Annotated in this window: 50 protein-coding genes (2 of these 50 running past the window's edge); 30 read left to right on the top strand and 20 right to left on the bottom strand. The window is 68.8% G+C overall.

All coding sequences use genetic code 11. The annotated features are described in order from the left end of the window. On the top strand, nt 1-332 hold the 3' end of the coding sequence (locus AUL32_RS21860; protein WP_062119889.1) for an SDR family NAD(P)-dependent oxidoreductase. It extends 451 nt beyond the left edge of the window; only the last 332 of its 783 coding nucleotides appear in the window; its start codon lies off the left edge, out of view; its stop codon occupies nt 330-332. Nucleotides 333-339: 7 nt separating this feature from the next. On the opposite strand, the gene AUL32_RS21855 is transcribed toward AUL32_RS21860, so the two are convergent. After that, the gene (locus AUL32_RS21855; RefSeq protein WP_062119886.1) at nt 340-1293 is read right to left on the bottom strand and encodes an NAD(P)H-binding protein; all 954 of its coding nucleotides are present in this window, start codon (nt 1291-1293) and stop codon (nt 340-342) included. Between the two features lie 90 nt (nt 1294-1383). Here AUL32_RS21855 and AUL32_RS21850 point away from each other — a divergent pair, with 90 nt between their 5' ends. The 6 genes from AUL32_RS21850 to AUL32_RS21825 all read left to right on the top strand — a co-directional run bounded on the left by AUL32_RS21850 (nt 1384) and on the right by AUL32_RS21825 (nt 14212). Beyond that, complete coding sequence (locus AUL32_RS21850) at nt 1384-2283, top strand: LysR family transcriptional regulator (protein WP_082659985.1); 900 nt, start codon at nt 1384-1386, stop codon at nt 2281-2283. Between the two features lie 177 nt (nt 2284-2460). After that, on the top strand, nt 2461-3930 hold the full coding sequence (locus tag AUL32_RS21845) for an MDR family MFS transporter (protein ID WP_062119883.1): 1470 nt from the start codon (nt 2461-2463) through the stop codon (nt 3928-3930). Between the two features lie 125 nt (nt 3931-4055). Then, entirely contained in the window at nt 4056-9605 is a 5550-nt protein-coding gene (locus tag AUL32_RS21840; protein WP_062119881.1) for an alpha-2-macroglobulin family protein, read from the top strand. Next, entirely contained in the window at nt 9602-11722 is a 2121-nt protein-coding gene (pbpC, locus tag AUL32_RS21835; RefSeq protein WP_244498014.1) for a penicillin-binding protein 1C, read from the top strand. Before AUL32_RS21840 ends, pbpC begins: the two co-directional genes overlap by 4 nt. A 92-nt stretch (nt 11723-11814) precedes the next feature. Next, nucleotides 11815-13416 (top strand): hypothetical protein, encoded by a 1602-nt coding sequence (locus AUL32_RS21830; RefSeq protein WP_062119878.1) that lies wholly within the window; start codon nt 11815-11817, stop codon nt 13414-13416. A gap of 181 nt (nt 13417-13597) precedes the next feature. Continuing rightward, on the top strand, nt 13598-14212 hold the full coding sequence (locus tag AUL32_RS21825) for a hypothetical protein (RefSeq protein WP_156421572.1): 615 nt from the start codon (nt 13598-13600) through the stop codon (nt 14210-14212). Between the two features lie 27 nt (nt 14213-14239). Here AUL32_RS21825 and AUL32_RS21820 read toward each other — a convergent pair whose 3' ends face one another. Further along, complete coding sequence (locus AUL32_RS21820; RefSeq protein WP_062119872.1) at nt 14240-14854, bottom strand: TetR/AcrR family transcriptional regulator; 615 nt, start codon at nt 14852-14854, stop codon at nt 14240-14242. 104 nt (nt 14855-14958) lie between these two features. On the opposite strand from AUL32_RS21820, the gene AUL32_RS21815 reads away from it, so the two are divergent. The 3 genes from AUL32_RS21815 (at nt 14959) to AUL32_RS21805 (ending at nt 16739) form a co-directional block, all read left to right on the top strand. Next, nucleotides 14959-15648 carry a PspA/IM30 family protein gene (locus AUL32_RS21815; RefSeq protein WP_061978820.1) on the top strand — a complete coding sequence of 230 codons (690 nt, stop codon included), beginning with the start codon at nt 14959-14961 and terminating at the stop codon, nt 15646-15648. A 61-nt stretch (nt 15649-15709) separates the two neighbouring features. Next, nucleotides 15710-15994 (top strand): YiaA/YiaB family inner membrane protein, encoded by a 285-nt coding sequence (locus tag AUL32_RS21810; RefSeq protein WP_061978819.1) that lies wholly within the window; start codon nt 15710-15712, stop codon nt 15992-15994. 160 nt (nt 15995-16154) lie between these two features. Next, nucleotides 16155-16739, top strand: a complete 585-nt coding sequence (locus AUL32_RS21805; protein WP_061978818.1) for a tyrosine phosphatase family protein — start codon at nt 16155-16157, stop codon at nt 16737-16739. Nucleotides 16740-16814: 75 nt separating this feature from the next. Here the strand turns inward: AUL32_RS21805 and AUL32_RS21800 are convergent, their stop codons facing one another. Next, nucleotides 16815-17540: a hypothetical protein gene (locus tag AUL32_RS21800; protein WP_062119870.1), complete on the bottom strand. Its 726-nt coding sequence runs from the start codon at nt 17538-17540 to the stop codon at nt 16815-16817. A 153-nt stretch (nt 17541-17693) separates the two neighbouring features. Here AUL32_RS21800 and AUL32_RS21795 point away from each other — a divergent pair, with 153 nt between their 5' ends. Beyond that, nucleotides 17694-18770, top strand: coding sequence for a helix-turn-helix domain-containing protein (locus tag AUL32_RS21795; protein WP_062119867.1), 1077 nt, complete (start codon nt 17694-17696; stop codon nt 18768-18770). A 43-nt stretch (nt 18771-18813) separates the two neighbouring features. Here AUL32_RS21795 and AUL32_RS21790 read toward each other — a convergent pair whose 3' ends face one another. After that, nucleotides 18814-19815, bottom strand: a complete 1002-nt coding sequence (locus tag AUL32_RS21790) for a GlxA family transcriptional regulator (protein WP_062120123.1) — start codon at nt 19813-19815, stop codon at nt 18814-18816. Between the two features lie 43 nt (nt 19816-19858). Between AUL32_RS21790 and AUL32_RS21785 the strand changes: the two genes are divergently transcribed. The 5 genes from AUL32_RS21785 to AUL32_RS21765 all read left to right on the top strand — a co-directional run bounded on the left by AUL32_RS21785 (nt 19859) and on the right by AUL32_RS21765 (nt 23927). Further along, entirely contained in the window at nt 19859-20521 is a 663-nt protein-coding gene (locus tag AUL32_RS21785) for a DJ-1/PfpI family protein (protein WP_062119864.1), read from the top strand. A gap of 49 nt (nt 20522-20570) precedes the next feature. Next, a complete protein-coding gene (locus tag AUL32_RS21780; RefSeq protein WP_062119861.1) occupies nt 20571-21158 on the top strand; it encodes a cysteine hydrolase family protein in 588 nt (195 codons plus the stop codon). Nucleotides 21159-21738: 580 nt separating this feature from the next. Continuing rightward, complete coding sequence (locus tag AUL32_RS21775) at nt 21739-22941, top strand: pilus assembly protein (RefSeq protein WP_062119858.1); 1203 nt, start codon at nt 21739-21741, stop codon at nt 22939-22941. A 559-nt stretch (nt 22942-23500) separates the two neighbouring features. Next, complete coding sequence (locus AUL32_RS21770; RefSeq protein WP_156421106.1) at nt 23501-23671, top strand: hypothetical protein; 171 nt, start codon at nt 23501-23503, stop codon at nt 23669-23671. 1 nt (nt 23672) lies between these two features. Then, nucleotides 23673-23927, top strand: a complete 255-nt coding sequence (locus AUL32_RS21765) for a hypothetical protein (protein ID WP_061978811.1) — start codon at nt 23673-23675, stop codon at nt 23925-23927. A gap of 68 nt (nt 23928-23995) precedes the next feature. On the opposite strand, the gene AUL32_RS21760 is transcribed toward AUL32_RS21765, so the two are convergent. Continuing rightward, complete coding sequence (locus AUL32_RS21760) at nt 23996-24235, bottom strand: hypothetical protein (protein ID WP_062119855.1); 240 nt, start codon at nt 24233-24235, stop codon at nt 23996-23998. A 289-nt stretch (nt 24236-24524) separates the two neighbouring features. Between AUL32_RS21760 and AUL32_RS24730 the strand changes: the two genes are divergently transcribed. After that, a complete protein-coding gene (locus AUL32_RS24730; protein ID WP_082659977.1) occupies nt 24525-24668 on the top strand; it encodes a DUF1127 domain-containing protein in 144 nt (47 codons plus the stop codon). 253 nt (nt 24669-24921) lie between these two features. Then, nucleotides 24922-25782, top strand: a complete 861-nt coding sequence (locus AUL32_RS21755) for an amidohydrolase family protein (RefSeq protein WP_062120120.1) — start codon at nt 24922-24924, stop codon at nt 25780-25782. Nucleotides 25783-25861: 79 nt separating this feature from the next. Here AUL32_RS21755 and AUL32_RS21750 read toward each other — a convergent pair whose 3' ends face one another. From AUL32_RS21750 to AUL32_RS21740, 3 genes are all read right to left on the bottom strand, one after another. Next, nucleotides 25862-27337 carry a mannitol dehydrogenase family protein gene (locus AUL32_RS21750; RefSeq protein ID WP_062119852.1) on the bottom strand — a complete coding sequence of 492 codons (1476 nt, stop codon included), beginning with the start codon at nt 27335-27337 and terminating at the stop codon, nt 25862-25864. 43 nt (nt 27338-27380) lie between these two features. After that, on the bottom strand, nt 27381-28121 hold the full coding sequence (locus AUL32_RS21745; RefSeq protein WP_062119849.1) for an SDR family NAD(P)-dependent oxidoreductase: 741 nt from the start codon (nt 28119-28121) through the stop codon (nt 27381-27383). Nucleotides 28122-28188: 67 nt separating this feature from the next. Beyond that, complete coding sequence (locus tag AUL32_RS21740; protein WP_062119846.1) at nt 28189-28935, bottom strand: GntR family transcriptional regulator; 747 nt, start codon at nt 28933-28935, stop codon at nt 28189-28191. Between the two features lie 138 nt (nt 28936-29073). Between AUL32_RS21740 and AUL32_RS21735 the strand changes: the two genes are divergently transcribed. From AUL32_RS21735 to AUL32_RS21695, 9 genes are all read left to right on the top strand, one after another. After that, a complete protein-coding gene (locus AUL32_RS21735; protein WP_061978805.1) occupies nt 29074-30093 on the top strand; it encodes a sugar ABC transporter substrate-binding protein in 1020 nt (339 codons plus the stop codon). A gap of 69 nt (nt 30094-30162) precedes the next feature. Then, nucleotides 30163-31182 carry an ABC transporter permease gene (locus AUL32_RS21730; RefSeq protein ID WP_062119844.1) on the top strand — a complete coding sequence of 340 codons (1020 nt, stop codon included), beginning with the start codon at nt 30163-30165 and terminating at the stop codon, nt 31180-31182. Then, a complete protein-coding gene (locus AUL32_RS21725) occupies nt 31179-32180 on the top strand; it encodes an ABC transporter permease (RefSeq protein WP_061978803.1) in 1002 nt (333 codons plus the stop codon). The genes AUL32_RS21730 and AUL32_RS21725 overlap by 4 nt, the downstream gene beginning before the upstream one ends. A gap of 2 nt (nt 32181-32182) precedes the next feature. After that, nucleotides 32183-33730 carry a sugar ABC transporter ATP-binding protein gene (locus tag AUL32_RS21720; RefSeq protein WP_156421571.1) on the top strand — a complete coding sequence of 516 codons (1548 nt, stop codon included), beginning with the start codon at nt 32183-32185 and terminating at the stop codon, nt 33728-33730. Nucleotides 33731-34253: 523 nt separating this feature from the next. Then, complete coding sequence (locus AUL32_RS21715; protein WP_062119838.1) at nt 34254-35237, top strand: ABC transporter permease; 984 nt, start codon at nt 34254-34256, stop codon at nt 35235-35237. Between the two features lie 75 nt (nt 35238-35312). Beyond that, a complete protein-coding gene (locus tag AUL32_RS21710; RefSeq protein WP_062119836.1) occupies nt 35313-36311 on the top strand; it encodes a substrate-binding domain-containing protein in 999 nt (332 codons plus the stop codon). A 162-nt stretch (nt 36312-36473) separates the two neighbouring features. After that, nucleotides 36474-38039, top strand: a complete 1566-nt coding sequence (locus tag AUL32_RS21705; protein WP_062119834.1) for a sugar ABC transporter ATP-binding protein — start codon at nt 36474-36476, stop codon at nt 38037-38039. Continuing rightward, nucleotides 38036-39061 carry an ABC transporter permease gene (locus AUL32_RS21700; protein ID WP_062119830.1) on the top strand — a complete coding sequence of 342 codons (1026 nt, stop codon included), beginning with the start codon at nt 38036-38038 and terminating at the stop codon, nt 39059-39061. The genes AUL32_RS21705 and AUL32_RS21700 overlap by 4 nt, the downstream gene beginning before the upstream one ends. Before the next feature lie 44 nt (nt 39062-39105). Beyond that, nucleotides 39106-40056 carry a carbohydrate kinase family protein gene (locus AUL32_RS21695; RefSeq protein WP_062119827.1) on the top strand — a complete coding sequence of 317 codons (951 nt, stop codon included), beginning with the start codon at nt 39106-39108 and terminating at the stop codon, nt 40054-40056. Nucleotides 40057-40314: 258 nt separating this feature from the next. Here AUL32_RS21695 and AUL32_RS21690 read toward each other — a convergent pair whose 3' ends face one another. From AUL32_RS21690 to AUL32_RS21670, 5 genes are all read right to left on the bottom strand, one after another. Further along, nucleotides 40315-41331 carry a carbohydrate kinase family protein gene (locus tag AUL32_RS21690; protein WP_062119823.1) on the bottom strand — a complete coding sequence of 339 codons (1017 nt, stop codon included), beginning with the start codon at nt 41329-41331 and terminating at the stop codon, nt 40315-40317. A 6-nt stretch (nt 41332-41337) separates the two neighbouring features. Further along, the gene (locus AUL32_RS21685; RefSeq protein ID WP_062119821.1) at nt 41338-42342 is read right to left on the bottom strand and encodes a hypothetical protein; all 1005 of its coding nucleotides are present in this window, start codon (nt 42340-42342) and stop codon (nt 41338-41340) included. Between the two features lie 36 nt (nt 42343-42378). Further along, nucleotides 42379-43158, bottom strand: a complete 780-nt coding sequence (locus AUL32_RS21680; RefSeq protein WP_061978794.1) for an ATP-binding cassette domain-containing protein — start codon at nt 43156-43158, stop codon at nt 42379-42381. Next, a complete protein-coding gene (locus AUL32_RS21675; RefSeq protein ID WP_061978793.1) occupies nt 43155-44213 on the bottom strand; it encodes an ABC transporter permease in 1059 nt (352 codons plus the stop codon). Before AUL32_RS21675 ends, AUL32_RS21680 begins: the two co-directional genes overlap by 4 nt. Nucleotides 44214-44546: 333 nt before the next feature. Beyond that, nucleotides 44547-45560, bottom strand: a complete 1014-nt coding sequence (locus AUL32_RS21670) for a sugar ABC transporter substrate-binding protein (RefSeq protein ID WP_062120117.1) — start codon at nt 45558-45560, stop codon at nt 44547-44549. Between the two features lie 430 nt (nt 45561-45990). On the opposite strand from AUL32_RS21670, the gene AUL32_RS21665 reads away from it, so the two are divergent. Beyond that, nucleotides 45991-47223 carry an ROK family protein gene (locus AUL32_RS21665; RefSeq protein ID WP_192847502.1) on the top strand — a complete coding sequence of 411 codons (1233 nt, stop codon included), beginning with the start codon at nt 45991-45993 and terminating at the stop codon, nt 47221-47223. 64 nt (nt 47224-47287) lie between these two features. Here AUL32_RS21665 and AUL32_RS21660 read toward each other — a convergent pair whose 3' ends face one another. Both AUL32_RS21660 and AUL32_RS21655 read right to left on the bottom strand, forming a co-directional pair. After that, the gene (locus AUL32_RS21660; RefSeq protein ID WP_082659971.1) at nt 47288-48079 is read right to left on the bottom strand and encodes an inositol monophosphatase family protein; all 792 of its coding nucleotides are present in this window, start codon (nt 48077-48079) and stop codon (nt 47288-47290) included. 41 nt (nt 48080-48120) lie between these two features. Continuing rightward, entirely contained in the window at nt 48121-49020 is a 900-nt protein-coding gene (locus AUL32_RS21655; RefSeq protein ID WP_062119808.1) for an ROK family protein, read from the bottom strand. 316 nt (nt 49021-49336) lie between these two features. On the opposite strand from AUL32_RS21655, the gene AUL32_RS21650 reads away from it, so the two are divergent. Together AUL32_RS21650 and AUL32_RS21645 are read left to right on the top strand one after the other, a co-directional pair. Then, complete coding sequence (locus AUL32_RS21650; protein ID WP_062119805.1) at nt 49337-50488, top strand: Gfo/Idh/MocA family protein; 1152 nt, start codon at nt 49337-49339, stop codon at nt 50486-50488. Continuing rightward, nucleotides 50485-51432 (top strand): alpha/beta hydrolase, encoded by a 948-nt coding sequence (locus tag AUL32_RS21645; protein ID WP_062119802.1) that lies wholly within the window; start codon nt 50485-50487, stop codon nt 51430-51432. Before AUL32_RS21650 ends, AUL32_RS21645 begins: the two co-directional genes overlap by 4 nt. A gap of 9 nt (nt 51433-51441) precedes the next feature. On the opposite strand, the gene AUL32_RS21640 is transcribed toward AUL32_RS21645, so the two are convergent. The 5 genes in view from AUL32_RS21640 to AUL32_RS21620 are tightly spaced (at most 25 nt apart) and all read right to left on the bottom strand, a layout consistent with a single transcriptional unit that may run on beyond the window. Continuing rightward, the gene (locus AUL32_RS21640; RefSeq protein ID WP_061978788.1) at nt 51442-52542 is read right to left on the bottom strand and encodes an ABC transporter ATP-binding protein; all 1101 of its coding nucleotides are present in this window, start codon (nt 52540-52542) and stop codon (nt 51442-51444) included. Nucleotides 52543-52567: 25 nt separating this feature from the next. Further along, the gene (locus tag AUL32_RS21635; protein ID WP_062120112.1) at nt 52568-53389 is read right to left on the bottom strand and encodes a sugar phosphate isomerase/epimerase family protein; all 822 of its coding nucleotides are present in this window, start codon (nt 53387-53389) and stop codon (nt 52568-52570) included. Nucleotides 53390-53408: 19 nt separating this feature from the next. Further along, nucleotides 53409-54245: a carbohydrate ABC transporter permease gene (locus tag AUL32_RS21630; RefSeq protein WP_062119799.1), complete on the bottom strand. Its 837-nt coding sequence runs from the start codon at nt 54243-54245 to the stop codon at nt 53409-53411. Beyond that, complete coding sequence (locus AUL32_RS21625; protein WP_192847501.1) at nt 54242-55180, bottom strand: carbohydrate ABC transporter permease; 939 nt, start codon at nt 55178-55180, stop codon at nt 54242-54244. Before AUL32_RS21625 ends, AUL32_RS21630 begins: the two co-directional genes overlap by 4 nt. Beyond that, nucleotides 55180-56233, bottom strand: partial view of an ABC transporter substrate-binding protein gene (locus AUL32_RS21620; RefSeq protein WP_062119796.1) — the 3' portion only. Its footprint extends 353 nt past the window's final position; the window shows 1054 of its 1407 coding nt (coding positions 354-1407); its start codon lies off the right edge, out of view; it ends in the stop codon at nt 55180-55182. The genes AUL32_RS21625 and AUL32_RS21620 overlap by 1 nt, the downstream gene beginning before the upstream one ends.

Raw genomic sequence — 56233 nt, 5'->3', positions numbered from 1 at the left:
CGGCCTATGTCGCGACCAAGGGCGCGATCCACGCGCTGACGCGGGCCATGGCGCTGGACCATGCGGGCGAGAAGGTGCGCGTCAATTCGGTCTCGCCCGGCTCGGTGCGCACGCCGATCCTCTCGCTCGCCGCCCGCACCTATGGCGGCGAGGGCGTTTCGGAGGAGGAGGCCTTCGCCCGCTTCGGCGCGGCCCATCCGCTGGGACGCATCGGCGAGCCGGAGGAGGTCGCCGAACTGATCGCCTATCTCGCCTCCGACAAGGCGGGCTTCGTCACGGGTGCCGATTTCCTGATCGACGGCGGGCTGCACGCCGGGCTGGCGGTTCGCTAGGGACAGGTCACGCCCGCATGTCCTGAAGGGCGGCCGCGACCGCCGTGTCGAGCGGCGTGTGCGGCTCCTCGCCGAGCAGCGCCAGGAGGCGGGCGTTGTCGAGCCGGACGGGATGGCGCCAGAAGGCGCTGACCTCCACCACCTCGCGCGGGAAGCCGCCGAACGGCGCGAGAAGCCGCATCAGCCACCAGGGAAACCGCTTGACGGGAAGGTCGGGTCGACCCGCCGCGCGGCGGATCGCCGAAACCATCCCGCTGCCGTCGCCATCCCAGACGCCGCCGAACTGCACGCGCTCGGCCGGAGCCAGCGCCCCCGCCGGCAGGTCCATCAGCCGCACCATCGCTTCCGCCAGATCGGGCAGATAGGCCCAGCCATGGCCGACACCGGCGCGGCCGGGCGAGACGATGCGCTCCAGCGGTGGCTTGGCCAGGGCCTGGGCGAACCAGGTCTGCTGGGCGCCGGGGCCGAAGAAGTCTCCCGCCCGCACGACGAGGCTCGGCACGTCGGGCGCAGCATCGGCGAGGCGCCGTTCCATCTCGGTGCGGATGCGCCCCTTTCGCCCTTTGGACTGCTGCGGGGTCCGCTCGTCCACCACGGGCGTCGACGCCGCGTCGTAATTGTAGATCGTGCCGGGAAGCACGATGCGGGCACCGCCCGCCGCACGGGCGGCGGCGATCGTGTTGTCGATCATCGGCAGCACCAGCTGCGACCAGTTCCGGTAGCCCGGCGGGTTCACGGCGTGGACGATCGCCGCGACTCCGGCGGCCGCGCCGACGACATCTCCGCGCACCATCGCATCGCCCCGAACCCACTCGGGCGCGGGCGAGCCTTGCCAGTCGCGCGCCGCCTTGGCGGGATCGCGCACCAGCGCGCGCACCGTCCAGCCGCGCTTCAAGGCTTCGCGCGCCAGAGCGCCGCCGATGCCGCCCGTTGCGCCGAGAACGAGAATTGTCTTGCTCATGGGTCCGTCTCCTGTTGCTGAGACGAAATTTAAGGCCGCAAGAGCCAGTGAGGAATTGACGAGAAGCGACAGGCCGTTCATCGAAAAACGATGAGCCAATCCGAACCCGGCTGGGACGACCAGCGCGCCTTTCTCGCCGTGGTGGACACGGGCAGCCTTTCGGCGGCCGCCCGCGCGCTGGGTCTCACCCAGCCGACGGTTCGGCGGCGCGTGGAGGATCTCGAACGGGCGATCGGCCAACCGCTTTTCGCGCGGGGCGTGAACGGCCTTGCGCCGACCGAGCACGCGCGGGCGCTGGCCGAGCATGTCCGGCGCATGGGTTTCGCCTCGCAAGCCTTCGGCCGGGCCGCGTCGGAGAAGACGGGTTCGGTCGCCGGGTCGGTGCGCCTCAGCGTTCCCGATTTCGTCGGCGTCGAGGTGCTGCCGCCCATGCTGGGCAAGCTGTGCGAGCGCCACCCCGATCTCGACGTCGAACTGGTTCTGAGCAACGCCTCGGCCGACCTTCTGCATCAGGAAGCCGATATCGCCGTGCGCATGCATCCGCCCCGGCAAGACGCGCTGGTGATGCGCCATGTCGGGCGCATCCCGGTCGGGTTCTTCGCCGCGCCGGCCTATGTCGAGGCGCGGGGCCTGCCGCAGAGCATGAAGGATCTGGAGGGGCACCGGCTGATCGGCCCCGATCGCTCGCCGGCTGAACTTGCGGTGGTGGACGCCCTTTTGACCCGCGAGGGCGTAGCGGCCCGCTTCGCGCTCCGCACCGACAACCACCCCGCGCAACTCGCCGCCGTCCGCGCCGGCCTCGGCATCGGCGTCGCCCAGGTTCCGATCGGCCAGCGCGATCTCGTCCGAGTGCTGCCGGATGTCGTGGTCTACGAGCTCGACACCTGGATCGTGGCGCACGAGGACCTCAGGCGAAGCGCCCGCATCGACGCCGTGTTCACCCATCTCGTTGCGGCCTTCGGCGCCTATTGTGCGGGATCGAGGGTGTAGGCGCCTGCCGTCTCGGCCCCTGCGAAGGCGCGTCGCGGCTGCTGACTTCACCCTTTCGCGAGAACGTGAAGCGGATTAGTTTGCGTGCCTGACGATCCCCGCCGACCGATCCTGTCGCCGGCCCGGGTCCTGTTCTCCTGCGCCGCTTTTCGCGCCCCGTCGATCGGTTGATCCTGCATGAATGCCGACTCCACCCTCCGCCGCCGGCCCCTGATCCTGGCGGCCGTGATGGCCTCCATGGCCATGATCGCGATCGAGGCGACCATCGTCTCCACCGCGATGCCCCAGATCGCCGGGCAGCTCGGCGATCTCCAGCTCTATGCCTGGGTCTTCTCGTCCTTTCTCCTGACGCAGACCGCCACGACGGTGGTCTTCGGCAAGCTGGCCGACACGTTCGGCCGCAAGCCGGTGCTGCTTTTCGGCATCGTGGTGTTTCTGATCGGCTCCATCCTCTGCGGCTTTGCCTGGTCGATGACGAGCCTGATCGCCTTCCGCTTCGTTCAGGGGCTGGGCGCGGGCGCCATCCAGCCCGTCGGCCTCACCGTGATCGGCGATCTCTACACGATGGAGGAGCGCGCCAAGATCCAGGGCTTTCTCGCCAGCGTCTGGGGCGTGTCCTCCGTGGTCGGCCCCTTTGCCGGCGGGGTGATCGTGGAGCATCTCAGCTGGGCCTGGGTGTTCTGGATCAACCTGCCGATCGGCCTTCTCGCCTTCGCCGGCTTCACCATGTTCCTGAAGGAGGACGTGGCGCGCGAGCGCCGCACGGTGGACGGCCTGGGAGCCGGGCTCTTCGCCGTCGCCGTCGCCGCGCTCATGGTCGCCTTGACCGAGGCTGGCACGCGGGACTGGTCGGTGGCGGGGGGCGCCTGCCTCGTCTTCGCGCTTTCCTCCGTGCTCTTCTTCGCGCAGGAGCGGCGCGCCGCCGACCCGATGATGGACATGGCGCTCTGGTCGCGCCGCTCGATCCTGACCGTCAACGCCGCGACGCTGTTCAGCGGCATGTCGGTGATCGGCCTCACCACCTTTCTGCCCATGTATGTGCAGGGCGTGCTCGGCCAGTCCGCGCTGGTAGCGGGCTTCACGCTGACGGCCATGGTTCTGGGCTGGCCGATCGGCGCGACGCTGGCGGCGCGCAACTTCACGCGCTTCGGCCTGCGGCCGACGCTGCTCTTCGGCGCCCTCCTCCTGCCCATCGGGGCCCTCGCCTTCCTGATCCTGCAGCCGGGCATGTCGCCCGCCGTGCCGGCGCTGGGCTCGGTTGTGATGGGGCTCGGCATGGGCTTTCTCAACACGGCGGCGATCGTGATGATCCAGGGCAGCGTCGGTTGGAGCGAACGGGGCGCGGCCACCGCCTCCAACGTCTTCGCCCGCAATCTCGGCTCGACGCTGGGCGCCAGCGCGCTGGGCGCCGTGTTCAGCCTGTCGCTGCTAGGCGGGACGGGGCCTGCCGGCGGCTTCGAGGAAATCCGGCGCCTGCTCGGCGAGACCGGGGCTCTCGCCGCCGACGGAGCCGCGCGTCTGGCGCTCGGCGCCTCGCTGCATCTCACCTTCTGGGGCGTGTTCCTGATCGCCGCCGCGACGCTCGCCCTGGCGCTTCTCGTGCCCCGGCCGGTCGCGGCCGAGGCGCGGGTGGCGGTGGAAGCCTGAGAGGGCGGCGCGGACCGCCGTCGTCCGCGCTGCGCAATCACCTGATAGATCCTTAAACCGGCGCTTGTGGGGAGAGCGGCTCTTCCTCTAGATTCCGGCGCAGGGGACAGGCGGGGGAGAGGGCGATGGCACGGCGCGAAAACCGATTCGCGGGTCTTTTGCTCGCGGGGCTTATGGCTCTCGCGCCGGGAGCCTTCTCCCTGACGGGTGCAGCGCTGGCGCAGGAGGGCGAGCGGACGATCGTCCCCGCGCCGAACGCCGACTATTACGGGCACGACTACGACATCCTGAAGGATGCCGATCAGAATCTCTGCGAGACGGCCTGCCTCGCCGACAATCAATGCCGCGCCTTCACCTTCAACACCGCCAAGGGTTGGTGCTTCCTGAAGGCCGAGGCGGGCGAGTTGCGCGCGGCCTCCGGCGTCGTGTCGGGCCGCATCAGCACCGCCGGAGCGGCCAAGGCCAGCGGCGACGAAGCGCTGCGCGAGCGAATGGCGGAGCTTGCCTTCCTGCCCAAGACCCGCCTCGACGAGGCCCGCCAGTTTCGCTTGGGCCTTGCCGAAGAGGAGCGCGACGCCGCCGTTCCGGCGGGCGAGGCCCTGTGGAAGGCGGCGGACGCGGCGCTGGGGCAGCGGGATTTCGGCGCGGCGATCCCGCTGTATCGCGAGGCGCTGCGGCGCGACCCCGAGTCCGGCCGCGCCTGGCTCGGCCTCGCCCTGTCCGCTTTGTCCTTCACCTCCGACGATGCGCAGGCGCTGGACGAAAACACCGCCCTGCGCGCGCCGGCCGCGATCAACGCCTATCTCTCGGCCAAGGACATCAGGTCCAAGGCGGCGGCGCTGGATTTCCTGGCTCAGTCCATGGCGGCGGCCGAGGAATGGAAGGACGCCATCCGCACCTGGCGCGCGAGCCTGGCGATCGAGGAGCGGCCCGACGCGCGCAAGCGGCTGGACGCCGCCGTCGCCGAACACGGGTTCCGCATCGTCGACAACAGCGTCGACAACAACGCGGCGCGCCCGCGCATCTGCCTGAACTTCTCCGAGCCGCTGAGCTCCGCCGTCACCGCGTCCGAGACCGCCGGCGACTTCCTGTCGGTGGAGGGCGGCGACTCGCTTCCCGTCAGCGCCAGCGGATCGCAGATCTGCGTCGACGGCGTGCGCCATGGCGCGCGCTACCGACTGGTGGTGCGCAAGGGCGTTCCGGCCGCGAGCGGCGAGACGCTGTCGAAATCGGCCGATGTCTCGGTCTATGTGCGGGATCGCGACCCCTCGGTGCGCCTGTCCGGCAATGCCTATGTCCTGCCAGCGGGCGGCGATGCCACCATGCCTGTTACCACCGTCAACACCGACGTCGTGGAGGCGCGCCTGCTTCGCATCGGCGACCGGTCGCTGGCGCGCACGATGGGCGACAGTCGCTTTCTCGGCCAGATGGGTTCCTACGAGTTCGACGCCGTGACGCAGAGCGACGGCGAAGCTTTGTGGAAGGGCTTCGTGGACGTGAAGCGCGTCGCCAATGAGGAGGTGGTGACGGCCATCCCGGTCGCCGCCCTCCTCAAGGAGCGCCGGCCCGGCGTCTATGTTCTGGCGGCCAAGGCCGCCAACGCCCGCAGCGACGAGGAAACGCTGGCGACGCAATGGTTCGTCGTCACCGATATCGGTCTCACCAGCTTTGCCGGCGAGGACGGGTTCCACGTTTTCGCCCGCTCGCTTGCCACCGCCGAGCCGCTCCCCGGGGCCAAGCTCGAGCTGGTGGCGGTCAACAACGAGATTCTCGGCACGGCGGAGACGGATGCCAGCGGCCATGCCCGCTTCGCGCCGGGCCTTCTCAAAGGCACGGGCGGAGACCGGCCCGCCGTGCTGATGGCCGCCAAGCCGGGCGACGATCCGCAAGGCGGCGACTTCTCCTTCCTCGACATGACGGCGGCGCCGTTCGACCTGACCGATCGCGGCGTCGAGGGGCGCGAGCCCGCGCGCGCGATGGACGTGTTCCTGACCACCGAGCGCGGCATCTACCGCGCCGGGGATACGGTGCATCTGACCGCCCTGGTGCGCGACGCCGGAGGAGAGGCGGTGGACGATCTCGACCTCACCGGCATTCTCACCCGGCCGGACGGGGTGGAGGATCGGCGCTTGGCCCTCAAGGCCAATCAGGCCGGCGGTCTCGCCGCCGATCTCGCGCTTCCCGCCGGCGCCATGCGCGGGCTCTGGACGGTCGCCCTCTTCACCGACCCCAAGCAGCCCGCGCTCGCCCGCACCAGCCTTCGCGTCGAGGATTTCGAGCCGGAAAAGATCGACTTCGACCTCGCGCTTCCCGAAGCGCCGATCGACCCCGCCGCGCCACCGTCGATCGATCTGGCCGTGCGCTACCTCTTCGGCGCGCCGGCGGCGGGCTTGGGCGTATCCGGCGAAACGGTGCTGAGCGCCGTAGACGGGCTCGACCGCTATCCCGGCGTGCAGTTCGGCCTTGCGGACGACAAGCCCACCGCCGTTCGCCTGCCCTTCGAGGCCGAGCCGACCGGCGAGGACGGTGCCGCTAAGGTCTCGCTGGAGCCCTTCGAGGCGCCGGCCACCACCAAGCCGATGAGCGCCACCGTGCAGGTGCGCGTCACCGACGCCGGCGGGCGCCCGGTGGAGCGCACGGCGACGCGCCCCTTGGCCGGCACGAAGCCGCGCATCGGCCTGCGCCCGCTCTTCGACGGCGCGCTCGGTCAGGGCGGCGAGGGCGGGTTCGAGATCATCGCGGTCGGCCCCGACGGCGCGCGGATCGATCTCAAGGCCGCGCAATGGGTGCTGAACCATATCTCGACGGACTATACGTGGTATTCCTCCAACGGGCGCTGGAACTACGAGCCGGTGCGCCGTGTCGCGCGGGTCAGCAGCGGTGCGCTCGACCTGACGGCCGATGCGCCGGCCAAGCTTTCGCTCCCCGTCGACTGGGGCAGCTACGAGCTGGTGCTGACCGATCCCGCCGGGGCGGCGCTGCCCGCGAGCATCGCCTTTTCCGCCGGCTGGACCGTCTCCGCGCGCGCATTGGAAACGCCGGACATCTTGAAAATTGCGCTCGACAAGCCGCGCTACAGCATCGGCGACAAGGCCGTGGTGCATATCGAGCCGCGCTTTGCCGGCAAGGCGCAGGTGCTGGTGATGGACGAGCGCGTCGTCGCCGTGACCACCGCCGACATTCCGCTGGGCGGCGGCGACGTGACGCTGGACGTAACGCGCGACTGGGGGCCGGGGGCCTATGTCGCGGCGGTGCTCTACCGGCCGATGGACATTGCCGCCAAGCAGATGCCCGGCCGTGCGCTGGGGCTGGCCCATGCGAGCGTGGAGCCCGGCGAGCGGGCGCTCGACGTGTCGATCGACGCGCCCGAGCGCATCGCGCCGCGAGGCCCGGTGGGGATCGATCTCCAGCTTGCCGGCGTGAAGCCGGGGGAGAGCGCCTTCGTCACGCTCGCCGCCGTCGATGCCGGCATTCTCAACGTCACCGGCTTTGCGCCGCCTTCGCCCAAGACCCATTATTTCGGCCAGCGCCGGCTCGGTGTCGAGATCCGCGATCTCTACAGCCGGTTGATCGACCGGATGCAGGGCGCGCCGGGCTCGGTGCGCTCGGGCGGCGACGCGGGGGCGAGCGGCGTTTCCCTGCCGCCGATGGACCAGCTCGTGGCGCTGTTTTCCGGCGTCGTTCCCGTGGGGGCGGACGGGCGGGCGCATGTCACGCTGGACGTGCCCGATTTCAACGGCACGCTGAAGCTGATGGCGATCGCCTGGTCGAAGACCGGCGTCGGCGAGGCCTCTGCCGATCTTCTGGTGCGCGATCCCATCGTGGCGCAGGTCAGCCGGCCGCTGTTCCTCAGCCCCGGCGACAGCTCGCGCATCGCGATCGACCTCAACCATGTCGAAGGGCCGGCGGGCCGGGTGCATCTGGCGCTCGCCGGCGGCGAGGGCGCCCTGCGCATCGCGGCCAACGCCTCGGCCGATCTCGACCTGACGGAGGGCGGCCGCGCGCGGCTGCTCGTACCGGTGGAGGCGATCGGGCCGGGCGAGGGGGCGCTCGAACTCGCCCTGACGACACCGGACGGGACGGTGCTGCACAAGAGCTTCGCGCTGCCCGTGCGCTCCATCCAGCCGCGCACCGTGCGCAAGAGCCGCTTCGAGATCGTCGCCGGCGGCCAGCTGACGCTCGGCTCCGATCTCTTGACGGAGTTCCAGCCCGGCACGGCGCGCGCGACGCTGGCCGTCACGCCGCTTGGCGGGTTCGATCTGGCGGGCGTCGTCGCCGCGCTCGACACCTATCCCTATGGCTGCACGGAACAGCTCACCAGTCGCGCCCTGCCGCTTCTTTATCTCGACGAGACGGTGCTGGCGGCCGGGCTTGCCGCGCGGCCGGATGAAGCGCGCGCTGGCGAGACGAAGACGGTGCGCGAGCGCGTTGACGGCGCGATCAAGAGCGTGCTCGCCAACCAGGATTCCAGCGGCGCCTTCGGCCTCTGGGCGCCGGGCAGCGGCGATCTCTGGCTCGACGCCTATGTCACGGACTTCCTCACCCGCGCGCGGGAGGCGGGCTACGACGTGCCGGCGGAGGGCTTCACGCTGGCGCTCGACAATCTTCGCAACCAGCTCGCCTACCTTCCGGACCAACCGGACTGGAGCAAGGCGGCCTATGCCTATTACGTGCTGGCCCGCAACGGGCGCGCCGCGATCGGCGACCTGCGCTACACCGCCGACAACGAGGCCGCTAACTTCAAGACGCCGCTCTCGCAGGCGCAGCTGGCCGGCGCGCTCGCCCTCTATGGCGACCGGGTGCGCGCCGAGGCGCTGTTCCGAACGGCGGTGACGCAGGCCGCGGGCGGAGCGGGCGATGCGCCAAGCCGCAGCGACTATGGTACCGCGCTGCGCGACGGCGCGGCCGTCACGACGCTGGCGCTCGAAACCGGCGTCGACGGGCTCGATCTCGCGCCGCTGGCGCGCAAAGTCGGGCAGGAGCGCGCGGCCAAGCGCTACACCTCGACGCAGGAAGACGTCTGGTCGCTGCTCGCCGCCCACGCCGCGCTGACCGCCGCACCGCCCAAGCTGACCGTGGACGGGACGCCGCGCGACGGCGTGCTCGCCCGCACGCTGGACGAGGCGGCGCTGGCCCCCGGTCTCGTGATCGGCAACCGGGGCGGGGCGCCGGTCGCCGCCTCGCTGACCATGGCCGGCGTGCCGAGCGTGCCGCTGCCGCCGATGAGCTCAGGCTACGAGATCACCCGCAGCTACTACACGCTGGAAGGCGAGGAGGCCGACCCCGCCAACATCGCGCAAGGCTCGCGTCTGGTGGCGGTGGTCGACGTCTTGCCGGTCGATACGGCCCCGGCGCGGCTGATGATCGATGATCCGCTGCCGGCGGGTTTCGCGATCGACAATCCCGCCATCCTGCGAGGCGGGGACGTGGCGGCGCTGGACTTTCTCGAACTCTCCGGCGAGGCCACCCACACCGAGTTTCGTGCCGAGCGCTTTCTCGCGGCGGTGGACAAGCCGGCCAACGATCTGAAAAGGCTGCGCTTTGCCTATATCGTCCGGGCGCTGTCGCCCGGCGAGTTCGTGCACCCCGCCGCTACGGTGGAGGACATGTACCGGCCGGAGCGGCGCGGCCAGACGGCCGAGGCGCATGTCTCGGTGATCGGCCCGCTGCGGTGAAACCGCCGCGCGCCCTGGCGGGGCGGCGCCGCGCGCTGGCCGCCCTGGCGGCGATGGGGCTGGTGGTTGCCGCTGTGATCGCCGGCCATGCCGCGCTGGAGCGCGCGGTGGAGGCCCGCGTCGCGGCGCTGCGCGAGCCCGAAACGAGCCGGGTGGTGGAGGCGCGCGACGGCGAGATCCTGCGCGCCTTCGCGGCGAGCGACGGGCGCTGGCGGTTGGAGGCGGAGGTCGGCGACGTCGATCCGCGCTTTCTCGCCATGCTTTCCGCCTGGGAGGACAAGCGCTTCGAGACCCATGGCGGCATCGACGCGCAAGCGCTCGCCCGCGCGCTCTGGCAATCGGTTCGGCACGGGCGGGCCGTGTCCGGCGGATCGACGCTGACCATGCAGGTGGCGCGGCTCCTCCAGCGCCTGCCGACCCGCAGCGTGGCCGCCAAGGGCGAGCAGTTCCTGGGCGCGCTGGCGCTGGAGCGGGCGCGCACCAAGCCGGAAATCCTCTCGCTTTATCTGCGCCTCGCGCCCTATGGCGGCAATATCGAGGGCGTGCGCGCGGCGAGCCTCGTCTGGTTCGGCCACGAGCCCAAGCGCCTGTCCGCCGGCGAGGCCGCGCTGCTCGTCGCTCTGCCGCAGGCGCCCGAGCGGCTGCGGCCCGACCTCCACCCGAAGCGTGCGCGCGCCGCGCGGGACCGCGTTCTCGCCCGCATGGCCGAGCTCGGTCTTCTCGACGCGGCGGAGGCCGAGCGCGCCCGGCGCGAGCCGATCCCCACCCGCCGCCTCGACATGCCCCTTCTGGCCGCGCACGCGGCGAGCGAGGCCCGCGCGCGGGCGATCAAACCCGGCGGGGCGCGGGGGCGCCTGCGGCTCACCATCGACGCCGCGCTGCAAAGCCGGATCGAGGCCTATGCGCGTGACAAGATGGCGAGCAGCCCCAAGCCGCAGAGCCTCGCCATTCTCGTCGCCGACCACACGACCGGCGAGATTCTCGCCTCGCTCGGCTCGCCCGATCTCTTCGACGAAGGGCGGCAGGGCTATGTCGATCTCACCAAGGCGCTGCGCTCGCCGGGCTCGACGCTGAAGCCGCTGATCTACGGGCTCGCCTTCGAGCGCGGCGTCGCCCATCCCGAAAGCCTGATCGACGACCGGCCGACGGCGTTTGCCGGCTACACACCGCAGAATTTCGACAGCGAATTCACCGGCGTTCTCACCGTGCGCCGCGCCTTGCAGCTTTCGCGCAACCTGCCGGCGGTGGAGCTTCTGGCCGCCGTCGGCCCCTCGCGGCTGGTGGAGCGAATGCGCCGCGCCGGGGCGGAGCCCGAACTCGGCAGCCGCACCCTGCCGGGCCTCGCCATCGGCCTCGGCGGGCTCGGCATCTCGCTGGAAGACCTCGTGCGGATCTATGCCGGCCTCGCCAATGGCGGCGTTGCGCGCCCGCTGCGCATCGAGGCGGACGCGCCGCCCGGCGGCCCGGCCGCCGCCGGCCGCCGCATCCTGAGCGAGCAGGCGGCGTGGTACGTCACGTCGATCCTCGCCGGCGCGCCGACCACGGCCAAGGGGCCGCCGGGCACGATCGCCTACAAGACCGGCACCTCCTTCGGCTACCGCGACGCCTGGACCGTCGGCTATGACGGGCGCCATGTCGTGGGCGTCTGGCTCGGGCGACCGGACGGGGCGCCGGTGGCGGGGCTCGTGGGCCAGGATTCGGCCGCGCCCGTGATGCGCGATGTGTTTGCGCGCATCGGCCCGCCGGTGCGCCTGCCCGGGCCGCCGCCGGGCATTCTCTCCGCTGCCGGCTCGCGCGCCCTGCCGCCGGCCATGCGGCGGCTTCGCGCCGGTGGCCCGACGGCACTCGCCGACGCGCCCGAGATCGTCTTTCCGCCGAGGGACGCGCGCGTGGAGCTCGGGCTCGGGCCGGACGCCCCTGCCAGCGGTGCGAGCGATCTCAGCCTCAAGGTGCGCAACGGCAAGCCGCCCTTCGCCTGGTATGTCGACGGGCATCTGGCGCTGCGCGGTCTTTACGAGCGCCAAGCGGCCTGGCGCCCGAGCGAACCGGGCTTCGTGGAGATTTCGGTGGTCGATTCCACCGGCGCCGCCGCCTCGACACGGGTGTTTCTCCAGTGAGAATTGGGTATGTCCATACCCGCCATCGTTGCGGCAAATTGTCCGCTCGGGCGAATCACGGTGTTGAAGAGAGTTCGACCAGGAGGTCACGCATGCGTCATCACTTCATGGGTCCGGCGATCGCTCTGGGCCTGTCGACCGCGCTCGTCGCGCCGGCCTTCGCGCTGGATGCGGCCACGCAACCCGCTCCGGCCGAGGCCGGCACCACCGTGAGCGCCGCACGGCTGAAGTCTTCGCTCGCCGCCCTCCTGACCAACCTGCCGTTCGACAAGCGCATCCTGCGCGTCGAGCCCGATCCGAACGGGCAGCGGATCACGATCGACCCTGCCGCCGCCCTGTCGGAGATGCAGGGCGTGAAGATCACGTTCGCGCCCCTGTCGTTCATCGTCAGCGAGCGGCCGGACGGCACCTGGAACGTCTTCGGCGCCGACCCCGTCGCCTTCTCGACCACCTACGATGTGGAGGGCCAAGCGGAGAGCTTCGCCTATCGGCAGGAGTCGCAGATCATCAAGGGCATCTACTCGCCGGAGCTTGCCACCTTCCTGTCGGCCGAGGGGCAGGCGGGGGCGACCACGACCCATCAGTCCGACGCCGTCAACACGACCAGCGACACCAAGATCGCGCAGACGCGGATCAAGATCGACGGTGCGCCCGCCGGAAACGGCGCGGCCGACATCGCGTTCACACAGGTCTACGACACCGTCACCCAGGCGACCAGCTTCACCATTCCCGCCGGAGAGGACGGCGAGCCCCTGTCGCTCACCATGGATATGGGCGCGAAGGAGATCGAAACGCGCGGCGCGGCCAAGGCCGCCCGAACCCGCCCGCTGCTCGATCTCTACACGCTCGTCATCGCCAATGTGGAGGCGCTAGACCGCGACGCGAAGGCGACGCTCGCCGGCCCGTTCGGAACCGAGCTCAAGGACAAGCTCCGCGCCATCCTGCCGCTTTGGGCCAGCCTCGAAGGCGGCGCCACCGCCAAGGACGTGTCCCTCGCCATGCCGCAAGGCAAGTTCCGCGCCGAGGAGGCCAGCCAGTCCCTGCGCCTCAGCGGCGTGGCGACGGACTCGACCATGGACATGGAGTTGGCGCTGCGCGGCATCGCGATCGAGACGCCGTTCATGCCGCCCTGGGGCGCCTCGCTTTCGCCCGACCTGATCGAGATCGGCGTCGCCGTATCGGGCGCCGATCTCGCGACCCCGGTGGCCATCGCCCTGGACGAAGCGGATTTCACGCAGGACCCGCCGCTGTCGCCGGAAGCTCAGCTGAAGGCCGCCGCCGCCTTCGCGCCCGAGCGCATTCAGGCGCGGATCAAGTCGAGCCGCATCCATTCGCGCGATCTCGACATCGCCTTCAGCGGCGACATGTCGTTCGCGTCCGGCGCGCCGGACGCGAAGCTGGCCATCGACGCGGCCGGTCTCGACACCGTGATCGGCACGCTCCAGGGCGCGGCGGCGGACGATCCCAGCCTCCATCAGGCCGTGGGCATGCTGCAGTTCGCCAAGGGCCTGTCGAAGCCCAAGGATGGCGGGCGCCTGGAATGGCTGATCGAGGCCGCCGCCGATGGCTCGATCAAGATCAACGGCACGATGATCAAGGGCCCGGACGAGGCGACCGATCCCGAAGGGCTGGAAGAGGACGCGCCGTTGGACGAGACGACGGGCGACGAGCCGCCCGCCAAGGACGCGCTCTGAATTCGGCCTATATCGGAGGCGAGACCCGGGCGATCGGTCGCGCCGGGTTTCGCTGTTTCGAGTGGGGAGCGGGCCGTCCTTGACCTCGGCGCGCGGGATCGAAGGGCTGCCGCGTGGCGGTAGAGGTGATGTCCCGCGCCGGAGTGGGCGGTGGCGGGCCTGTCTTCGCCTTTGGCATGTCGTGGACGCTCGATCCCTGCGCCGCCCTATCCCGCGCATCCGTCTCTTCGGCCTGATCGCCGCAAGTGTCTTGCCGTTCTGCGTCGCTCCTACGCCGGGTCTCGCCGCTGATCCGAAGGCGGTGGCGGCTCACCCCTACGCTCAGGACAAGCGAGACTCGCCGTATCGAACGGAGCGGGCCAAACTTCCTCTGGCCTTTCCCGGCGCCCTGCCGGCCCATGGCGTCCTCGTCGCGCGGGGAAACATCCTCTCGCCGCTGGCGAACTGGCTCATCGTCGATCTCGATGCGGGCACGATGCGCCGGGCGGTGACGCGGCTCCGGGCCGGGACGAGCAACGATCCCACGGCCAGCGTCATCGAGCAGGAGGCGAGCGGCACCCTCACCGACGCCGATCTCGGCGCCGTCATTCTTGCGGCCAACCGGGTCTGGGCGGACGAAGGCCGGAGCCCGCCCGCACCGCCGGACCTGACGGATGCGCTGTGCAGCGTGGTGCTGCTCGACGCGGAGGAGGCGCGCCACGGGTTTGGCTCCGCCTGCCCCAGCCCGCAACTGGTGGAACTGTTGGACGCGCTCGCCGAAGCGAGCGGCGTTTCCACCCGATCGGGCGAGCACTGACCGGCGCGATGCCCGGCGGGTGCCGCGTCAGCCTCGCTCCTCCTCCCTTTCCGTCATGCCCGACACGAGAAGATCCAGGAATTCCGCGATCTCCCGGGCGAGGTCGCCGCCGGACACGCCGACGAAGCGCCCGGCCAGCGAGGAGGCGACGATGCCGTGGATGGCGCCGAAGAAGGTTCGCGCCCTCAAGGTGAGTGCGGCGTCCGTCAGGCTCGGCTGGAGCGGCCGGAGCGCGGCCGAGATGTAGGCGAGCAGTTCGGTCTGCTCCGCGAGGTGCCAGTCGGGGATCGACTTGCCCGGCGCATAGCGATGCTCGAACAGCGCCGACCAGAGCCGGGGATTGTCCTGCGCGAAGCCGAGATAGGCGAGCGCCAGAACCTTCAGCGCCGCGCGCGGATCGCCGTTGCCGGCGATCGCCGCCTGCAACACCACCTTCAACCGCGCCAAAGTTTGCGAATTGACGCGCAGGACGAGGTCGTCGAGATCCTCGAAGGCGTTGTAGAGGCCACCCAGCGCCGCGCCCACATCGCTCATCACATCGCGCGCTCGCAGCGTCTGCACGCCGTCCGCCGCGATGCGCGCCTCTGCGGCCTCGATGATGCGCGCGCGCAGGTCCTGCCGCTTGTTGTCTCTCGTCGCCATAATCCCTCCAAAAAATTTTGAACGACGTTCATTTTTCGGCTTGAACAACGTTCAGAGCTATGCGACGTTCGGTTATGAACAACGTTCATAGAGAGGTCGAGGGCATGTGGAAACAGTTTTCGGCGCTGACCCGGGGTCGCGCCTTCGAGCGAGCGGAGGCGATCACCGATCGTCACGCGCTGACGATCCTTCGCCAGCAGATCCGCGACTGCGCCGGGTCGCTTCAGGTGGCGCGACGCGACATCGCCGTGGCGACGATCCGCAACCGGGAGGAAGAGCAGCGTCTGGCCGAACTCGGCGCCCGCATCGCGGATCTGGAAACCCGCACGATCGCGGCGCTCGACCAGGACAAGGGCGATCTCGCCCGCGAGGCGGCCAGCGCCATCGCCGGCCTGGAGGAGGAGCGGGACCGCTCGCAAGGCGCGCTGGCCCGCCTGCAGGGCGAGGTCGACAAGCTGCAGCGCTTCGCCGTGCAGGCCGAGCAGCGCCTGCGCCAGCTTCGCCTCGAACTGCGCCTTCTGGAAGCGGGCGAAAGCGTGCAGCGTCTTCGCTCCACCGCCCCCGGCGACCTCAGAGCCACGCTGAGCGAAGCCGAGCACACGCTGGATCGGCTGCGCGGCCGTCAGCGCGAAGGCGAGGCGGCCGAGGATCTTCTCGACACGATGGGCCAGGCGAACGACCCCGCCACGATCCTCGCCAAGCTGGCCGAAGCCGGCTGCGGAGAGCCCCCGGCGGGCGGAGCGGATGCCGTGCTGCGCCGCCTCGCTGAGCGCCGCGCCGCCCGCGCGTCCTGATCCCTTTCCAATCTGATCCCACTCTTCTTTCGAACAACCCGAACCCAACCGGAGAAAACCCATGAACGAGCTTCAGACCCCCAAGCACACCTCCGCCTGGAAGACCTTCAGCATCGCGAGCTTCCTTATCGCCGCCGGCATGATGGCGGCGGGCATCTGGTCGCTGGAGGCGAGCTTCGCCGCCAAGGGCTTCTACGCCATGGCCTCCATCATGCTGGTCCACACCTCGATCACGGTCACCAAGACGCTGCGCGACATCGAGGAATCCTCGCGCTTCATCAACCGGCTGGAAGACGCTCGGACCGAGAAGCTGCTGATGGATGTCGATCGCGGCGCCCGGGTCTGACCGCGCTTCGCGCCCGCCCGGCCTTCAAGCCCCGGCGGGCGCCTGCCCGGCTCGCGGCCGGGGCCGGCGAAGGGGCGGTCGATTTGCCGCCGCGCGGTCATTGTGAGCCCGCTGCGGGAAGCGTAAGCAGGGGGCGACTTTGCCAGCCGGGAGGACCTTCATGAAGACCCTAGCGATCTCGTCGCGCACGATCTGCGGTATCGAGGAATTGCCCGCCCATAGCGAGACGGGGGTGACGCATGTCCTGTCGATCATCGACCCCGGCCATCCCGACATCCACCATTTCGAGGCCTTTTCCAAGCATCTGCGCACGACGCTTCGGTTCCACGACATTATCGACCCGCTGCCGGGGCAGATCATGCCGGCCAAAGAGCATGTCGGCGCCATTCTCGCCTTCGGCGACCAGCTCGACAAGGGCGCGGTGGAAGGCACGGCCGGGCATCTTCTCGTCCATTGCCACATGGGAATCTCGCGCTCCACGGCGGCCATGGTGACGCTGATGGCGCAGGGCGACCCGACCGCCGGCGAGGAGGAGCTGTTCGAGCGCCTTCGCCAGATCCGCAGCAAGGCCTGGCCGAACTCGGTGATGATCGCCTATGCCGACGAGAAGCTCGGCCGGGGCGGACGGCTGGTCGAGGCCCTTCGCCGCCACTACGGCCACCAGCTGAAGCACAAGCCGGAATACGGCCAGTGGATGCGCGAGCTGAAGCGCGGCCGCGAGGTCGAGATGGCGCTGCCCGCCTGAGAAACTTGTACGCGGCGAGGCCGGCAGCCCCGGCTTCGCCCCGTTTTCATTGGCGGCGAAGATGCCGCTTCGCCTCTAGCGAATGACGGCTCGAACGTAATCCGCCTTGATCGCGACCGAAGGCTTGGCGCCGGCGGTGTTGGGAAGCGCGCTGTCCACCAGGGCCGCCGCGGCCTGCACGTCGTAACTGATGCGCGTGCCGGCGCTGAAGCCGAGCGCGGTGTCGAGCGCGCGGGCCGCGATGGCGATCGTCTCGTTCTCTTCGGTTCGGTCGAAGCTGAGGCGGGAGCGAAGCGCGTCGGAGGTCAGCTGGACCGACTTCGCATGTCCTTCCAGGGCGAAATCCGCCGCCTTGGTTTCGAGCGAGACGGTCGAGAATTCCCCGGCCAGCCTGACCTGCGAGGCGGCCTGGCGGATGTCGACCGAGACCCCTTTGCGGGTCGTCACGTCGAGCGTGACCTCGCAGTCCGACGGCTCCAGCCAGGAAGATGGGCCTGCCTCGACGGTCAGCACCGCGTCCTCGATCCGCATGCGGCTTTGCGTTCGGCAGTCGTTGAAGAACCAGCTCGAATACCAGTTCGAGAACCATCCCGTGCGCCGACCGCCCAGCGTCGCGCGCGGCGCATCGCTTTCGCCTGTGGTCACGTGGATCGATGCGGCTTCGCCGATGACGCGAATGGCGGTCACGCCGGGAATGTCGAGAGTCTGGCCGGGTTGTGTCCCGTCCTCCGCCAAGGCGGGCGAGGGGAGGGCGTACAGGAGGATGGCGAGCAGAAGCAGGGCGAGCGGTCGGGCGTTCATCGGGCGGCTCCGTCGAGGGGTTGAGACGGGCGGACCTCGCCAAAAACGCGGATAGCCGGCGACCTCGATTGCGATCGAGGTCGATCCGGATCGCGATCGAGGGCAAGGATGGCGAGCCCAACCCGCCCGACCCCAACCGTTCGACCCCTTTCCATGATTCTCGTTCCGCTTCCCTTCCTCGTGTCGCTGCTGCTCGTCACCATCCTGTTCCAGGCCCTTCGGCGGGACGGGGACGGGTTTCGCGCGAACCCTCTCTTCACGGCCCTGATCGCGGCCTATGCCCTGCAATCCGTCCTTGTCGGCTTGCGGTGGGGCTATGATCTGCGCGCCGTTCTGCCGGTCATGTCGCCGCTGGCCGCACTGATCGCGCCGCTCGCCTGGCTGAGCTTCGACAGTCTGGCGCGGGACGATCCGCCCCTGAGGCTCGCGGCGATCGTGCCGCATCTTCTGCCGGTCGCGCTCGTGGTGGCCCTCATGCTGCTTTGGCCCGATCCGGTCGGGGCGGTCATCGCCGCGACCTTCGCGGGCTACGGCGCCGCGCTTCTCTGGCGGGCGCGGCTTGGCCCCGACGGCCTCGTGGCGTCGCGCCTCGACGGCGTCCTGCGGTCCTACCGCGCCCTGCAGATCACCGGCGTCGCGCTCCTGGCCTCTGCCGCGACGGACATTCTCGTCAGCCTGGATTTCGCGGTCAGCGGCGGCACGCATTCCGGCGCGATGGTCGCGGTCGGAAACGTCGCGACGCTCTTGGTTCTGGGAGCGGCGGCGTCGGTCGCCAGTTCCAGCTCGGTGGAGGTCGAGGCGGACGCCACCGAGCCCGCCCCGGACCGCATGGTCGCCAGCTTACCGACCAAGGCGGACCTAGAGATCGCCAATGCGATCGAGGCGCTGATGCGGGACAAGGAGCTTTATCGCGATGTCGATCTGAATCTGGAGAAGATCGCCCGCAAGCTGGGCCTGCCGGCGCGGGACGTGTCGAACGCCATCAACCGGACGCAGGCGATGAGCGTTTCGCAATATGTGAACACGCACCGCGTCAAACGGGCGTGCCGCCTTCTTCGGGAAACCGGGGAGCCGGTCACGAAGATCATGTTCGATTCCGGCTTCGGCACGAAGTCGAATTTCAACCGCGAATTCCTGCGCGTCACCGCGACGACGCCCAGCGCCTATCGACGCGCCGGGGGCGACTTGGCCGCGACCCCGCCCGGGGAGACGCGACAGCCGGTCGCCTGAAAGCGGGAGAACCCTGGGACAGCCTCCGGCTCGCCCGAGCCCGTCAGCCGTGGAAGCGGGCGCGGTAGCTGTTGGGGCCGACGCCCATCTGGCGCAGGAAGGCCCGTCGCATCGTCTCGGTGGAGCCGAAGCCGCAGCGCGTTGCCGCGCGCGACACGCTGGCGCCTTCTTCCAGATGCCGCCGCGCGCTCTCGACGCGGATCATCTCGACCCCTTCGGCGGGCGTGCGGCCGGTTCCCTCGCGGTAGCGGCGGCAGAAGGTGCGAAGGCTCATGCCGGCCTGGTCGGCCAATGCCGAGAGCGACAGGTCGCGGTCGATATGGGCGGCGATCCAGCCATGCAGCGTCTCGAAGCGCGCATCGCTCGCCTGGAGCGCCAGCGGCGCGCTGAACTGCGACTGGCCGCCCGGGCGCTTCAGGAAGACGACGAGCTGGCGCGCCACGGCGAGGGCCAGCGCGCGGCCCCGGTCCGCCTCCACCATGGCGAGTGCGAGATCGATCCCCGCCGTGACGCCGGCCGAGGTCCAGATCGATCCGTCGCGAACGAAGATGGGATCGGGTTCGAGCCGCACGGCGGGATAGTGGGAGGCGAACTCGGCGCAGCGCTGCCAGTGGGTCACGGCCCGTCGCCCGTCCAGCAGCCCGGCCTCGGCCAGAAGAAGCGCGCCGCTGCACACCGAGGCCGTGCGCCCGGCGCGGGGCGCGCGCCGCTTGATCCAGCCGATCAGGGCCTCGTCCTCGCGCGCGGCGTCCACGCCGTATCCGCCCGAGACGATCAGCGTGCCGGGGTCGCGCTCGCAGCTTTCCGCCCGCTCCGCCTGAAGGACGAGACCGGAACTCGTCGCAATCTCTGGTCCCAGCGCCACCAAGGCGATCTCGTACGGCTTCTCGGCTCCGCTCGGCGTCAGGTCGTTGGCCGTGGCGAAGACCTGCGCCGGCCCCGTGATGTCCAGGATCTGGGCACCGGCAAAGCCGAGAATCTCGACGCGGTGGGGAGGGGCGGGGGCGATTGGCGTGATCCGAGCGATGATTGGCGCAATGGCCAAGTCGTCGCGCGATAGGTTCGCCGCGTCAAGACAGGAGCGACCCATGAGCCTTCGATTCGGCATCCTCTGCTTTCCCGGCGTTCAGCAGCTCGACCTGACCGGACCTTACGAGGTCTTCGCCTCGGCGACGGGGGCGAGCGTCCATCTCGTCTGGAAGGACCTCCAGCCGATCCGCTCGGCGACCGGGCTCGTGCTGCAGCCGGACACGCTGATGTCCGACGCGCCCGATTTCGACGTGCTCTGTGTGCCCGGCGGCAGCGGGGTCAACGCGCTCCTGCGCGACGAGGAGGTCCTGGCCTTTCTGCGGGACAAGGCGTCGCGCGCCCGCTTCCTCACCTCCGTCTGCACGGGGTCGCTGGTTCTGGGGCAGGCCGGGCTTCTGGAGGGACGGCGCGCGACGACGCATTGGAACGCGCTGGACTTCCTGCCCCGGTTCGGCGCGATCCCGGTCGAGGAACGCGTCGTGCAGGACGGCTCGCTCATCACCGCGGGCGGCGTCACATCCGGCATCGACTTCGGTCTGGCGGTGGTGGCCGAACTCCTGGGCCGCGAGGAGGCGGAGACGATCCAGCTCTCGCTGGAATACGCCCCGGCCCCGCCCTTCGACGCTGGGCGCCCGGACACCGCTCCGGCGGCGGTCGTCGCGGCCGCGAAGGCCCGAATGGCCGGGTCGAGGCGGGAGCGGGAAACGCTTCTCCGGGCTTGAGAGGCTGTCCGTCTAACGGGTGGCAGCTTGGATTTAGGAAAGGGAGACGATGCGTCTGATCCTCGAGAACACGGCTTTGATCGTCATCGACGTGCAGCAGGCCTTCGACGAGATGGAGCGGGCCGGTGCGAAGCGGAACAATCCCGAGGCGCCGGCGCGCATCGCGGATCTTCTCGCCGCCTTCCGCGCCGGCCCGGCGCCGGTCATCCATATCCGGCACGCCAACACCGACCCTGGCTCCCGCTTCCATCCACAAGCGACGGGATACGCGGTGCGCGAGGACGCGCGCGAACATCCCGGCGAGCCCGTGCTGGTGAAACACGTCAACAGCGCCTTCATCGGAACCGATCTCGACACGCGGCTGAAAGGCATGGGGCTGTCGACACTGGTGATCGTCGGCGCCACCACCAACCATTGCGTGGAGACCACGACGCGCATGGCGGGCAATCTCGGCTACGACGCGATCCTCGTCGCGGACGCCACCTGGACCTTCGACCGAGCGGGCCCGGATGGTCGCCTCCATGCGGCCGAGGACATCCACGCCATGAGCCTCGCCAATCTCGACGGCGAGTTCTGCCGGGTGTTTCGGACGTGGGAGGTGATCGAAGCCCTGGCGAGGAGCGGCGACGGGTTTTGACGAGCGGGATGCTGCCGGGCTGAAGACGACGAGCGGCGGGCCGAGCAGCCGGTCGTTTCGGGCTTGCCGATCGCCGGCTGAGGGGACAGGGACGGGCCTCGGTATTTTACATGCGCAAGTCATGGTAGACGGCTGAATATGAAACCGAAAGTTATTATGCTGCTTGCGCTACGTCACTTGGCGGACGGTGGAGGAAAAGCACCGTCCGATGCCGCATTCGCACCGGGGAAGGAACAGTTGTAGAGGCGGGACTGGCGAGTTCCTCGCCGTAGTGCCGGAAGCGTTCAACCGGCCGCAGTCCCGCCCTAACAGGGCCGAAACAAGTCAGAACTTCGGTTCAAGATCGCTCCGCACTTGAGCCTGATTGGGCTTGGACGAACTCTCCGATTGGGGTGAGAGGCACGGAACGACCCTTATCGAACCCTATCGTTAGGGACCTCGGAACCAGCCCGATGATGATCGGAAGACATAACCAAAGATAGTGGGTCCATTAACGGGATTCGAACGTCCGCGACCCATAGTCCCGGAGAGAATGCCACGACCCAGTTTTCCCCGATTATCGGCATCAACGGTAGACCCGATGCTCAAGCGTTTCCTGTTCGACCGTCGGGGGAACTTCGCTGTCATGGCGGCGGGCGTCCTGATCATGCTCGCCATCGCCATCGGCGGCGCGGTGGATGTCAGCATGCTCTCGCGCGATGCAAGCGCGGCGCAGGCGGCGGCGGACGCGGCGGCCTTGGCCGGCGCCAAGCGCATGGAAACCGGCACCGCCAGCGACGCCACCGCGATGATCAATTCGGTGGCGACCGCCAATCTGCCCGACGATCTGAAGTCCGCCACCATCGCCAGTGCGATCGACACGGCGAACGGGCTCGTCTCCGTCACCATCTCTGGAAGCTACAAGACAGCGTTTCTCTCGCTGGCTCACACCGACGCGCTGACCTACTCGCGCCAGTCACAGTCCACGATCAAGCGCAACGGCTATATGGACTTCTACTTCCTGCTGGATGTCTCGGAATCCATGAACATCGCGGCGGACGCGACGGAGCGGGCCAAGCTGCAGGCCACCACCAAGGCCGCGAACAATCGCCCCTGCGCCTTCGCCTGCCACGAGGTGGAGCCCTATTGGAGCCCCAAATCGGTCTACCAGATGAATCAGGAGGCCGGCGCCAACAAGGCCAAGCTGCGCATCGACGTGCTTCAGGACGCGTTCGACACGACGGTGGACAATCTTCTGGCCGTGAACGCCAAGAGCGACAACCTGACCATCCGCATCTCGACCGCCGGCTTCAGTTCGGCCTTCGAAAAAGGCCTGACCGCCAGCACGAACGCGGTGGAGCTCAAGAAGTCCATCCGCAACTTCACGGTCGCCAACGGACACACGACCTACACGCTGGCGCTTCAAGGCTTGAGCGACATGATGGGCGACCAAGCCGACGGCTCGGCCCAGACCAAGCCCGAGAAGGTGGCGGTGATCATCACCGACGGCGTCAAGGACGAGCCGTCCTGGACGTTCGGAACGATCAACCAGGGCTATTGCACGGCGCTGAAGGACAAGGGCTTCAAGGTCGCCGTCCTAGAGATCAAATACATCTACGACCTCGACTATCAGGGCTATTTCCTCAGCCGCGTCGCGCCGTTCTACACCTCGATCACGCCGCAGCTCGACGCCTGCGCCTCGCCCGGCCTGCACTATCTCGCCACCGACTCCAAGCAGGCCAGCGAGAAGCTCTCCAGCCTCGCCAACGACCTCGTGCGTCAGAATCTGAGGGTCGAAAAGTAGCTCCAGCTTTTGCCCGCGACCGGCAGCGAAACTCGGCTCGTGAACAAGTGGTGCGTGACTCTATCGCGTGCTGGCGGGGCGTTCGCGGGACGGAAGATTGAGCTTTTCCGCAATATCACCCGCAGGCGCGCCTGAAGGACCGCGCGCCGGTGGGCGCCGTGGCGTTGATCCGCTGGCAGCACCCCGAGCACGGCTGCTCCTGCCGGGCGTCTTCCTGCCCTCGGTCAACGGCAGCCGCGACGAGCAGGCTGGGGGCAACTGGGTCATCCCGGCGGCCTGCCGGCGGGCCGTCGCCTGGTGCGTGCCCGGCTTTTCCCATCTCCGCATGGGGGTGAAAGCCTCTGCCTCCCGGTTTCCTTCGCGGCCTGATCTGCGGCCCGGGGGCGGCCCGCCCGGTGTCGGCGTAAGACCTGAGTTCCCTAACAAATCAATTAAAAAGTATGGGAACATAACCCCAGCGTTTGCCGTCACTGACGATAAGGTCGAAAGGCGCGGCTTACCGTCGCGGAAGCCTAGCGCCTTCTGGGGGCACCGAATGGTTACACATCTCGACATAGCCGTGGGCATCGCGGACGCGATTTCCGACGCCTCGAACGAAGGCGCGCCGTTGCGGATCGAGGATACGGCTCGATCCTTGTTGGAGGACGGGATGCCAGCTCCGCTTACCCTCGATCTCGTCGCCGACGTGCTGCGAGAAGAGGGCGTGAGCGCCGGCGTTGTTCTGTTCTGACATGAGCTTTTCCCCGCCAGCCGACCGTTACACGATCCAGAGAGACGAGGCCGGGACCTGGAATGTCCTGGATCTCGAAACCGAGCTTCCGGCGACCGTCAGAGACCGCATCCTCGTCGCCATGCCGATCGAGGAAGCGCGGGATGCCGCCGCCATGCTCAACATCATCGACAGTTGGCGCCGGGAGTCCTCGCCACCGCTGCGGGAGCCGACGATCCAGAGCGCCATCGCCTCCTATCTCGGCGACCGTCCCTGACAGCCGTTGGACTTTGCCCCTTATGACTTGGTGATCGAGCCCCGCCGCCCGAGCGGGGCTCGATCGTGTCAGGACCCGGCCCAGGTGGCGGATGTGCCGGCCCCGCCTTCGGCTTCCGCGTCCTTGTATTCGGGCGCGACGCCGCCGCTCGCGAGCTTGTTTTCCTCGATGGCGACCTTTTCGGTCTCGGTCAGTTCGCGGCCTTCCGTCTGGGCCTGCTCGCCGGACCGAACCGCTTCTGAGGCTTTCGCATCGGGCGCCGTCACGGGGCGGTCGGGCGAGGCGAGGGGCGTGGTGATCTTCGACATGGCGTTTCCTTTCAGGACATCTGGGAAAGGAAGGTTCCACCCGGACAGACGTTCCGGCATCCCGCGCCATCCTGTCCCGATCGCGGGCAAACGGGCCGCGAGGTCGGCTCCGTCCCCATGCGCCAGTCGCATACGGGGCGTGCGAGCGGGAGATAGCGACAAGGCGCAGGGCTCCCCTTCGACCTTTGCGCTCCTCATGATCGGGGGCGAGGCGTAGGGTTCCCGTATTGAGAGAACAGGAAACCACCGGCCACCACCGACGAGAGGCCGGACAGACAAGGAAGACACGATGTCCCTCGCTCGCTACTTCGAAGATCGCCGCCAGTTCCGCCGCGCGGCTCGCGAACTGAACAGCATGACCGCCCGCGAACTCAACGATCTCGGCCTCTCGCGCGCCGATATCCCGGCCGTCGCCCGCCAGTCGGTCCGCTGACCCTTTCCCCCTTTCGCTTCGGCTGGTCCTCCCCCATCTGAAGCGCTCGAACCGGGCGGTTCCTCCCACCCTCGGTTTGCCTCCGCGCCCTTGCCGGTCCTCCCCCGGCAAGGGCGTTTTCGTTCGCGCGCGGTGCGTCTCGGCGCGATTTCTTTCGTCCCGTGTTGGACAAGGCGCGTGCCGAGAGGTCACTTGCCTCGCGATAGGGAAGCCGGTTCATTGGCTCATCCCACCCGAATCGAGGTTGAGCGTCTTGCCGAACTTTCCGATCATCGACGCGCATGTGCATCTCTACGATCCCGCCCGGATCGACTATCCCTGGCTCGCGTCCGCTCCCGCCATTGCCGGCGCCTTCCTGCCCGGAGATTTCGATCGCGCGCGCGGCAAGGTCGAGGTGGACGGCTTCGTCTTCATGGAAGTGGACGCGGCGCCCGGCCGGGAGGAGGACGAAGCTCATTTCGTGGCCGAACTCGCCGCCGAAGACCCCCGCATCATCGGCATCGTCGCCAGCGCGCCGGTGGAGCTGGGAGCGGGCGTCGCCGAGCATCTCGGGCGCCTCCGTGAGGTCGGGCTGGTGCGCGGCGTGCGACGCCTGATCCAAGACCATGCCGACCCCGATTATTGCTTGTCGGCGAACTTCGTGGAGGGCGTGCGCGAGGTCGGCCGAGCCGGGATGAGCTTCGACATCTGCATTCGGCACTGGCAGTTCGCCCAGGCCGTCGAACTCGTGCGCCGCTGCCCCGACGTCTCATTCGTGCTGGATCACATCGCCAAGCCCCCGATCGTCGAGGGCACGATGGAGCCATGGGCGAGCACGATGCGGGCGATGGCCGAACTGCCCAACGTCGTGGTGAAGATCAGCGGCGTGGTGACCGAAGCCGACCATGCCGAGTGGCGGCCCGACGACGTTCGGCCCTTCATCGACCACACGGTCGAATGCTTCGGCTTCGAGCGCTGTCTCTTCGGCAGCGACTGGCCGGTCGTCAATCTCGCGGCGAACTACGAGGCCTGGGTCGCGCTTCTCGATGACGCCTTCGCCGGCGTGCCGGAAGAGGACCTGCGCCGCTTCTATCGCGACAACACTGCGCGGACCTACGGCCTGACCGCAGCCTGACCGGCGCGGCGATTGCAATTGGAATGGGCGAAGGGAGCGGGCGCCGCCCCCTTCGCCTCGAATGCCTCGACCTTTTCCCTCAGCCGAAGCGGCGTTTCATCGCTGCGAGCACGCCCTGATCCGCGATCTCGGCGACGGCTTGGTTCAGCTCCGAGACGAAGCGCGGATGCTGCGGCAGGTCCCGTCCGAAGACAGGCTCGAAGCCGAGAAACGCCTCGGTCTCGGCGGAAGGGCTCAGTGCCGCCGATGGCCGGCCCGCCCATGCGCTGAGCGCGGGGTCCTTGATCTCGAACGGCACGCCCGCGTCGCTGACGCCCGCGCAGGAGCGCAGCCAGGCCGCGACGGCGAAGACGAGGGCGTCGACGCTCTCGCCGCGCTCCAGCCGCTCGCGCAGCGGGGCGAGCAGGCGCTGGGGCACCTTGAGCGAGGCGTCGTTGGCGATCTGCGACGTGCGATGGGGCAGGTCGGGATTGGAAAAGCGCGGCAGAAGCGCGTCGCGATAGGCCCGGCTCACCTCCGGCTCGATCGACAGCGTCGGTTCCGTCTCGTCCCAGTAGCGGTTCAGGAAGCCGCCGACGGACGGGTCGGCGACGGCCTCGGGAACCGTGGCAAAGCCCGCGAGCAGGCCGATCGCGGCGATCGCGGTGTGCGCGCCGTTCAGGAGCCGCAGCTTCATGTGCTCGTAGGGTTCGACATCGGCCACGAAGCGCACGCCGCTCGCCTCGAAAGGCGGGCGCGGGCCGGCGAAGCGATCCTCGATGATCCAGTCGAAGGCGGGTTCGGCCAGGATGGGCCAAGCGTCCTGAACGCCCAGCAGGGCCTCGATCGTCGCCCGGTCCGCTTCCGTGCTGGCCGGCACGATCCGGTCCACCATGGAGGAGGGGAAGGCGATTTCGTCCATGACATAGCGGCCGAGCGCTTCGCTCTTCAGCGAGGCGAACTCCGCGAGCACGGTGCGCAGGATCTCGCCGTTCTTGGAAAGGTTGTCGCAGGAGATCACCGTCAGCGGCGGCGCGCCGGCGAGGCGGCGCCGGTCGATGCCCGCGGCCAGGAAGCCCAGCGCCGTGCGTGGCACAGCGCCCGGGGCAAGGTCGGCCTGGATGGCGGGATCGCTCCTGTTCAGCCCCCCGGTCGCCCGGTCGATCCCGTAACCCTTTTCCGTCACGGTCAGCGTCACGAGCTTGATTGCGGGATCGGCGATCGCCGCGATCAGCGCCTCGGGGTCTTCGGGCGCCACGACGAGCGCGAGGATCGAGCCGATCACCCGCGCCTCGATCGACCCGCGATCGCGCAGCGCGAACGTGTAGAGACCGTCCTGCGGCGCCAGCGCGTCGCGCGTGTCGGGCGAGCGGAGCGAGGCCGCGACGATGGCCCAGCCCGCCTCGCCCCGCGCCAGCGCATCGTCCGCGAACACGGCCTGATGCCCCCGATGGAAGGCGCCGACCCCCAGATGCACGATGCCCGCGCGGGCGGTGGACCGATCGTAGCCCGGCCGCGCGATGGCGGACGGCAGGCGATCGAGCGTGGCGGCGCTGAGGCGGGGAGGCTGGGACATGCTGGGAACCCGGTTGGCGAGAAGAGGTGGAAAGGGCGGGCGGTCAGCCGAACTGCAGGCCGCCGTTCATGTCGATCACCTCGCCGGTGATGAAGCCGGCGAGCGGAGACGCGAGGAACGACACGGCATGGGCGACTTCCTCGGGCTCGCAGAGACGGCCGACCGGAATGGCGCTGCGCTGGCGCTCCAGGTCGGCGGGGCTCAGCTGATCGAGGATCATCGGCGAGACGACATAGGCGGGCGCGATGGCGTTGGCGGTGATGCCCGTGCCGGCCAGCTCACGCGCCGAGGAGAAGGTGAGCCCGACCAGCGCCGCCTTGGACACGGCATAGGCCGTGCCGGCGGTGAGGCCGCCCGACTTCCAGGCATAGGAGGAGATGTTGACGAGCCGGCCCCAGCCGCCGTCCTTCATGCCGGGCACGAAGGCCTGCGTCAGCAGAAAGGCGGCGTCGAGATTGACGGCCATCAGCGCGCGCCAATCCTCGAGCTTGGTCGCGGCCAGCTTGTCGGGCGAGAGAATGCCGGCATTGTTGACGAGAATGTCGGCCCGGCCGAAGCGGCCGAGAATGGCGTCCGCGCCCGCGCGCACGGCCTCCGCATTGGCGAGATCGATCGCGAAACCCGCGCAGTCCGTTTCCAGCGTGCCGCAAAGCTCCGTCAGCGCCGCCTCGTTCCGGTCGATCAAAGCCAGCCGCGCCCCCTTGGCCGCCAGCGCCTGCACCACGGCGCGCCCGATGCCGCCGCAGGCGCCGGTCACCACGGCCGTCTTGTCCTTGAATTCCATGTCGCGTCGTCCTCGTGGATCGTAATTCTCTTGGGGCGTAAGTCTTGGGGCGTAAGTCTTGGGGGGGTCAGGGCTCGAAATGCCGGCGCTCTTCGGCGGGCATGCCCTCGAACAGGATGAAGATCTTGTCGAGATGGACGACAAGCGCGGTCTCGGCCGCATCGGCATCCGCGCGATCGAGCGCGTCCATGATGGCCTTGTGCTCCTCGACCACGACGGGAAGGCGCTCCGAATTGCCGGAAAAGCGGATGAAGCGCGTCAGCTGCATCTTGGCAGCCATGACGCTCGGCCAGACGCCCTCGTGCCCGGCCTGAATGGCGATCAGCTGGTGGAAGCGCTCGTCGTCCCGGTGAAAGGCGTCGACGTCGCCGCGCGCGATGTCGGTCGACTGGGCCTCTAGGGTCTCCGCGAGCCGGCGCCCGGCCTCCGGCGTCCAGCGCAGGGCCGCCTCGCGGACCAGCGCGATCTCCAGCGTGCGGCGAACGAAATGACTGTCGTGGATGCCGCCGATCTTGATGCGCGAGACGAAGCTGCCCTGCTGGGGGAAGACGTCCACCAGCCCTTCCTCCGACAGGCGCTGGATTGCGGCGCGAACGGGCGTGCGCGACACGGAGAACTGCCGGCAGATCGAGTTCTCGCTGATCGCCGCGCCGGGCGGAAGATCCACCGCCAGAATGGCCTCGCGAAGCGCGGCGTGAACCTGGTCGGCGACCGAGAGGCGCCGGTCGAGCTTGAGAATAAGCCCGCCGAGACCGCGCTCCTCCGGGGCGTTTGAGGGCTGGTCCGCGCCGAGACTGCTGGCTGGTGGGGGCATTGGAGAAATTCCCGTTGCGGCTTGGATACAAGTATACTAGCCTTGATGGACGATGCGCAAGTCAGCTTGGCCGAAACCCCGCAGCTTTCAAAACGGGGAAGACGGTCCACTCGGCATCGACGGTCAGGGAGGATCACCATGCGCCATTTCACTCGCTGCCTCATGGGGGCGGCTCTTCTCGTTTCGGTCGGCAGCTCAGCTCATGCCGCCGACGACACGCGGGTCGGCCTCGTCCCCGGCGGGCCCCATCCCTATTTCGCGGCCTGGGATCAGGCAGCCAAGGACGCGGTCCGCGACTTCGGGCTGGCCGGCGCCGACTACAAGGTTCCCCAGAAGTGGGAGCTGACGCAGCAGAACCAGCTTCTGGAGAGCATGCTCAGCCAGGGCTATAACGGCTTCCTCATCTTCCCCGGCGACAGCGTCGGTACGGTTTCCACCGTGTCCGAGATCGTGGGCAACGGCGCGCCGGTCGTCACCGGCGCCGGCTGCCTCAAGGACCCCTCGGAAGCCGCCTTCTGCCTTGGCACCGACACGGGCAATTCGGCCTATCTCGGTACCAAGGAGCTCCTGAAGGTCCTCGGCCAGGGCAAGCGCATCGCCCATTTCACCGGCTTCCTGGTCGATCCCAACACGCAGCTGCGCATCGACGCAGTGGAGCGGGCGGCCAAGGAAGGCGGGGCGACGGTGGTGCAGGTCATCGCCGACATCGACGCGCCCGAGCCCGCCGAAGAGAAGATCAACGCCTATCTCGCCGCCCATGCCGGCGAGATCGACGGCATCGTCACCACCGCCTGGGTGCCTGCCGTCGTGTCCGCCAACGCGCTGCGCAAGATCGGCGACAAGCGCATCAAGATGGTCGGCATCGACCATGACGAGGTGGTGCTGAAGGCGATCAAGGACGGGTTCGTGTCCGGCACCATGCTGCAGAACCCCTATGGGCAGGGCTATGTCGGCGCCTTCGCGCTCGACAAGCTGCGCAAGGGCTGCACCGTGAAGGCCGACGCGCCGTTCAAGTCCAACGCGCTGACCGCCAAGTTCATCGATTCCGGCACGATCTTCGTCGGAAGCGACAAGGTGGACACCTATGTCGACGCGATGCGCGACGAGACCAAGAAGCTGCTCGCCGGCTTCGACACGACCTACCTGACCTGCCCCTAACCAATGCGGGCCGGCGCGCGGTGGCGCGCCGGCCGACCCGCCCGAAATCCGACCCATCAGGAGCGCGTCATGGCCCTTGACGAAGCGCCCGCCAGCTCGAGCCCTCGAAGGGCGGCCCCCAGCGCCGGTCTCCTTCTGACCAACGAGTTCGGCCTCATCGTTCTCATCCTCCTCTTCGGTGCCGGTTTCGCGGCGCTTGCGGGCGGATTCCTGTCGCCCTTCAACCTCTTCACGCTGGGGCGCACGGTGGCGGTCAGCATCGTCATCGGCCTGTCGATGATGGCGGTGATCGCGACGGGAGGCTTGAACCTCGCGGTCGGCGCCATCGGCGTCTGCGCGGCCATGGCCTCTGGCTACGCCATCGAGGTGCTGGGCATGCCCTGGCCGCTCGGCGTCGTCGCCGGGCTCGCCGTCGGCGCCGCGCTCGGCTGGGTCAATGGCTGGATGGTGGTTCGCACGGGCCTGCACAGCTTCATCATCACGCTCGCGACGATGAGCATTTTCTTCGGCGCGATGATCTTTCTGACGCGCGCCGAATCCTACCGCGCGCTGCCCGCCGCCTTCACAACGATCGGCCGGGCCAAGATCGGCGGCGTCGTCTCGCCGCTGCTTCTCGTCACGCTCGTGGTCATGCTGGCGCTCGTCTATCTCTATCGCTTCACCGCGCTCGGCCGCGAGATGCTGGCCGCCGGCGCGCGGCCCGAGGCGGCCGAGCTTTCAGGCATCCGGGTGGACCGCATCTTTATCCTCTGCCACGTCCTGTCCGGCTTTCTGGCGGCGGTGGCGGCGGTCATGATGGTGGCGCGCAACGGCGCGGCCATTCCTTCCATGGCAGGCCAGCTCGGCCAGGATTGGCTCCTGCCGGCCTTTCTCGGCCCCGTGCTCGGCGGCACGCTCTTGAACGGCGGCAAGGTCTCGGTGCTCGGCACGGCGCTCGGCGCGCTGCTCGTCGCCCTTCTGACCAACGGTCTCCTGCTGCTGCAACTCGGCGAGTTCTGGATCCAGTCCTTTCTCGGCCTGCTCCTGCTTCTGGCGGTGCTGATCGACAAGTCGCGCCGGTCGTTCCTGGCCCGGAGGAATCTCGCATGAGCCTCACCACACGAGCGCCCGCCGCCTCCGACAGCCTGACGACGCGCCTTCTGCGAAACGACTGGTTCGGCCCCTTCTCGGTCACTGTCGTAGCCATGACGGTCGCCGGAATCCTGTCGCCCTCGTTCCTTTCGCCGCTGAATCTCGAGGTTCTGGCGCTGGCGATCGCGGTCAACACGCTGATCGCCTTCTCGCAGATGATCATCATCGCGATCGGCCAGATGAACCTTTCGGTCGGCGCCATCGGCGGCCTGGCCGCCATCACCTTCGCCGGATTGATGCAGGGCTTCGGCCTGCCCGCTCCGGTGGCCGCCGTGGCAGCGCTCGCGCTGGGCGTCGCCTGCGGCATGCTGAACGGGCTCTTCATCGTCTGGACGGGCATTTCGGCCTTCGTCATCACGCTGGCCAGCCTTTCGATCTTTAAGGGCATCAATCTCGGCATCACCCGCGCCGAACCCTTCTACGGCATCGCCGACAGCGTGAAGGCCTTCGGGCAGGCGCAGGTTCTGGGGCCGCTGCCCTGGCTCGCGGTGCCGACGATCCTCGTCGCCATCGGCCTTTGGTACATGCTCTCGCGCATGCCGATCGGCCGCTTCATCCTGGCGGTCGGCGGCAATTCCCATGCGGCCGAACTGTCCGGCGTCTCGGTTGGCATGACGGTGGTCTTCGCCCACGCCCTGTCGGGGTTCCTGGCGAGTCTCGCCGGCATTCTTCTCGTGGCGCGGCTTCAGATCGGTCAGCCGACGATCGGCGACGACTGGCTGATCCTCTCCTTCGCCGCCCCGGTGATCGGCGGCGCGGTTCTGGCCGGCGGGCATGTCAGCGTCGCCGCGACCCTCTTCGGCGTCGCCGTGGTCGCCATCATCACGCAGCTTCTGGTGCTGTTCAACATCGATCCCTTCCTGGTGCAGATCGTGCTCGGCACGATGATCCTGGCGGCGGTCGGGCTCAACCGCCTGCGCGAAGCCCGTCTCGCGGCGGGCCGAAACGGAGCATGACGATGACCGCCATTTTCGAAGCGCGCGGCGTCGAGAAGTCCTTTCCCGGCGTGAAGGCGCTGAAGGGCGTCTCCCTGACGCTGGAGAGCCATTCCATCCACGCCCTTCTCGGCGAGAACGGCGCGGGCAAGTCGACGCTCATCAAGATCGTGACCGGCGTCCACCGTCCGGACGCGGGCACGCTCGCCCTCGAAGGCAAGCCGGTCTCGTTCAGCAATCCGCGCGAGGCGATCGCGCATCGGATCGGCGTCGTGCATCAGGAGCGCAACCTGATCCCGCGCTTTTCCGTGGCCGAGAACATCCATCTCGAACAGATCGCGGGATTTCTGGTGAAGCCGGTGGACTATGCCGCGCTGAACGAGCAGGCCGCGCGCTGGCTGGAGATGCTGGGGCTCGACATCGACCCCCGGACGCCGGTTTCGCGCCTCAGCGTCGCGCAGATGCAGATGGTCGAGATCGCGAAAGCGCTGTCGCTGCGCTCCAAGGTCCTGCTGCTGGACGAGCCGACGGCCTCGCTCACCTCCAACGAGACCGACCGGCTCTTCACCTTCCTCAAGCGCTTGCGCGATCAGGGCGCGAGCCTCCTCTTCGTCAGCCACAAGCTGGAGGAGGTGCAGGAGATCTGCGACCGCGTCACGGTTCTGCGCGACGGCGAGAACGCATCGCAAAGCCGCTCGATGGAAGGGCTCGGCCGCCAGGACCTCGTTCGCATGATGATCGGCCGGGCCGAAAGCGGCGCCTCGCGCGGCTTCGCAGCGCCCGTCGAGACATCGCAGCCGCCGGCCCTGCGCCTTTCCGGCGTCGCCACGGCGCTGGGGCATCGCGACATCGACCTCGAAGTGCGGGCGGGCGAGATCGTCGGCCTCTACGGTCTCGTCGGCGCGGGCCGCACGGAGCTCGCCCGCTGCATCATGGGCCAGTCCACCATCACGGCCGGGACGGTGGAAGTCGCCGGCGAAGCCGTGACGATCCGCAATGTCGCCGAGGCGATCCACCGGCACCGGATCGGCTATGTCAGCGAGGACCGCAAGGGCAACGGCCTCGTTCTCGCCCATTCCGTTCTCGACAATGCGGGCATCGCCGTGTGGCGGCCGCTCTCGGGGCTCTTCGGCTTCCTGACGGACGGGCGCGTGCGCCGCGCCGTCCAGCCCTTCATCTCCAAGCTGGAGGTGAAGACGCCGAGCCTGTCGCAGACGGTCGGCAACCTGTCCGGCGGCAATCAGCAGAAGATCAGCGTCGCCAAGTGGTTGGCGGCGGGGGTGAAGATCCTGATCGTGGACGAGCCGTCCGTGGGAATCGACATCAAGACCAAGGCCTATCTCCACGATCTTCTTCGCGAATTGGCAGATGCGGGTACGGCGGTAATCGTGATCACCAGCGACATGCCGGAAATGATCTCGCTTGCCGACCGCATCCTCGTCATGGACGGCTACCGGCTGCGCGGCGAAATCCGCAACGACGGCGTCTACGAGCACATGAGCGAGGCGATCATGGGCTTCATCCATCGCGCCGAGGCCGATGGCACGCACCATGGCGCGGCGGCGGAATAGGCGGGGATTGCCAGCGGAGGAGGAGAGCCGCGTCGCCGCAAGCATTGTGGGGTGTGTTGGCCGGTTCTCGGCGTATTTTCAATCTTTCGAAACGCCGCAAGTTTTTGGAGGGCAGCGCTTCATGAGCGTGTCGTCTGAACGCCTTCCAGAAGACCTGCCCGCCCGCTGCTGACTTCGTGGACGCGCTTCACCGCTCCGCCGGACAACAGTCTTGGTCGGTGTGCCGCGTTTGAAGAACAACCGTTTGCAATACTCCGAAGGCCGCGTGGTTCGGGAGCGGGCAGGCTCGCGCGGGTCTCTCCACAAACCCCATCCCATCAGCCGGCTGCCTGCGTTCTCAGCACTGAAGCCGCTCCCCAAACCCCTCCGCGCCGCCAGATCTGCGAACCCTCCGTCCAGAATTGACAGGAGACAGATCGTCGTGACAAATGTCAAAAGTCGGTGACGGCGCTGGCTGGATGACGGGAGGGAGACCCGCTCCGGCCGCACAGGCGGTCCGCATCGGCCATGGGGAGGGTGCGACATGGGTTCCGGTGTCGATCGGCAGGGACTGGCGCTGGCCGGCTTGAACGTCGCCGTGCTGGCGGCGGGCGCGGTGCTGGCCGGGGCCAATTTCACCGACAGCTACAATCTCCAGTCCATGGCCGCGCAGGTTCCCGAACTCGGCCTTCTTGCGCTCGGCGTCATGCTGGCCATGAGCTCGGGCAATGGCGGCATCGACCTATCGGGCATCGCGCTCGCCAATCTCGCGGGGATTACCGCCTTTCTCCTGGCCGGCGGGCTCGTCTCGGCCGAGGAGGCGCCGCTTCTCTTTTCCGTCGTCTTCGCCGCGCTTGCGCTCGTCGTCGGCTTGATCGGCGGGCTCGCCAACGGGCTGCTGATCGCCCATGCCAAGCTGACGCCGCTGATCGCGACGCTCGGAACCCAGCTTCTCTTCACCGGCTGCGCGGTGTTCCTGACCAATGGCTCGGCCATCAGCCTCGGCTACATTCCGCCGCTCGACGATTTTGGCAATTCGCCAGTGTTCGGCGTGCCGCTCTGCTTCGCGCTGTTCCTCTTGGTGGCGGGCGTTCTCGGCTTCGTCCTGCGGTTCACGCCCTTCGGTCTGAAGCTCATGCTCCTCGGCAGCAACGCCAAAGCCGCGCGCTACGGCGGCATCGCCGAGAACCGCATGATCACGCTGACCTATACGAGCAGCGGCGTCCTTTCGGCGACTGCCGGCATTGTCATCGCCTCGCGCAACGCCTCGGTGAAATGGGACTATGGCGGCTCCTACGTCCTGATCGCGGTGCTGATCGCCGTCATGGGAGGCGTGAAGCCGGAAGGGGGCTACGGCAAGGTGAGCTGCGTGCTGCTCGCGGCGACGGCGCTGCAGATCCTGTCCAGCCTCTTCAACTTCATGGACATCTCGAACTTCTTCCGCGACCTCGCCTGGGGGGTGCTGCTTCTGGCGCTCCTGGCCTCGACGCGGCTCGACTTCGGCCTCTGGCTGCGGCCCACGGCCTGACGACACTCCGCGCGCCGGCTCGGGAGGAGCGGGCGACGCGGTGCGACGACTTCGACCATCTTGAGGGAGGATTTCATGAGCGCGATCTCGAAACTCTGCACATGCGCGGCCCTTGCCGCGACGCTCGCCGCCGGCACGGCGCTGGCAGCGGACAAGCCGACCATCACGACGGTGGTGAAGGTCACCGGCGAAAACTGGTTCATCCGCATGAACGAGGGCGTGAAGGCCTACGGGGCCGACCATCCCGGTGTTGCCGCCAGCCAGATCGGCCCGGCCAAGGCGGACGCCGCTCAGCAGTCCCGCATCATCGAGGACCTCGTCGCCAAGAACGTCTCGGCCATCGCCGTGGTCCCGATGGACCCGACGGCGCTGGAAGGCGTCCTTCGCCGCGCTGGCCAGCGCGGCATCAAGGTCATCACCCACGAGGGCGACAGCTTGGTCAACACGGCGGTCGATATCGAGGCCTTCGACAACAAGGCGTTCGGCGCGCGGATCAACGAGAAGCTCGCCGCCTGCATGGGCCAAAGCGGCAAGTGGACGAGCTTCGTCGGCTCGCTCGGCAGCCTGACGCACAACCAGTGGGTCGATGCCGGCGCGGAGAACGCCAAGAAATATCCCGGCATGGAGCTGGTGGCGGCGAAGAACGAGTCCTTCAACGACGCCAACCGCGCCTATGAGAAAGCCAAGGAAATTCTGCGCCGCTACCCCGACATCAAGGGCTTCCAGGGCTCCTCGGCCATCGACGTGATCGGCATCGGCCGCGCGGTGGAAGAGGCCGGGCTGCAGGACAAGACCTGCGTCTACGGCCTCGGCCTGCCCAAGGACACCGGACCCTATCTCGAAAGCGGCGCGGTGGACGAGATCTTCTTCTGGGACCCGAAGGACGCCGGCTATGTCATGAACGTCGTCGCCAACATGGTGCTCGACGGCAAGGAGATCACCGACGGCATGGATCTCGGCGTGCCCGGCTACGATAAGGTCTCCGTCACCAAGGGCCCGGGCAAGGGCGTGATCGTGCAGGGCCAGGCCTGGGTCGACGTCGACAAGTCGAGCTACAAGAACTACCCGTTCTGAGCTCAGCTCGGGAGCGCTTGGGCAGGCTCTTCGCCTGCCCGGCGCCATAGCAAGCATGGCCCGCGCCCTCCAGGGGCGCCGGCCTTTTCGGCCTGCGGGCCGAACGCTTCCGGGCCGAATGCGGTCAAGGCCCAGCCCAATTCCCTCAGGAATGTCACCACGATGCAGGTCGATGCGTCCTTGCCGCCCCGCGCGGCGCCGCTTCTCGAAATCCGAAAGGTGCGAAAGTCCTTCGGCGGCGTCCATGCTTTGAAGGAGGTCGATCTCACGATCGAGGCCGGGCGCGTCTACCACCTCATGGGCGAGAACGGCTGCGGCAAGAGCACGCTGATCAAGATCATCTCCGGCGCTCAGACCGCCGATAGCGGCCAGATCCTGATCGACGGCGAACCGACCGGCGAGCGCGCGGGCGATCTCGGCACGATCGGCGCGCTGAAGGCCGGGATCGAAACCGTCTATCAGGACCTTTCGCTCCTGCCCAATCTCTCCGTTGCCGAGAATGTCGCGCTGACCGGCCAGCTCGTCGCCGCCTCCGGCCGTCTGGCGCGCCGGCTCGACGTCTCCGCTCTTCACGAGACGGCCCGCCGCGCGCTGGAAAAGGTGCATCTGCCGACGACCCGCGCCTTCCTGACCCGGCGCACCGACACGCTGCCGCTCGCCACGCGCCAGCTCGTCGCCATCGCGCGCGGCATCGCGGCCGAGGCGCGCCTCGTCATCATGGACGAGCCGACGACCTCGCTGACGCGGCAGGAGGTCGAGAACCTTCTGGCCGTCGTGGAGCGGCTGCGGGCGAGGGGCGTCGCCGTTCTCTTCGTCACCCACAAGCTCGACGAGTGCAAGGCGATCGGCGGGCGGGCCATCATCCTGCGCGACGGGCTGAAGGTCGCCGAGCTCGATGTCGCGCAAAGCTCCAAGGCCGAGTTCGCAGCCCTCATGACCGGGCGCGAGATCAGCGAGGCGCGCTATCGCACCGATCCCAAGCTCGGCGCGCCGCTGCTCGAGGTCGAGGGTCTCGGCGCGCCGGGCTTTCGCGATCTCTCCTTCGGCATCCGGCGCGGCGAAATCCTCGGTTTCACCGGCCTCATGGACTCCGGGCGCAACGAGCTGGCGCTGGCGCTGGCCGGCGTCGCGCCCGCCACGCAAGGCTCCATCCGGCTGGACGGCCAGCCGATCCACCCGCGAACGCCTTCGGAGGCGATCGCTGCCGGCATCGGCTACGTGCCGGAGGACCGCCTGACCGAGGGCCTGTTTCTGGAAAAGCCGATCCAGGACAATATCGTTCTGCCGGTGCTGGACAGGCTGCGCGGCGCCTTCGGCATGGTCAGCGCCCGGCGCGCGCGGCGGCTGGCGGAGGCGAGCGTCGCCGATCTTCAGGTGGCGACGCCCGACGTGTCGCGCCCCGTCCAGTCGCTCTCGGGCGGCAACCAGCAGCGGGTGCTGATCGGGCGCTGGCTTACCATTGAGCCGCGTCTTCTCATCCTGCACGGGCCGACCGTGGGCGTCGATGTCGGCTCCAAGGACACGATCTTCCGCATCATCCAGCGCCTGGCCGACGGCGGCATGGCCGTTCTCATCATCAGCGACGACCTGCCCGAGCTCCTGCAGAACTGCGACCGGATCATGGTCATGCGCCAGGGCGCCATCATCGCCGAGCGAGCCGCCGCGGCCTTCAGCGAAGACGCGATCTACCAGGCGATGGCCGGCACCGGGAAAGGCCCTTCTCTATGACCGACACGCTGTCCGCCCCCACCGCCGCGCGCTCCGGGTTCGGCGCGCGGCTGCGCGACCAGATGATCCGGCGGCCGGAGCTCTTCACGCTGGCGCTTGTCGTCCTCACCTGCCTCGTGGTGGTCGCGGCCAATCCCGACTTCCTGCAGATGAACAATCTCTTCGACATCCTGCGCGCCTCGGTGGTGCGCGGCCTCTTCGCCATGGGGGTGCTGGTGGTCCTGGCGGCGGGCGGCATCGACGTGTCGTTTACGGCCATCGCCGCCTTCGTCATGTATGCGCTGACCATGCTGGTGGTGGATGTCGTGCCGGGCATGCCCATGCCCGTCATCCTCGTTCTGGCCGCGCTCGGCGGCGCGGCGTTCGGCGCCGTGAACGGCGTTCTCGTCCACAAGCTGCAGGCGCCCTCGCTGATCGTGACGATCGGCACGCAATACATCATCCGCAGCTTCCTCCTGACCTTCGTCGGGACGGCGCTGTTCATGAACATTCCGACCGCGATGGACGCATTCGGCAAGGCGCCGCTCTATACCCATGTCGGGGCGAACGGCGCGGTTTCGATCCTGCCGGCGACCGTCTTGGTTCTCGTCGGCGCGGCTGTCCTCACCTGGTTCATCTTGGAGCGCACCTTGATCGGACGCGCCGTCTTCGCGGTGGGCGGCAATCCCGCGATCGCCGAACGGCTCGGTTTCAATCTCTTCCGCGTACGCCTTTTCGTCTTCGCCTATGCCGGGCTGCTGGCGGGGGTCGCCGGCGTTGTGCATGTGTCCAGCAACCGGCTCGCCAATCCGTTCGATCTCGCCGGCATGGAGCTGGAGGTGATCGCGGCCGTGGTGCTGGGCGGCGCGCGCATCACCGGCGGCTCGGGCAGCGTCGTCGGCACCCTGCTCGGCGTCCTCCTCATCACGCTGGTGAGCAACGTCCTGATCTTCGTCGGCATTCCCAGCACGCTGCAACTCGCCATCGTCGGCGCCTTCATCCTCATCGCTGGCACGATCTTCACCCTCGGCCAGCGCGGCTGAGCGCACTGAGACTTCCCTTCACCCTTGCTTGGACCCACGTTTTCATGACCCACGACGTCTCGGTGATCGGCCTCTACATTCTCGACGTGCTCGGCCGCCCGGTCGACGCCATCCCGCCCGGCGGGCAGGTGGACTTCATCGAGGAAATCCGCCTCACCGTCGCGGGAACGGCGGGCGGAACCGTGGTGGATCTGGCCAAGCTCGGGCTGAACTGCCTCGCCGTCGGCGCCGTGGGGGAGGACGAGAAGGCCGATTTCGTGCTGGCGACGCTGCAACGCTTCGGCGTCGATACTGCTGAGATGCAGCGCCTATCTGGCGTGCCGACCTCCGCCACCATCCTCAACATCCGCCGCGACGGCTCGCGCCCGGCGCTGCATGCGCGTGGCGCCTCCGACCATTTCGAGGTCAAAGACGCCGCGCTCGACGCGGTGCTCGCGCCGCCCATCGTGCATCTCGGCGGCACCGGCCTCCTGGGCAAGCTCGACGGCGAGCCGAGCCGCCGCCTTCTGGCGGAGGCCAAGCGGCGCGGGCGCACCGTGACCTTCGATCTCCTCGGCGCCAACGAGGGCACGCTCGCGCTGATCGAGCCGCTTCTGCCGCATATCGACTATTTCATGCCCTCGATCGAGGAGGCCCAGGCGATCTCGGGCGTGTCCGACAATCGCGGCGCGGGCCGCTTCTTTCTGGATCGCGGTGTGAGGCACTGCGTCTTCACGCTGGGCGGGGAGGGGGTCTCGTTCATGGCGGCCTCCGGCGAGGCGGTGACGCGCCCGGCCTTCGCGATCGATGTCGTGGATACGACCGGTTGCGGAGACGCGTTCGATGCCGGCTTCATCGCCGCGCTGCACCACCGGATGGACCTGGCCACCGCGCTCGACTTCGCCCAGGCCTCCGCCGCCCTGGTGGCGACGGGCCTCGGCTCGGACGCCGGAATCCGCTCTTTTGCGGAGACGCTTGCCTTCATGAACGAGACGCCCCGGCACGCAGTCAACTGATGCTGTGAAGTGAAGGTGCGGAGGAGCGGGGAACGGCTCGTTTGGCGAGCCGCCCAGCCCTTTCGCGGAGGGAGGATGCTCGACACCATTAGCAATGGCGAGCGGCTGAAGCGTTGACGCGAACAACACCACCGGCAGGCGGTGCGCCAAGCCACGAGACCTTGCAGTGAGGAGGGCGCCTGAAATCCGTCGATCCATGATGGGGCGCTCGTCGGGACCCGAACGATCGGACCCGTCAGCCGCAGCGCGCCACCAAGATCAGTGCCGCCAGCCCCAGCCTTCCGCGAGATCCAGGCAGGCGCGCCAGGATTCAACGCCGCCCGTCGTGCCGACATCGCGCAGCGATGCGGCGGCGCAGGCGTGCGCGAGGCGAAGGGACTCGGACACCGGCCAGCTCTCGTGCAAGCCGTAGACGAAGCCGGCGGCAAAGGCGTCGCCCGCGCCGTTGGCGCCCATCACCGCGCCCTGCGGCACGCTGACGGAGGGCCGGTGCGTCACCGTTCCGTCCCGCTCGAAGGCGAGGGCGCCGAGCGGAAAATGGATGGCGAGCACCTGCATGGACCCTTGTTCCATCACGCGCGCCCCGGCCCGCTGGCAGGCCTCCACATCCGTCGCCCCATTGCACGTCGTCGCCGTGCCGGTGATCGCGCCGACCTCGAAATCGTTGATGACGAGGAGGTCGAGCGCCCCGAGGCAGGGCTCCACGATGGTGCGCAGGCGCGCGGGCGCGATCTGCAGAAGCTCCAGATTGGTCTGGAGCCCGGCGCGGCGCGCCGCTTTCAGGACATGCAGCCAGCCGTTGGCCTCGCCGCCCCAGGGTCCGTCCATCTTCTCGTGAATGCCGGGCAGGCCGAGATGCAGGATGCGCGCGGCGGAGCCGGCGAAGTCGAAATGCTCTGGCGAGAGCAGCGCGCTCGTGCCCTGGTGGAAGAGATGCGTGCGCCGCCCGCTGGAGCGCACGCTGTAGGCGTCGGTGAAGTTGGTGCGCCCGCCCGGCACGACATGGAGGCCGGCGACGCCGATGCCCGCCGCCTCGGCCTGCGCCCGAAGGACGGCGCCGTCCGCGTCGTCCCCCACCACGCCGATCGTGTCCACCGGCATGGCGGGGTCGAGCCGGCGGATGTCGATCCCGAAATTGCAGGCCGAGCCGCCGCCTTCCACGCCCTCGGACAGGATCTCGACGACCATGTCCTCCTCCGGCCAGCGCTCCACCAGCTTGTTGTGGTCCGCGCACCAGGTTCCGGCCGTCAGGAACCCCCGTCTTGCCGTCTCCATTCCGCCTCAGGCTCCCATCTTGAGCGAGGGGTCGGTGATCTCGAGGTCCTCTTCCAGAGACTTCTTGGAGCGGATGCCCTTCTTGCCGAGGATGTCGTGATAGCGCTTCGTCGCCTCCTCGGACGAGACGTCCTCCTCGATCACCAGGCGCATGTGCCGGACGATCTCCTCGCAATCCTCCGCGAAGAAGATCTTGCGGCCGAAGAGCGCGACGCGCGCGCCGTATTTCTCGGCCTGCTTCACCATCTCCAGCGTGTCGCGCGTCGTGGACGAGGCCCCGCCCAGAATACCGACGATGAGATGGCCGGGATCGTAGGAGGCGAGCTCCTCCGTGGCGCGCGGCCCGTTGTAGACGACCTTCAGGAATTCCGGCCGATCCAGCGAGGACACGCCGGCGAGGCACCTTGCGATCGCGTCGTTGTTGTAGGTGGCGAAGTCCGAGCCCGCCGTCTTCACCTCGAACTGCGGATTGAAGACTTCGAGGAAGTGCCGCACGCCCGCCGCCGTCGCCTCGTCGCGAAACTCGGCATAGGCGTCCAGCGAGCGCCGGTCCTGGTCGAGATCGTTGAAGAAGGTGAGGGCGTAGAGGCCGAGATCGGACACCGGCTTCACCCGGTCGAGCCGCGCGGTGCGGAAGGGCACGGTCGGCAGGTGCTTGTAGTTGGCGCCGCGCCAATGCCAGATGTCGCTGCCGTCGTTGAGCCGCACGGCCGGGGTCACGTCCGATCCGTCGTAGACGCCCTTCTTCGTCAGCACCTCGGCCGAGGAGAGCGAGGTCAGCATGATGTCGATGAGGCCGGAGGCCACCATGCGCTCCATGCCGTCGCGGTAGACCTGAAGCGGGCGCATGCGCCCGGTCGGCTTGCCGTCCGCGCCGAAGTCCGGCCCGGCCGTGCCGGTGCCCAGCGCCATGTCGCCGTCCTTGGCGTCGGCGATGATGAAGTCCTTCGGGGAATACTGGCCCGAGCGGATGCGGGCGAGCTTGTGGTCCATGCGCTTGGCGGCGAACATTGCGTGCCTTTCTGATCGAGAAGGGGAAGCCGGCCGTCAGGCGGCGAGGGCTTCCGGGGGAGGAACCGCCGCGCCCGTCATGAAGGCGACGACGTCGGACATGGTGAAGTCGCGCGGCCGGATCACCGCGAGCCGGCGACCGAGCCGGTGGATGTGGATGCGATCCGCCACCTCGAAAATGTGCGGCATGTTGTGGGACACGAGAACCACCGGCAGGCCGCGCCGCTTCACGTCGAGGATGAGGTCGAGAACGCGCCGGCTTTCCTTGACGCCGAGCGCGGCGGTCGGCTCGTCCATGATCACGACGCGCCCGCCGAAGGCGCAGGCCCGTGCCACGGCGACGCCCTGCCGCTGGCCGCCCGACAGGGTCTCCACCTTCTGGTGGATGTCCTGAACCGTGGTGAGGCCGAGCCCGGCGAGCTGGCGCCGCGCTTCCGCTTCCATATGGGCGAGATCGAGATGGCCGAAGAGCCGTCCTGCCAGACCCTTCTGACGAACCTCGCGGCCGAGAAACAGGTTCTCTGCGATCGACAGGGCGGGGGAGAGGGCAAGGTTCTGGAACACGCTTTCGATGCCCGCGCGCCGCGCGTCCATCGGCGTGCGGAAGGACACGGGCTCGCCGTCGATCAGGATGCGCCCGGTGTCCGGCCGCACAGCGCCGGCCAGCGCCCGGATCATGGTGGATTTGCCGGCGCCGTTGTCGCCGATCACCGCCAGGATCTCGTCCCGCTTCAGGTCGAAATCCACCCCGTCCATGGCGACCACGCGGCCATAGCGCTTGCGAAGCCCCTCGGCCTGGAGAACGAAGGCGCTCATGCCGACACCCGCCGGATCCACTGGTCGAGGCCGACCGCGACGATGATGAGAAGGCCGACCGTGAATTCCTGCCAGAGCGCGTCGAGCCCGGCGAGCGCCAGCCCGTTGCGGAAGACGCCGACGATCAGGGCCCCGACCAGGGTTCCGACGATCGAGCCGCGCCCGCCGAAGAGCGAGGTTCCGCCGATCACCACGGCGGTGATGGAGTCGAGATTGGCCGAGCCGCCCGAGGTCGGGCTGATGGCCCCGATGCGCCCGATCAGCACCCAGGCGGCGATGGCGCAGATGAGGCCCGACAGGGCGTAGACGGACAGAAGCGTGCGCTTGGCGTCGATGCCGGAGAGCCTTGCCGCCTCCGCGTCGTCGCCCACGGCATAGACATGGCGGCCGAAGGCGGTGCGGTTCAGCATGTACCAGACGGCCGCCGCGACCAGGAGCATGACCAGCGTTCCGGCGGTGAAGCGCGCCCCGCCGAGCGAGGTCGCCGCGCCCATCCATTGCAGGAGCGGCGCCTCGGCGGCCACGACCTGCGAGCGGATGGTCTGGCTGCCGGAATAATAGAGGAACAGGGCGCCGAAGACGCTCCACGTGCCGAGCGTGACGATGAAGGGCGGCAGTCTGAGATAGGTGACGAGCACGCCGTTGATCGCGCCGCAGCCGAGGCCCACCAGCAGCGCCGCCGCAAAGGCCGCCTCCTGCGGCAGGCCGGCCGAGACGGCGAGATGCCCCATGACGATGGTGCACAGGATCATGATCGCGCCGACCGACAGGTCGATGCCGGCGGTGAGGATCACCAGCGTCTGCGCCACGCCCAGAACCGCGATGATCGTCACCTGCTGGAGGATCAGCGAGAGGTTGAAGGGCTGGAAGAAGCGCGCGCCGACGATGAGGCTGAACACCGCGAGGCCCAGGGCCAGAACCACGAAGGGCACGATCGTGGGGTAGCGGTGGAGGAGATGCTGCAGCCGGCGGAGCGGCGAGCGCCGCCCCTCCTCGAACTGCGCGAACCCGTCGCCGGAGGCGCCGGCGACGGAAGAACCCTCGGAAGCGGTCATCGCTGGGGTCTCCTGGAACGGGGGAAAGGAGCCGGGCGGCCGTCGAGGGGGCCGCCCGGCCGCCGGTCTGCGCCTTGGTCGCTGGGAGCCGGGCAAGGCGCGCCGGCAGGGCGAAGGCGGCGGGATGCTGATGGACGTGCGATATCCGATGGATCGCGCGGGAGCGGGGACGCCGGACGGCTCAGCTCGGGGTCAGCGTTCGCGGCCCCGACGGGGCGCCCCGGTCAGCCCGCCAAGCTCGGGCTTCCTGGCCGCACGCCCCGGTCCGATGGTCGGTCTAGGCGCCGGGCGCTCCTTGGCGGGAGCGCGGCGCCCGGCCCGCTCAGGCCGATCTCAGCCCCAGCACTTCTTCAGCGCTTCGGCGGAGGTGATGGACTCGATCCCCGACACCGGCTTGTCGGTGACGAGCGTCACGCCCGTGTTGAAGAAGTCGAGACCCGGCGTCGGCTCGGGCTTCTTGCCGTTCTTCTTGAACTCGACGATCGCCTCGACGCCCTTGGAGGCCATGAGGAGCGGGTACTGCATGGAGGTGGCGCCGATCACGCCGGCCTTCACGTTCTCGACGCCGGGGCAGCCGCCGTCCACGGAGGTGATGAGAACGCCGCTTTCCTTGCCGGCCGCCTTCAGCGCCTCGTAGGCGCCCGCCGCCGTCGGCTCGTTGATCGTGTAGACGACCGAGAGGTCGGGCTCCTTCTGGAGCAGGGTTTCCATGCCCGTGCGCCCGCCCTCTTCCGAACCGTTGCCCCAGAAATGGCCGACGATGCGCTTGTCGTCCTCGTCGAGATAGCGGCTGGGGTCCTTCACGTCGATGCCGAAGCCCTTCATGAAGCCCTGGTCGCGCGCGACGTCCACGGTCGGCTGGCTTTCGATCGCGTCGAGAAAGGCGACCTTGGCTGTGCTTGGGTCCTTGACCGTCTTGGCGGCCCATTGGCCGATCAGCTCGCCCGCCTTCACGTTGTCGGTGGCGAAGGTCGCGTCGGCGGCGTTGGCGGGGTCGAGCGGTGTGTCGAGCGCGATCACCAGGATGCCGGCTTGGCGCGCCTGTTCCACCACGGGCGTGATCGCCTTGGTGTCGCTGGCGGCGAGCAGGATGCCGCTGACGCCCGACGAAATGAGGTTCTCGATCGCGGTGACCTGCGTGTCGTTGTCGCCGTCGAACTTTCCGGCGAAGCTCTGCAGCTCGACGCCGAGTTCCTTTGCCTTGGCCTCCGCGCCTTCCTTCATCTTGGCGAAGAACGGGTTGGCGTCGGTCTTGGTGACGATGCCGATCTTGATCGGGTCCGCCGCGCTGGCGCTTGCTGTCAGGCCGAGCCCGATCAGCGCCGCGCCGGCCAGAAGCGCGCCCAGGCGGCGCGTGGAGAATGCGTTGGAAGAATGCGCGTTCGAAGAGTGCACCGAGTTTCCCTCCCAGGAAGCGGAGGCCGCACGAGGCCGCGGGGCCGGATGCGACGCCCTGACCTGCCCTTGTCCGGCGGGCAGACTGCCGACTGCTCATAGTGCGGGATCGCCCGCCGCTCGCGGGCGCCGCTGTCTCGTTTCCCCGGCGGCGATGGATCTCGCCGCTCATGGCCGGGCCGTTCTGGAAGGCCGGGCTCGTTGTGCCGGCGTTGGTTCGCCGGCTGGTATGACGAGATCGTAGGGCCGTGCGGCCCGATCTGGCAAGCGCCTTTTGTCTAAAAAAAGACAAAAGCATGGTGCGGCGCACGCGGGCTGGTGGAACGCAGGCGAGCCGTGCCTATTTCTCCGGTTCGGCGGAATGGTTCGCCGGCCCCGTCTCGTGAGTCGATCCCTGAGCCTTGCCCTTCCCCCAGCCGAGCCTGCCCTTTCCGCGCTGACGGCGGCGGCGTCCGTGCTCGCGCAGATCGCAACTTCCGGCGAGGGCGTGTCGCGCGCGGCGCTGGGGCAGGCGACCAACCTGTCGCGCATGACGCTGGCGCAGCGGCTTCTGGCGCTCCAGACCGCCGGCCTCGTGCGCGAGGGGGACAGCGCGGTGCCGAGCGGCGGACGGCCGACGCGGCTTCTGGCGCTCGACCCCACTGGTGCCGTGCTGCTGACGGCGGACATGGGCGAAACGCATATGCGCCTCGCCGTTACCGACCTTTCGCCGACTGTGCTGCGGCAGGAACTCGTGCCCTTTCGCATCGCGGACGGGCCGGAAGCCGCGATGGAGCGGCTGGCCATGGGTTTCGGGCGGCTCCTGTCGGATCTCGGCGGGCGCCGCTTCGTGGCCGCGCTCGGGCTCAGCCTGCCGGCGCCGGTGGACCATCGGCTCGGCCGCGTTTACGGCCCCTCGATCCTTGAGGGATGGGACGATTTTCCCTTGGGGGACTGGCTCCGCGCACGTTATGGCGCGCCCGTGGCGGTGGAGAACGACGTCAATCTCATGGCGATCTTCGAGCATCGCCGCCTGGCGCCGCGCCCGGACGATTTCCTGTTCGTGAAGATGGGGACCGGCATCGGCTCGGGCATCGTCGCCAACGGGCGGCTGCAGCGCGGGGCGCGGGGCGCCTCGGGCGATATCGGCCATATGCAGTTTCTGGAGCCGGGCGCGCCGCTCTGCCGCTGCGGCAAGCGCGGCTGCTTCGAGGCGCGGGCGGCGGGCTGGGCCTTGGCGCGCGACCTGTCAAACCAGGGCCTGCCGGCGCGCAACGCGCGCGACGTGATCGCCCAGTTCGAGGCCGGCCAGCCGGAGGCGCAGGCGCTGATCCTGGCCGCCGGGCGGGCGGCGGGCGAGGCGCTCGGCCATGCCGTGGCGTTGCTCAACCCGGAGCGGATCGTGATCGGGGGCACGCTCGCCCATGCCGGCGAGGCGCTGGTCGCGCCCATTCGCGAGGTGCTGCGCCTGCGCTGCCTGCCCTTGGCGACGTCCGACCTCGCCGTCTCGGCCGCCCCGCCGGTGGACGAGGCCTGCCTGATCGGCGCCGCCCATTGCGCGCGCGAACTCGCCTTCGGCCCGGAGGGCACGGAGGCGTTTCTCCTGCGCTACCGATCCTGGCTGGAAGCGGCCTGAAGGTTGGCCGCTTTCCAGCCGGTCCGCCGGCGGCGGCGCGATGCCGGCAGGCGTGTCCCTGGGCTCAGCCTTCGAGGAACAGCGTCTCCAGCGAGGGGTAGAGTTCCGGCGAGGCGGCGATCAGCACGTTGCCGTTGCACAGCCCGTCCCCGGCCAGAAAGTCGCTCGAGCGCCCGCCGGCGGCCTCGATCACCGCCAGCGCGCCGAGGCAGTCCCAGGCGTTGATATGCGGCTCGACATAGCCGACCAGCCGACCCGCCGCGAGATAGGCCAACGACAAAGCGCCCGACCCGTCGCGGTAGAACATGCCGCCGGCCTTCAGCAGCCGCTCGAAGGCGGGAAGAAAGCGCTCCGGCGGCAGGCGGGTGGAATAGCCGGCGGCCACCAGCCCTTCCTTGACGGACGCCGCGCTCTTCACCCGGATCGGGCGCCCGTTGAGCGTCGCCGGGTGCCCGTCGCCGCCGGTGAATAGCTCTTCGCGCGCCGGCGCGTAGACGAAGCCCATGCGGTTTCGTCCGCCTTGCACGAAGGCGATCGAGACGCACCAGCTCGACATGCCGCTGACGAAGGGCTGCGTGCCGTCGATGGGATCGACCACCCAGATGCCCTGTTCGCCGCCGAACTCGGTGCGCCCGGTTTCCTCGCCGAGAAACGCGTCCTCCGGAAAGGCCTGCGCGATACGCTCGCGGATCATGGTCTCGACGTCGAGATCGGCCTCGCTCGCCATGTCCTGCAGGCCCTTGGAGCGCACGGTCAGGCTGTCGAGCCGGCGGAAATAGGTCAGCGCGAGCGCGCCGGCCTCGCGCACCAGCGCTTCGGCGAAGCGGAAACGCGCGTCGAGTTCGGAAGGCGTCATGGGAGATCCAAGTCCGTTTGCGGGAGGAGGGAGGGGAAGGCTCAGCCGTCCTTCCAGAGCCAGGCGGCGCCGCGCACGCCGCTGGAATCGCCGTGCCGCGACTTCACGATCGGCGTGTGGAAGACGGTGGAGAACGTGTAGCGCGCGATCAGCGGGGAGAGATCGTCGTAGAGTTCGGGCACGTTGGACATGCCCCCGCCCATCACGAAGATGTCGGGGTCGAGCGCGTTGACCACGACCGACAGCCCGCGCGCCACCCGGTCGACATAGCGGCTCCAGAGAAGGCCCGCGAGCCTGTCGCCGCCGCGCTTCATCTCCATGATCTCGGCGGCTTTGCGCTCCGTGCCGGTGTGAAGGGCGAACTCCGCCTCGAAGGCGCGGCCCGAGACCCAGGTTTCCATGCAGCCATGCTTACCGCAATAGCAGGGACGGCCCGTCAACTCCGACTGGTTGGGAAAGGGCAGCGGATTGTGACCCCACTCGCCGCCCGAATTGTTGGGCCCGTGATGGGCGCGACCGCCCACGGCGATGCCCGCCCCGGCGCCGCTGCCGAGGATCACCGCGAAGACGACATTGTGCCCCGCGCCGGCCCCGTCCACCGCTTCCGACGCGGCGAGACAGTCGGCGTCGTTCTCTACACGCACCTCGCGCCCCAGCCGCTCCACGAGATCGGTTTCCACCGGGCGCCCGAGAAGCCAAGTGGAACTCGCGCCCTTGCCGAGGCGGGACTTGGGTTCCAGCGAGCCGGGAATGCCGATGCCGATCGTGCCCCGGCGCCCGGTCTTGCCCTCCATGTCCGCGATGATGGAGCCGATCATGTCGATGCAGCCGAAATAGTCGTGGCGCGGGGTGTCGCGCCGCTCGCGCGCCAGTTCCGTTCCGTCCGGCAGAAGGGCGATGCCCTCGATCTTGGTGCCGCCCCAGTCGATGCCGATCAGCATGCGCGTGTCCTGCCTCCCCCTTGCCTTGCCGGGCCTCACTCAGTGCAGCGCCCCTCCCAAGGCGCAGCGCGAAACCCGATTCGCCGACGCGAGCCTATGCGAGCCGCCGCGCCGGGGAAAGCGTGGCGTCTGTCTGTTTGCGCGCTTGGAGTGGGTGCAAGTCCTTCTCGCGGGAGATCGCGTCGCCCTACGGAAAACCGGTCGCGCGCCGGCCGCGCGGATGCTTAGATGCGGGCAACCGATGCCGGGAGGAAAGCGCATCGGCGCGCGCCGGCCGCTCCATGGGGGCGGGGCCGCAGCTTGCCTGGGAGGAAGAATGACCACGATCGGCCTCGGCGTTGTCGGCTGCGGCAACATCGCCATGACCTATATGCGCAACGCCAAGCTCTTCGGCGGCGTCGAGCTGCGGGGCTGCGCGGACCTGTCGGCCGACATGGCCGCGACGCGCGCCCGCGAATACGGCGTTCGCGCCATGACCCTGGACGAGCTTTACGCCGCGCCCGAGATCGACATCGTTCTTAACCTGACGATCCCCGCCGCGCATTTCGACGTGACCATGTCGGCGCTTTCGGCGGGCAAGCATGTCTTCACCGAGAAGCCGCTCGGCGTCACGGCCCAAGAGGGGCGGCGCATCGTGGCGGAGGCGCGCGGGCGCGGCCTGAAGCTCGGCTCGGCGCCCGACACGTTTCTGGGCGCGGCTGGGCGGCGCGCGCGGCGGCTCATGGACGAGGGGGCGATCGGCAAGCCCGTGGCCGGCACGGCCTTCATGTTCGGCCGGGGCATGGAGCACTGGCACCCCAATCCGCAATTCTACTACCAGCCCGGCGCCGGGCCGATGCTCGACATGGGTCCCTATTACCTCACCATGCTGGTGAACCTTCTCGGGCCTGTGCGCCGGGTGATGGCGCTGACCTCGATGGGAGAGGCCGAGCGCCTGATTACAGCCGAGGGGCCGTTCCAGAACACGCGCTTTGCCGTCGGCACGCCGACGACAGTGCTGACGCTCCTGGAGTTTTCGTCGGGCGCGCAGGTCACCTTCGGCACGTCCTGGGACGTGTTTCGCCATTCCAACCACCCGATCGAGCTGCACGGGACGCAGGGCTCGCTCCGCCTGCCGGACCCCGACACGTTCGGCGGCACGGTGTCGCTTTCGGAGCGCGGGGCCGCGTGGCGCGACTTCCCGAGCGAGGGCGAACTCTACGGCGCCATCAACTGGCCCTTCGCGGCGCCGGAACGGGCGAACTACCGGATGCTCGGCGTCTGCGACCTCGCTCGCTCCATCGCGACGGGGCAGGCGCCGCGCGCGTCCGGCGATCTGGCGCTCCATGTTCTCGAAGTGATGGAAGCGGCGCTCCGATCCGGCGAGACGGGCGAGGCCGTGCACATCGAGGGAACGGTCGCGCAGCCCGCGCCGCTCGGCGAGGCCGAGGCGCGCTCGCTGCTGGCGCCCGAGGCCGAAGCCGCATGAGCGCGCTCGATCCCGGCGCGGCCCGCGTTCTGGACTTGGGGCGCGAGGCCGGCGGCAAGCCCTTCGAGGAGGGGACGGCCACCGAGGCGCGCGTGGCCTACCGCCAGTCCTATCTCGCCCTGCAGGGCGAGAAGGAGCCCGTGGACGCGGTGGAGGAGCGCGTGATCGAGGGGCCGCGCGGGCCGATCCCGGCTCGGCTTTATCGCGGCGCGGGTGCGCCGACGACGGGCGCGCCGGGGCTTCTTTATTGTCATGGCGGCGGCTGGGTGATCGGCGATCTCGACTCGCATGACGAAATCTGCCGCTGGTTCGCCAACCGTATCGGCGGCGTCGTCCTCTGCCCGGACTATCGCCTCGCGCCCGAACATCCCTTTCCGGCCGGGCTGGAAGATGCGGCGGCGGCTTTGCGATTTTTGGGTGCGTCTGCCGAGGCGCTGGGTCTCGACCCCGCGCGCCTTGCCGTCGCGGGAGACAGCGCTGGCGGAAATCTCGCCGCCGTGCTGGCGCTGATGAGCGGCCGGGACGGGCTGCCGACGCTTGCCGCGCAGCTTCTGATCTATCCCAACACCGACGCGCGGCAAGGATCGGCCAGCATGCGGCGCTACGGCGAGGGTTTCGGCCTCACCGCCCGCACCATGGCGTGGTTTCGCGATCAGTATGTCGGCGGCGAAGCCCATCTTGCCTCGGACTGGCGCGTGTCGCCGCTCCTGGCGCCCGACCTTGCGGGCGCCCCGCCGGCCTTCGTGGCGCTGGCGGGGCTCGACATTCTGTTGGACGAGGGCGCGGCCTATGCCGAGCGGCTGCGCGAGGCCGGCGTGCCGCTGCGCGTCGCGCACTGGCCGGACCAGATCCACGGCTTCGTCTCCGCCGGGCGCTTCATTCCGCAGGCCCGCGAGGCGGTGGACCAGGCGGTGGCCGCCTGGCGCGAGTTCGAGACGCGCTGACGGCGCGCGTCAGGCCAGGGGGTGGCGCGCGAGATGGGGCAGCGCCGCCTCCGATCCGTCGAAGACATGGCAGGCCGCGGCGTCGATCGACAGCCGCACGGCGGCGTGGGCCGGGGTCGGGTTGTTGCCGTCGAGCTGCACGACGGCCGTGCCGCCGTCCGTCAGATCGACATGCAGCACGGTCATGTTGCCGAGCCGCTCGGCCACCAGCGTCGTGCCGCTCAACTCGCCCTCCGTGGAGAGATGCAGATGCTCGGGCCGCACGCCGAGCGTCACCGCCTCGCCGACCGTCACCCCCCGCCCGTCCACCGGCACCAGAAGCTCGGCGCCCGACGCGAGGCGAAGGCGCAGCCCGTTTCCGGCCACCGCCGCGACGCGGGCGGGCATCGTGTTCATCTTGGGCGAGCCGATGAAGCCGGCGACGAAGAGGTTGCGCGGATGGTGATAGAGGTCGAGCGGCGTGCCGACCTGCTCGATCCGCCCGGCGCTGAGGACGACGATCTTATCGGCCATGGTCATGGCCTCGGTCTGGTCGTGCGTGACATAGATCATCGTGGCGTCGAGCCGCTCGTGCAGGCGCATGAGTTCCAGCCGCATCTGGACGCGCAGCGCCGCGTCGAGATTGGACAGGGGCTCGTCGAACAGGAAGATCTTCGGGCTCCGCACGATGGCGCGGCCGATCGCGACGCGCTGGCGCTGGCCGCCCGAAAGCTCGCGCGGGCGCCGCTCCAGAAGCGGCCCGAGCTGCAGCACCTCGCCGGCCATGCGCACCTTTTCCTCCCGCTCGGCGCGGCCGAGCCCGGCGAGCTTGAGCGCGAAACCCATATTCTCCGCCACGGTCATGTGCGGATAAAGCGCGTAGGACTGGAACACCATGGCCAGGCCCCGGTCGGAGGGACCGATCTCGTTCATGCGCTGACCGTCGATGCGGATTTCGCCGCCGCTGATCTTTTCCAACCCCGCGATCATGCGCAGCAGCGTGGACTTGCCGCAGCCGGACGGGCCGACGAAGACCACGAATTCGCGGTCCTCCACGTCGAGATCGACGCCCTTGATGGCCTCGAAGGCGCCATATCGCTTGCGAACGTCCTGAAGGTGCAGCGTCGCCATTCGTCCGGCCTCCCGATTTCAGGTTTCAGGCGCCGTAGCGGCGCATCGTCTCGCGATTGGCGGCGACCGCCGCTTCGGGCGCGGCGCCGGCCTCCTCCGACTCCTCCTCCAGCACCAGCCAGCCGCTGAAGCGCGGCGCCCCGCGCACCGCCTCGATCACTGCCGGCGTGTCGCAGACGCCCTTGCCGAGCATCGCCCACTCTCCGGCTCCGTCTACGTCCTTGAGGTGGACGTAGCGGATGCGGTCGCGATGGGCGCGCAGCGTATCCAAGAGATCGTCGTGGCCGCGCAGGATATGGCCGGTGTCGGGCACCCAGCCGACCCGCTCGGGGTCGAGAAGCGAGAAGATCGTGTCGTAGTCCGCCCGGTCGAACAGAAGCGTGTTGTGGTGCGAGCTCGGATGCACCGCGACCTCGACGCCCGCACCCCGCCCGAGCTCGGCCGCGCGGTTGTAGACCTCGGCGGCGACGCGGAACTTCTCCTCGCGCGGCCCGTCGCTCATGATCGTCGCCGACCCCATGGAGAGAACCGCGCCGGGGAAGCGGGCGGTGAAATCGAGCCAGCGGCGCGCCGCTTCCAGATCGCTCTCCACCTCGTTCAGCTCGGTGAAGCCGCTGGGCGAGCCGATGGCGAAGGCGACGAGGGCGAGCCCGAGATCGTCCAGCGCGCGGGCGAACTCGTCGGGTTTGCCGGCATAGAAGCCGATCATCTTGTCGGTGATCTCGATGCCGGCATAGCCGGCGCCGGCCACCGCGCGCAGAAGATCGTCCGGCCCGCCTCGGAAGCCTTCGCCCAGCATTTCCCAGGTGAAGGTCTGGCAGCCCAGCTTGATGGATCGATCCGGCATGATGCTCATTTCTTGGTGCTCATTCCTTGACGCCGCCTTGGGTCAGGCCTTCGATGATGTGGCGCTGGAAGACCAGCACGAGGAGGATGAGGGGCACCGTGACGACGACGGACGCGGCCGCGATGTCGCCCCAGGGCACGTAATAAAGGTTGGTGAAGTTCGCGATGCCGACCGGGATGGTCTGGTGCTCGATCGTGGAGGTGAAGGCGAGCGCGAACATGAACTCGTTCCACGCCGCGATGAAGGCGAGAAGCCCGGTGGTCACGAGGCTGGGAAGCGACATGGGCAGGACGATACGGAACAGAAGACCCAGCGTCGACACGCCGTCCATGCGCGCGGCCTCGTCGATCTCGCGCGGCAGCGTTTCGAAATAGCCGAACAGAACCCAGGTCACGAGCGGCAGGCCGAGCGCGACATAGGTGATGACGAGCCCGGTGAACGTATCGAGAAGGCCGAACTCGGAGGCCACGAGATAGAGCGGGCCGACCAGCGCGATCTGCGGAAACATCGAGATCGAAAGCACGAGCCCGAGCACGCCGAAGCGGTTCTTGATGTCGAGCCGCGACAGGGCGAAGGCCGCGAGCGCGCCGATCAGGAGGCAGACGAGGGTGGTCAGGCTCGCCACGATCAGCGAGTTCACGACATAGTCCTGAAACTGCTTCTCCACGAAGATGTTGCGATAGTGCTCCAACGTGGCGGGCGAGGGCAGGAAACGCGGCGTGTCCGCCGTCAGCTCGCGGTCGAGCTGGAACGAGGTCGAGAGCTGCCATAGAAACGGGCCGCCCGACCAGAGAAGAATGAGCGCGCCGCCGAGATAGAGCACGAGGCTCTGGACGAGGGGCCGATCCTCGTTCATCCCGCCCTCCGCATCTGGCGCATCACGAACAGGCCGAAGCCGACCGCGATGATGGCTTCCGTCACGAACATGGCGGTGGAGATCGCCGAACCGTATCCGAACTGAAGCGTGGAAAAGAAGATCTTGTAGGACAGGGTGGAGAGGGTCTCGGTAGAATCCGCCGGGCCGCCGCCGGTCAGGACATAGACGAGATCGAACACGCGAAACGCGTCCAGCGCGCGGAACAGGCCGGCGATCAGGAGCGTCGGCAGAAGCAGCGGCAGGCGCACGTACCAGAAGATCGCGAAGGCCTTGCCCCCGTCCATGCGCGCGGCCTCCACCAGCGAGGCGGGAATGGTGTGAAGGCCCGCCAGAAGCAGCAGCGCCATGAAGGGCGTCGTCTTCCAGATATCGGCGAAGATGATCGTGCTCAGCGCGTTGTCGACCGAGCCATACCAATTGACGTTGGCGTCGATCAGCCCGACCTGGAGAAGAAGATAGTTCACCAGCCCGTGCTGCCCGTCGAAGAGCCAGCCGAACATCTTGGAGGTGACGACGGTCGGCATGGCCCAGGGCACCAGCATGGCCGCACGCACCACGGCGCACCCGCTGAAGGGCTCGTAGAGCAGAAGCGCCATGGCGAGGCCGATCAGCGTCTCGGCCAGCGTCGAGACGAGGGTGAAGATCAGCGTGTGCCGCCAGGCGTTCCAGAAGGTCGGGTCGTCCCAGAGAAGGGCGTAGTTCGCCAGCCCCACGAAGTCGTGCTCCTGCGTCACGAGCGAGGTGTTGGTGAGCGACAGCCAGAGCCCGTTGACGATGGGATAAACCGAGACCGCCCCCAGCGAGACGAAGGCCGGCACGAGCAGGAGCCAGGGCGGCAGCGCGCGGCGCGGAAAGAGCCCAGCCCCCTTTCGGGCGCTGGACAGGCCGACCGGAGCGGCGAGCACGGAGGGCATCAGGCGACGATTTTGTCGATGCGGCTGGCGGCGGCGTCGAGCTCCTTCTTCACCTCGCCGCTGACGAGGGCGCGCGACACGGCGGACTGGATGGCGAGCGTGACCTGCGCGTATTTCGGCGTCACCGGCCGGGGCGTCGCGCCGGTGAACACGGTCTCCAGCTGCTGCATGAAGGGCTGCTCCTGGCCGAGCTTCTGCTCCTTGAAGACGGCGGGGCGCGTCGGCGCGAGGCCGAGCTGCAGCGCGAACCAGAGCTGGGTTTCGGGCGAGGACATCCAGCGCACGAACTCCACCGCCGCCTCGCGGTGCTTGGTGTTGGCGTTGACGCCGTACTGGTAGCCGCCGAGGCACGCCGCGCTCTTGCCGCCGGCAAAATGCGGCAGCGGCGCGACGCCCACCTTGTCCACCACGGAGGAACCGCTCGGGTCCTGCGCGATGGCGTAGACATAGGACCAGTTGCGCAGGAAGGCCGCCTTGCCACCGGTAAAGGGCAGGCGCGAGGGCTCCTCGTCCCAGGACAGGACGTCGCTCGGCGAAATCTTGCTCTTGTTGATCGTGTCGTAGAGAAACTGCACGGCCTCGATCGCCTTGTCGGAGCCGATCGCGGCGGACTTGCCGTCCGAGGCGAGGATCGCGCCGCCGTTCGTGGCGATGGCCTCCACCGCGTCGCAGACCAGGACCTCGGCCTGCTTGCCCTGCCAGAGATAGCCGAAATCGACCTTCTTGCTCTTCTGCATCTCGCTGGCGATCGCCGTCAGCTCGTCCCAGGTCTGCGGCGCCTTGGCGCCCGCCGCCTCCAAGAGATCCTTGCGGTAGAAGAGCATGCCGCCGTCCACGATCCAGGGCAGCGCGGTCAGCTTGCCCCCATAGGTGCAGGCGTCGATCAGGCCGGGGAAATACTGCTGCCGGTCGGCGGCGGGCACGTATTCGTCGAGCGGCAAGGCCCATCCGGCGCCGGCGAACTCGGCGATCCAGATGACGTCCTGCGTGAACACGTCGGGCGTGCCGGAGCGGCGGGCCAGCTGCTGCACCAGCGCCTGATGCACCTCGGTT

The organism is Aureimonas sp. AU40, from assembly GCF_001463785.1.
Lineage (GTDB): Bacteria > Pseudomonadota > Alphaproteobacteria > Rhizobiales > Rhizobiaceae > Aureimonas.
Note: the sequence above shows the minus strand (reverse complement) of the source record. Positions and strands in the feature narration are given on the sequence as shown.

Coding starts and splice junctions, on each gene's coding strand:
- AUL32_RS21855 (WP_062119886.1), bottom strand. CDS start 1,293: ATGAGCAAGACAATTCTCGTTCTCGGCGCAACGGGCGGCATCGGCGGC.
- AUL32_RS21850 (WP_082659985.1), top strand. CDS start 1,384: ATGAGCCAATCCGAACCCGGCTGGGACGACCAGCGCGCCTTTCTCGCC.
- AUL32_RS21845 (WP_062119883.1), top strand. CDS start 2,461: ATGAATGCCGACTCCACCCTCCGCCGCCGGCCCCTGATCCTGGCGGCC.
- AUL32_RS21840 (WP_062119881.1), top strand. CDS start 4,056: ATGGCACGGCGCGAAAACCGATTCGCGGGTCTTTTGCTCGCGGGGCTT.
- AUL32_RS21830 (WP_062119878.1), top strand. CDS start 11,815: ATGCGTCATCACTTCATGGGTCCGGCGATCGCTCTGGGCCTGTCGACC.
- AUL32_RS21820 (WP_062119872.1), bottom strand. CDS start 14,854: ATGGCGACGAGAGACAACAAGCGGCAGGACCTGCGCGCGCGCATCATC.
- AUL32_RS21815 (WP_061978820.1), top strand. CDS start 14,959: ATGTGGAAACAGTTTTCGGCGCTGACCCGGGGTCGCGCCTTCGAGCGA.
- AUL32_RS21810 (WP_061978819.1), top strand. CDS start 15,710: ATGAACGAGCTTCAGACCCCCAAGCACACCTCCGCCTGGAAGACCTTC.
- AUL32_RS21805 (WP_061978818.1), top strand. CDS start 16,155: ATGAAGACCCTAGCGATCTCGTCGCGCACGATCTGCGGTATCGAGGAA.
- AUL32_RS21800 (WP_062119870.1), bottom strand. CDS start 17,540: ATGAACGCCCGACCGCTCGCCCTGCTTCTGCTCGCCATCCTCCTGTAC.
- AUL32_RS21795 (WP_062119867.1), top strand. CDS start 17,694: ATGATTCTCGTTCCGCTTCCCTTCCTCGTGTCGCTGCTGCTCGTCACC.
- AUL32_RS21785 (WP_062119864.1), top strand. CDS start 19,859: ATGAGCCTTCGATTCGGCATCCTCTGCTTTCCCGGCGTTCAGCAGCTC.
- AUL32_RS21780 (WP_062119861.1), top strand. CDS start 20,571: ATGCGTCTGATCCTCGAGAACACGGCTTTGATCGTCATCGACGTGCAG.
- AUL32_RS21775 (WP_062119858.1), top strand. CDS start 21,739: ATGCTCAAGCGTTTCCTGTTCGACCGTCGGGGGAACTTCGCTGTCATG.
- AUL32_RS21765 (WP_061978811.1), top strand. CDS start 23,673: ATGAGCTTTTCCCCGCCAGCCGACCGTTACACGATCCAGAGAGACGAG.
- AUL32_RS21760 (WP_062119855.1), bottom strand. CDS start 24,235: ATGTCGAAGATCACCACGCCCCTCGCCTCGCCCGACCGCCCCGTGACG.
- AUL32_RS24730 (WP_082659977.1), top strand. CDS start 24,525: ATGTCCCTCGCTCGCTACTTCGAAGATCGCCGCCAGTTCCGCCGCGCG.
- AUL32_RS21750 (WP_062119852.1), bottom strand. CDS start 27,337: ATGTCCCAGCCTCCCCGCCTCAGCGCCGCCACGCTCGATCGCCTGCCG.
- AUL32_RS21745 (WP_062119849.1), bottom strand. CDS start 28,121: ATGGAATTCAAGGACAAGACGGCCGTGGTGACCGGCGCCTGCGGCGGC.
- AUL32_RS21740 (WP_062119846.1), bottom strand. CDS start 28,935: ATGCCCCCACCAGCCAGCAGTCTCGGCGCGGACCAGCCCTCAAACGCC.
- AUL32_RS21735 (WP_061978805.1), top strand. CDS start 29,074: ATGCGCCATTTCACTCGCTGCCTCATGGGGGCGGCTCTTCTCGTTTCG.
- AUL32_RS21730 (WP_062119844.1), top strand. CDS start 30,163: ATGGCCCTTGACGAAGCGCCCGCCAGCTCGAGCCCTCGAAGGGCGGCC.
- AUL32_RS21725 (WP_061978803.1), top strand. CDS start 31,179: ATGAGCCTCACCACACGAGCGCCCGCCGCCTCCGACAGCCTGACGACG.
- AUL32_RS21720 (WP_156421571.1), top strand. CDS start 32,183: ATGACCGCCATTTTCGAAGCGCGCGGCGTCGAGAAGTCCTTTCCCGGC.
- AUL32_RS21715 (WP_062119838.1), top strand. CDS start 34,254: ATGGGTTCCGGTGTCGATCGGCAGGGACTGGCGCTGGCCGGCTTGAAC.
- AUL32_RS21710 (WP_062119836.1), top strand. CDS start 35,313: ATGAGCGCGATCTCGAAACTCTGCACATGCGCGGCCCTTGCCGCGACG.
- AUL32_RS21705 (WP_062119834.1), top strand. CDS start 36,474: ATGCAGGTCGATGCGTCCTTGCCGCCCCGCGCGGCGCCGCTTCTCGAA.
- AUL32_RS21700 (WP_062119830.1), top strand. CDS start 38,036: ATGACCGACACGCTGTCCGCCCCCACCGCCGCGCGCTCCGGGTTCGGC.
- AUL32_RS21695 (WP_062119827.1), top strand. CDS start 39,106: ATGACCCACGACGTCTCGGTGATCGGCCTCTACATTCTCGACGTGCTC.
- AUL32_RS21690 (WP_062119823.1), bottom strand. CDS start 41,331: ATGGAGACGGCAAGACGGGGGTTCCTGACGGCCGGAACCTGGTGCGCG.
- AUL32_RS21685 (WP_062119821.1), bottom strand. CDS start 42,342: ATGTTCGCCGCCAAGCGCATGGACCACAAGCTCGCCCGCATCCGCTCG.
- AUL32_RS21680 (WP_061978794.1), bottom strand. CDS start 43,158: ATGAGCGCCTTCGTTCTCCAGGCCGAGGGGCTTCGCAAGCGCTATGGC.
- AUL32_RS21675 (WP_061978793.1), bottom strand. CDS start 44,213: ATGACCGCTTCCGAGGGTTCTTCCGTCGCCGGCGCCTCCGGCGACGGG.
- AUL32_RS21660 (WP_082659971.1), bottom strand. CDS start 48,079: ATGACGCCTTCCGAACTCGACGCGCGTTTCCGCTTCGCCGAAGCGCTG.
- AUL32_RS21655 (WP_062119808.1), bottom strand. CDS start 49,020: ATGCTGATCGGCATCGACTGGGGCGGCACCAAGATCGAGGGCATCGCC.
- AUL32_RS21650 (WP_062119805.1), top strand. CDS start 49,337: ATGACCACGATCGGCCTCGGCGTTGTCGGCTGCGGCAACATCGCCATG.
- AUL32_RS21645 (WP_062119802.1), top strand. CDS start 50,485: ATGAGCGCGCTCGATCCCGGCGCGGCCCGCGTTCTGGACTTGGGGCGC.
- AUL32_RS21640 (WP_061978788.1), bottom strand. CDS start 52,542: ATGGCGACGCTGCACCTTCAGGACGTTCGCAAGCGATATGGCGCCTTC.
- AUL32_RS21635 (WP_062120112.1), bottom strand. CDS start 53,389: ATGCCGGATCGATCCATCAAGCTGGGCTGCCAGACCTTCACCTGGGAA.
- AUL32_RS21630 (WP_062119799.1), bottom strand. CDS start 54,245: ATGAACGAGGATCGGCCCCTCGTCCAGAGCCTCGTGCTCTATCTCGGC.
- AUL32_RS21625 (WP_192847501.1), bottom strand. CDS start 55,180: ATGCCCTCCGTGCTCGCCGCTCCGGTCGGCCTGTCCAGCGCCCGAAAG.